This window comes from Streptomyces sp. NPDC029044 (assembly GCF_040637495.1).
GTDB lineage: Bacteria > Actinomycetota > Actinomycetes > Streptomycetales > Streptomycetaceae > Streptomyces.
This window is the reverse complement of record NZ_JBEZWN010000020.1, coordinates 1-57,671: the sequence shown is the minus strand read 5'-3', so window position 1 is coordinate 57,671 and position 57,671 is coordinate 1. Positions and strand designations below refer to the sequence as shown.

Sequence of the window (57,671 nt, the reverse complement as noted above, 5' to 3'; positions counted from 1 at the left end):
GGCTCCAGATCGCCCAGACCGGAGGAGAACACGGCGGAGTCCGGGTCATCGGCACGCAGGAGGAATCCTCGGCCACCACCGTCATCGCCGACGAGGAGGAAACCTGGCGCGTACTGCGCGACTTCGTAAGTGGTGTTGCGTTCACCGATGTCCCTCGCCGAGTACACCGCGACACCGGACTCTGTGAGAAGGCCGTCCCGCACACTCCACAGTGCCACCAACGGAGCTGGAAGACTCATCGCCGTCTCAGCCCGCGCTCGCATCACGTCGGCCGGAGTTGCCGCCGCCCTCGAAACCGACCCCGACACCCTGCACCCCTCTCAACACCACTCCGGCCGCCCTGACCAGCAGCGGCACAGCCCCCAGGGCCGCTCCCGAGCAAACCACTGAAACCGAGCAGGTGGCGGCCCCAACATGATCACGATTTACGGGTGCTAGCCCTGCACGATGAGCCGTGCCTCGTCGAATCGGTGGGCGGCGAGATCCGCGAGGCGGATGAGCCAGTAGAGGGCGCCCTCCTCGCCCCAGGTCATCTTCGCCTCGCTGTCGCTGCCGAACTGGGCAAGCAGAACCCAGCGTTTGGCTTCCTGGTCCAGCAGTCGGTCGCCCCAGGTGTGCATGCCGCCGAGTGCCGCGTTCGCGAGCTCGTACTCCACCGGGCCCTGGACGGGCACGGCGTGGCCGCCGATCCGGTGGTCGATCCGGGTGCGCAGCTGCCTGAACGCGCGGACGAACGGTTTGAGTTCGGCCGGGGTGTCGCGGGGGTGGGGCCAGTGCCGAGTGTCGCCGAGCAGAGCGCGCCTGGCCTGGGGCAGCCACAAGTCCGGGGCGCTTTGCCCGGTTTCCGCACTGAGTTCCACGCGCGGGAATGCCTCCAGGACAGGGGGCGTGTCTGCCGGCAAGACCGGGGTGTTCGCCGGGACGTACAGCACCTGGGCCCCGGCCCAGGTCTCAGGGTCGTCGACGGACACGAAGGCGTCTTCGTCCACCTGGCCGTCGAAGTAGAAGAAGAGCAGGGTTCCGTCCTGGGGGAACTCCTCAGCAAGTCCGTCTCGGGGCAGTGCGGCACACCGCACTGAAGCGACGAAGGACAAGGGCCCGTATCCGGGCCACTCGGGCCAGGCGGCCCCGGCCGGAAGCTCCGGGGCCCCGCCGAGGACAGCCACGATCTGCTCGCCGGCTTCGGCCTGGCGCAGGCGTGCGCAGGGGCGCAGGAGCGCTGTCCAGCGCTGAACGAGATCGCCTGAAAGATGCTCGGCAGCAAGCCGGGAGTATGGCTCATCAGTCATGGCATCCATCATTTCCGACCCCACCGACACACCCCCCGAACCCGGGACCCTCACCACAGGATTACGTAGCCAGATACGTGGTTCCACCGAGCCCTCAGTGGGCATGACGACCCACGGTCCGCCCTCTACCACCCCCGACCAATCCACGCGGCTTCCCATTTCGGCGAGTGCGTCGCCGGGCGGAGCCAGATCAATACGTTGAAGGCCAGGACGTATATCTCAGGCTTCAGTTGCTCGGGGGCGCGCTCCAGGATGCCGGTGGCGGCTTGCCGTAGATGCGTCTGGAAAGTCTTCCGTTGCGTCGTAGCAGCAGCGTCTCACTCACGTGGAGCCACCGCGTCGGCTGCGTCGGCTTCACACCGGTCTGAGCGGAAGTCCTGAACGCTCGCGCAGCGATTCGAGTGCGCTGGGGGAAACCGCCCCGATGCGCATTGTCGAGGTGTTGTAGGAATAGTGGGCCACTATGCGGCTCGATCGGTCGACAAAGCTCAACCAGTGACCGCCCCGGTGCAGTTCGCGAGACCCGACGTAGTCCAGCAGTGGCTCGACAGCCTGCAATTGATCGTCACGCAGTCGGCAGGTGGCTTGGCACGGGAGCGCCCCGACCGCCTGCCTGCCGGCGACATTGATCAGGAAGGCCGACAGTCTCCGGGCTTCGCTGTACCACTTCTTGCCCGGCGCGGCCCGCCCGTGGACCCTGGGATCGGGCCAGCCGACATCGTCCGGGCGCACGCTCCACTGCGCGGGCCTATGGTTCTCCACGCAGAAGACCAGGTGTCCGTCCTCAAGGCTCAGGTCCCTGAGAGCGCTCAGCCGGAAAGTGTGCTCGTGACCGCCCGTACCCGTCAGCTCCGGGTGCCTGCCCGCCGCTGCGTAGTAGTCACGCAAGGCGTCCGGCAGGCTGATCCCCAAGCGGTCCTCGGCAGCCGTGATCTCGTCGTCAGCGCATCCGTCCTGTGGAGTCCAGGCGCCGAACGTGGTTGACATGAGGTCCTGGAACACCTCCTTGATCACTGCAAGCCTCCATCCGCATGCACGTCTCTTTCACCGTCGGTTCCCAGGGCGGGCGGTGGGGTGTCGTGGGTGTCGAGCGACCGTTGCCTGTCCTCGTGGGAGGCCTGCCAATCGGCCCCTCGTCCTCCAGACATAGCGGTCAGGTGGTCGAAGACTTCGCCGACCCGGCCGATCGCGACAACCGGGGCGCATACTCGGTCGACCAGTTCCGGGGGCGAGTTACCGTCGGCGGCGATCACGTACAGGGGCCACGCCAGGGTGCCTCGGGCGCCGCTGGCGGTTTCGTACGCCGGGCTGGACATGTCCCTGATGGGCAACCCGCCAAGCACCTCCGTTGCGATGGTCACCGCAGCAGTCCCCAGCACCGGATACGCTCGGACAGGCCAGTCGGTGACTTCACCCACCATCACCATGTCCCCCCTCTGACCAGCCATGACCGTCCAATTGGACGTGATCGAAATGCTAGATGCCCCACGGACGTCAGCCCGCCTTCCGCAGGCGTGCTTCCGCACATGTCCGTGGAGAGTTGCGTAGTTCTACCGACGCGGTGCCGGCTCGCAGCGTCTGGTCGTCGCCGCAGCCGATCGCTACCGGTCACGCCCCGACACGCGACTGTGAGCCTGCGGCAGCAGAGCCCGCCGCCGATGCCGTCGCGTCCCGGTTGGTAGTTGTTTGCTCAGTGATCATTCAGCTCCGGAACACCACCACGTCACCGTTCCGGGCCAGCGTCTGCCGGGGCACCCCATCAGACGCAAAGGACACGCACCACCATGAACCACGGATCTTCCGGCAGAGTCTCCCGAAGGACTGTCATCTCCGCGGCCACAGCGACCGGCGCCGCCCTGACCGTACCCCTGTCGGCGAGGGCTGCGGAGGCCGCGGTCCCGGCTGCCGGCCACGGCCCGGTGGGGGTCGTTTCGCCGTGCGGGCGGGTGCGGGTGGTTCTGTGGGTTTCGGCGGCATCGCGACGTACGCGGTCTGGGTGGACGGTGTCGAGGTCCTTCCGGCCGCTTCGCTCGGCTTGACCCTGGACGACGCCGACTTCACCTCGCGGCTCACGCTGACCGACCGTGGCCGTCCCAGAACCGTGGCCGTCGACTACGAGCTGCTCCAGGGCAAGGTCTCCCAGGTTCGCAAGTCCATGACCGAGCGGGTCGTGACGGTGCGCAACGCCAAGGGCCTGCCCATGGAGATCGTGCTGCGCGCCGACGGCGAGGGCGCCGCGTTCCGCTACCGCTTCCCGGACCGCGGTGACGGCGTAACGCACACCGTGGTGAGCGAGGCCACCGGGCTGACCATGAACGTCCCGACGGACGGCGGCGCGCAGTTCACGCTGCCGTACACCGTGCAGAAGCCGAAGTACCAGGAGTGGTACGTCCCCCGCGACCGCCACACGATCCCCGCCCTCGGCGACGCCACCGCCTCCCCGCGCGGCGCCTCCTTCCCGCTGCTGGCCCGCACCACCGGGGCCGACGGCGAGGAGTGGTGGGTGCTCGCGAGCGAGTCGGGCATGGACGGCACGTACGCGGCCTGCCACCTCGCCCAGCCCGTCCTTGACACGGCCGCACGGCAGGTGACGTACACCATCTCCTTCCCCTACGACGACGAGGCGCTCGGCACGCTCGGCCCGGGCACCCCGCAGGTCGGCGGGGCGTGGCAGACGCCGTGGCGGTTCGTCGCGGTGGGCGCACCGCAGCTCGGGTCGCCGAGACGACGCTCGCCACCGACCTCGGCTTGCCCTGCGCGCTGGACGACACCTCCTGGGTGCGCCCGGGGGCGGCCACGTTCAGCTGGATGATGGACCATGCCAGCCCCAAGAGCCTGGAGCAGAGCATCCGTTGGTTCGACCTGGGCAAGGAGATGGGCTGGCCGTACGCGCTGGTCGACGCCCGCTGGGACCAGATGACCGACGCGGCCGGCAACCGGATCCCGCTGGAGCGGATTGTCGCGGACGCCGAGGCGCGGGGTGTGAAGCTCTTCCTCTGGCACAACTCCGGCGGCGCCAACAACACCGGCACCGGAACGCCGCGCGACCTGATGGTCGACGCCGCCACCCGCCGCGCCCACTTCAAGAAGCTGCGCGACCTCGGCGTGGCGGGCGTCAAGGTCGACATGTGGGAGGCGGACAAGCAGCGGCTCATCGCCTGGCAGCGGGACGTCGTCGAGGACGCCGGCCGCTACAAGCTGCACATCGTCCTGCACAACACCACGATCCCGCGCGGCTGGGACCGCACCTACCCGCACCTCCTCGGCGTCGAGGCGGGCATCGCCAGCGAGCACTACTCCAACACCAAGGCACTCGCCGACCAGATCCCCGAGCAGACCACCATCGCGGCCATCAGCCGCAACGTCGTCGGCGCCTTCGACTACGGCACCACCCTGCTCTCCCCGTACGCCCTCCCGCAGAGCCCGCGCCACACCACCGACGCCCACGAGCTGGCCCTCACCGCCGTCTACCAGTCCGGCTTCAACGGCTTCGCCGACACCCCCGAGGCCTACCTCGGCCAGTCACCCGAGGTCCGCGAGCTCCTCAGCACCGTCCCGGTCGCCTTCGACGAGACCCACTTCCTGGCAGCCGACCCCGGCAGCCATGTCGTCGCCCGCCGCAAGGGCAGCACCTGGTACGTCGCCGGCGTCAACGGCCGCACCCTCACCATGCCGCCCGGCCTGGACACCTCGGCCCCCGACTACGCCCCGCCCACCGGCCAGGCACAACGGCTGACCTTCGACCTGCGCGACCTCGGCATCAGGACCCCGGCCACGCTGCGGATGTTCGCCGACGCCTCGGCCACCAATCGAACCTTGCGCCTGACGACCCCGCGCGGCTCCAGGTTCACCATCGACACGGCCCCGTTCGGGGGATTCATCGCCGTGGTCTGACGCGAGCGCGATGAGAAGGCGCTCCCGTACCGCCGCTTGACCGTTACCGAACCCGCCGTGTCCAGTGTCCCGTCCGCCGAGCGGCCCTTCCGCAGCCCCTGCACCGTGGAGATCCATCTGCCCTGCGTCCACCGCAGCCCACACCAAGCCCACGGAACCTGGCACGGTCTCCGCACCGCGTCCGGATGGGCCCCTCCTGCATGGTGGGCGGTGCTACGGACTCCCACCGCCCACCATGACTTGGCCTGACCGTTTGGGCACGACCGTCCGGTGAGCCGCAGGCGCAGCCACCCCAGCTGGACGTGGACGCACTACGGCTGACGTCCCAACTCGGTATAGGGATCTCCCCAATGCTGTGGGAGGCGGCAGTACGAAGAATCGATCGTGTTCGCAGGAAGGGGCGGCCGGAGACGGTTCTCCCGCCTTTCCTCCGGCCTTCCCCGCACGCTCGATCTTGGAGTCCTTGTGGCACTGGGCAACCCTGTGGCCGGCGACACCGGCTTTCCTCTGCAGGCACTGGTGCGCTTCGTGCTCGACGACGCGGGCACGCCGGACTGGGAGACCGCCGAGAGCGGCTTCTGGTGCCGGGTCGGGCCGGTGGAGCAGGAGCGCCGGGTGCAGGGCTGGAAGCTGCACGTGTCCGCGACCCCGCTCTCGGCGCCCGAGGTACTGGCCCGGGCCACGCGGGTGCTGGTACGTCACCGCTGTCCGTTCAAGTTCGCCGCGCGCGCCGAGTACGTCGAGGAACTGACGGGCATACGGTACGACCGCGCCCAGTGCGGCAAGTTCATCACCGCCTACCCTCGTGACGACGACCAGTTGCGGGCCCTGGCCGAGGAACTGGACCAGGCCACGGCCGGGTTGCCGGGCCCCCGCATCTTGTCCGACCGCCCGTACCGCCCGGGCAGCCTGGTCCACTACCGCTACGGCGTGTTCCGCGGCGTCCCTCACGTGAGCAACGAGGGCGTGCACCAGGCCAGGCTCCAGGCCCCCGACGGCAGCGCGGTCGAGGATCTGCGCAACCCCTGGTTCTCACCGCCTCCCTGGGCGGAGTTGCCGTTCCCCGGCGCACCTGGCAGGCCCGCGAAAGCACCGAAGGCGCCCCGGCAAGTGCTGCTGCGGGACCGCTACGCCGTCCACGACGCGATCCGGCACTCCGCCCGCGGCGGTGTCTACCGCGCGGTGGACCGGCAGACCGGCGACGACGTCATCGTCAAGGAGGCCCGCGCGCACGTCGGAAGCTGGTACACGGGACTTGACGCACGGGACGGACTGCGCGCGGAGGCTGCGGCGCTGACCGGACTGGCCGGGCTCGGCCCCGGCCTCGTCGAGCTCTTCGACCATGAGGACCGCACCTTCCTCGTCGAGACCGTCGTGCCCGGGGTGACCCTGGCGCGCTGGGTCAACGAAAGGTTCGCCGCACTGCGGGACTTCGGCACCGGACTGCCCGTCGACGACGTGCGCGACATGGCGCTCCGGCTCACCCGCCTGCTCGGCGAGATCCACGACCGGGGCCTGGTCTACCGGGACTTCACCCCCAACAACGTGATGGTGACCCCGGACGGTGAACTTCGGCTCATCGACCCCGAGTTCGCGGCCCGCACAGGGGAGTGGGGAACCCGCGCGTACACCCCGGGCTACGGTGCCCCCGAGTATGCAGGCGGTCCCCGGTACGGCCCGGTGCCGGGGTTCACCGTGGATCTCTTCGCTCTGGGCGCCGCCATCTTCTTCCTGGCTACCGGCACCCACGCGGCCTTCGCGGCCGACGAACCGGCGGACTGCCGTACGGTCGTGGAGCGGCTCGACGATGTCCTGGCACTCGCCGTCGAGCACAACGCGGCGGCCCGGACGCTGGCGCCGGCGGTGCGCGGACTGTGCGCGCAGGATCCGGAGGACCGCTGGTCGACGGCACGGCTCATCGACTGGCTGGAGGACCACGCGGAAGAGCCACGTCCTACCCCCTCCGGGTTTCTGCCGCGCCCCCGCGACCCCGGAGGGGACCCGGTGGACCGGCTCATCGACGACGGCCTGAATCACATGCTGGCGACCATGGCCGACGACGGCGCCGAACGGCTCTGGCAGAGCACCCCCTTCGGCGGCAGCACGGACCCGTGCAACGTCCAGCACGGCGCCGCGGGAGTCCTCGTCACCCTCGCCCAGGCCGACGCCGCGCTCTCCCGTCCTGACCTGCGGGCAGCCATGGCCAGAACGGCATCCTGGCTCACCACCCGCCTCGACCTGACCGACGCCCGACCTCCTCTGCCCGGCCTCTACTTCGGCCGCGCGGGCACCGCCTGGGCACTCCACGACGTGGCCCGGCGCCTCGACGACACCGGCCTCGCCGAGCGCGCGGAACGGCTGGCGCTGGCCCTGCCCCTGCGCTGGGAGAACCCGGATCTGTTCCACGGCGCGGCCGGAGCCGGCCTGGCGCAGGTGCGTCTGTGGCGGGCGACCGGCCGCCAGGAGTTCCTGGACCGGGCGGCAGCATGTGCCGACGGCCTCGCCGAAGCGGCTGTGCGCGGCGACGACGGGGTGTTCTGGCCCGTCCCCGCGGACTTCGACTCCGCGCTCGCCGGCATCACCCACCTCGGCTACGCCCATGGCGTCGCGGGAGTGGGCGCCTTCCTCCTGGAAGCCGCCCTGGCCACCGGCCGCGAGGACCTCCTCGCCCTGGCCCGCGGGGCGGGCGACACCCTGACCCGCGCCGCCGAACGCGGCGCCTCGGGGGCACGCTGGCGCACCGACCGCACAGCGGAGAACGGCACCGGGATGCTGTACCACCTGTGCAGCGGCGCCTCCGGAGTCGGCACCTTCCTGATCCGGCTGTGGCGTGCCACCGGCGAGGACACCCTGAGGGAACTGGCCGAGGAGGCGGCGACCGCCGTCCACCGCGCCCGCCCGTTCACGGGGACCGCCGTCTGCCACGGGCTGGCCGGCAACGGGGACTTCCTGCTCGACATGGACCAGGCCCTCGGCGGGCCGTACCGCGCCATGGCCGAGGACCTCGCCGCCACCCTCAACACCCGGCACACCCTGCGGAACGGCCGTGCACTGTTGCCCGACGAGAGCGGAACGCGCGTCACCGTCGACTACGGCGTCGGCCTGGCCGGAACCGTCTCGTTCCTGCTGCGCCTGCGACACGGCGGTCCGCGCCCGCTGCTCGACGACGCCGGGCGACCCGGGCGGGGCGTCGCCCCGGTCACCGCGATCGTCACCGGGGCCGACGAGGTGCCCGCATGAGGCCCCGGACCCTTCACCGCGTCAGCAGAGCGTTCTCCCCGAACGGGCTGCGGGCGGTCTGCGTGGCCCACGACGAGGCCGGCACCCGCCACCTGGAGACATGGGAACTCACCGACGCCGGCCCGCGCAGAAGGCTGAGGATCACCCTCGACGGGGAACTGCCGCTGACCCAGTGCGTGGCGCTCGACGACGGCCGCGCCCTGCTCTCCTGGCACGAGCCTGGCGGTGTCCAGCGGATCGACCTGTTCGACCGGACCGGCGGACGCCGGCCCCTCGGCCCCTGTCCGACACCGCTGCGCCTGCTGCCCGGCCTGGACCTGCCCGGCTGGATGGCCACGGCCATAGCCTACGGAGCGGACGACCATTCCACGGTCTTCCGCGTCGGTAACCACGAGCCCTGGCTCACGCCGATCACGCGGCTGCCCGGACGGCTGGGCGGCGCCGCGGCGATCGGCGCCTGCCTGGCGGTCACCGCGGTCGTCGACGGGAGACCGACTCCCCTGCGGATCGACCCCGCCGTACCCGAGCGGGACAGGGTCACCAGGCTCGCCGGCGCCGACTTTCGTACAGACGCCCACGTCCTGCTGTCCCGCGCGGGCCGGGTGCTGCTGGCCGTGAACACCGACGCCGGGTTGCGCCTGGGAGTGGCGAGCGACATGGCCGTACGTCTCCTGGACGGCCCGCAACCCGCGGACTCGACCGTCACGCCGCTGGCTCTGGACCCGACGGGCAGTCGCCTCGCCGCCGCGGTGAACCGGGGTGCGCGCTCCGAACTCGCCCTGTACGACATGGAGTCCGGTGCCCTTCGCCAGGTGGCGACGCCCCCTGGAGTCCTTGGGCCGGAGGCGGCCTGGACCGACCGGGGACTGTGGCTGCCGTTCTCGGGCCCGACCAGGCCCACCGTCTTCGGGTGGATGGGGCCGCGGGAGAGCGAACTGTGGTGGGAGGAAGCCCAGTCCGGACGGCATCCCGCCCGACTGGAACGGCTGCCCGGCGCGGCAGGCCCCGTCGAAGCCGTGGTCTACGGGCCGGACTGGCGTGGCGGTGCCCCGGTGGTGATCGCGCTGCACGGCGGGCCCGACCGGCACTGGACGCTCGGCTTCGACGCCCTGTTCCAGTTGTTCGCCGACGCCGGTCTCGCCGTGATCGCGCCCAACCAGCGCGGCAGCACGGGCTACGGACGTGAACACGCGGATGCCATCCGGGGCGCATGGGGCGGACCCGATCTCGCCGACATCCGTGCACTGCGCGCCTACGTCGACAAAACACGCGGACCGGGCGCACCCCGGCCGGCGGTCTACGGCAGCAGCTACGGCGCCTTCCTGGCCCTGCTGGCGACGGCCGCCGACCCCGACGGATGGTCCGGGTGTGTGGCCGTGGCGCCGTTCAGTTCCGTATCGTCCCTGTACGCGGACGCGAATCCGCCGACCCGCAACCTCATCGACCGGCTGGCGGGCCACGGCGACGTGGACGACGCACTCGGGCCGCGCGACCTGCTGCGACTGGCGGAGCGGATCCGCACGAGGGTGTTTCTCCTCCACGGACGCCTCGACGAGACCATCCCCGTGTCCCAATCACGGGCGTTGGCGCACCGGCTGATCGACGCGGGACACGGCCATGTCACCTACCGGGAGCCCGCTGACCGGGGGCACGCGGCCTTCACCGCGCTGGCGAACACCCCGCAACCGCGCGAGATCACAGACTTCCTGAGCCTGCCCGACGCCCGTCGCGGGGCGTCCGAGGGCCAGGGACACCGGCCGCCTCTCGCGGCCGCGGCACACCACTGACAGCAACACCGAGGGAAGGGAGGTGAATTCATGGACATGGAACTCGAGACCGAGGCGCTCCAGCTGCTCGGTCCGGCCGACGCGTCGCTGTACATCGGCGAGCTGGACCCGAACACCTGCGGCATCACCTGCGACGGCGCCACCTGCAAGGGCACCTGCGGCGTCTCCTGCACCGTCACCGGCTGATCCGGTGATCGGGCGGAACCGGAACGACACCCGAGAGGAGGTGACCTACGGAAATGGACAACATCGACATGGGCCTCGACACCCTCCAGTTGCTGAACAGCGAGGAGGCACGGCTTTCCATCGTTGAACGGGAGCCGGGTGACTGCGGCACGTTCACCTGCGCGATGAGCTGCAACTACAGCTGCGACATCACGTGCAACGTCAGCAACGTCTTCTGACGAACCGGCCGGGCGCGCGAATCGGGCGCGCCCGGCCGGGCACCCAGCGTACCCACGGAAGAATAGAGAACAGTGTGATGGATATCGACGCGGACGCGCTCCAGCTCCTGCACGCCGAGGAGAGCGAGTTGTACCTCGGCGAACGGGACGGGGAGTCCTGCGCCCAGACCTGCGCCCAGACCTGCGAACGAACCTGTCTGGTCACGGGCTGATGCGGCTCGCGGAAGTGGAGACCACCCTCGAACTGGACCCGGACGTTCTCCAGGTGCTGGACAGTGAGGAGGCGCGGCTCTCCATCGTAAGCCGCGACCCCGGGCAGTGCGACTTCACCTGCGCGCTGAGTTGTTTCGCCAGCTGCCAGAACACCTGCGAAGACACCCGGATTGTCTGACGAACCCGTGCCGGCCGGGCACCCTCGGGTGGCCCCGGCCGGTCACCGGCTTGCCCAGAGACCGAAGAGAGACACGTTCCCATGGAAATTGAGATGGACGCCCTCCAGCTCCTCGTCGCCGAGGAGAGCCGGCTGTACGGCGGCGGCCTGGAGCCCGAACCCTGCGGCAGCACCTGCAAGATCACCTGCTGGTTCTCGGTCCAGTAGCCGGACGCGCTCCCACCGCCAGACGACGGAGAGGTCCGGAACATGGCCGACACCGACATCGAGGCCCTGCAACTGCTGAACGGCGAGGAGACGCACCCGCAAGCGGTCGAGTGCGGCATCACCCTCGACGACGCTGTCACCCGCACCTGCGGCACCACCTGGTAACGCGCGGACAACGAACAAAGGAGAGACCGACATGGCCCCGGACGGAAGCCGTGCGCTACTGCTGAGCACGGCGGCCCGTGTCCGCGGCCCGCTGGCCGCCCTGGTGACCCTCATGGTCACCAGGGCACTGCTGGGTCTGGCCACGCCCACGCTGCTCGCGGCGTCGGTGAAGGCCGCGCTGGACGGCGGTGACGCCGTACGCCCGGTGGCCCTGCTCGGCGCCGCGGTCATGATGTCCGGTCTCCTGGACGCCATGATCGCCCCGTTGGGCGCTTCCGCCGTGGGACGTGCGGGGGCCTGGCTCCAACTGCGGTCTGTGGGACATCTGCTGACGTTCGGCCACCGCTCGTCGCTGCCGCCCGGTGACGCCACGGCCCGGGTGGTGCAGGCCGCGCCGGGCACGGCGGGGCTCACGGTGACGGTCGCGAGTTCGGTGATCTCCTTGGCCAGTTCCGTGGTCGCGCTCGGTCTGCTGTGGTGGATCGACGTCTGGGCGGGACTGGTCTTCACCCTCGCAGTACCCGCGGTCGTGTTCGTGTCCCGGCGGTTCATCGGCGGCGCGACCGCGGCGCAGGCCGGCTATCTGGAGGCCCAGTCCGCCATCGCCGCCCGCCTGCTCTCGGCGCTCACGGGCGCCCGCACCATCAAGGCCGCCGGCACCGTGGACGCCGAGACCGACAGGGTGCTCGCACCGCTGCCCGGACTCTCCGCGGCCGGACAGGCACTGTGGAACCTACAGCGCGGCACCGTATGGCAGTTGAAGCTGCTGATCCCGCTGACGCAGGTTCTCGTTCTGGCGGTCGCGGGCTTCGGCGTGGCGTCCGGCCGGACCGGCCCGGCAGACCTGCTCGCGGTGACCGGATACCTGGCCCTCGCCTCCGGCGCGCTCTCCCAGATCGACGTCCTGCTGGAGATCGCCCAAGTCCGCGCCGGAACCGCCCGCCTCGCCGAGATCCTCGCCCGCCCCGGCCCAGCGGACGGCACTCGGCACGCCCCTCCGGCCGACCCGGGCGAGGTGGTGCTGCGCGAGGTGACTGTCACCCAGGAAGGCAGACCCGTACTGGACCGGCTGGACCTGCGCCTGCCGGCCGGGTGCTCCGTCGCGCTGGTGGGCCGCTCCGGCACCGGCAAGAGCCTGGTCGCCGGACTGATCGGCCGGCTCTCCGACCCCGACAGCGGGCACGTCCTGCTGGACGGCGTGCCGGTCGACGAGCTGCCCCTGACGGAACTGGGCCGCCAGGTCACCTACGCCTTCGACCGTCCGGCGCTCACCGGCGCCACCGTCCACGACGCCATCACCTACGGCAGGCCCGACCTGGACCATGCCGATGTCGTCGAGGCCGCCCGAGCGGCACACGCCGACACCTTCATACGCCGACTGCCGCATGGATATGACACCCCGTTGGCGAACGCCCCCATGTCCGGCGGCGAACGCCAGAGGATCGGTCTGGCACGCGCCCTGGTCCGCCCCGCGCGTGTGTACGTCCTCGACGACGCGACCTCCGGGCTGGACACCGTCACCGAAGCCGAGGTGACCGAAGCGATCACGACCCGGCTCCACGGCCGCACCCGGCTGATCGTGGCCCACCGCGCGGCGACCGCGGCCCGCTGCGACCTCGTGGCGTGGCTGGACGGCGGACGCGTCGTGGCACTCGCCCCGCACACGGAACTGTGGCACGACGACCGATACCGCGCGGTCTTCGCGGAGGCCGAAGCCGAGGCCGGCACCCCGGCACACGACGGACAGGAGACAGCCGATGTCTAGCGTGGTGAGCAAAGACGGGCTGCGTCTCCTGCGCTCGGGACTGCGCGGCAGCCGACGCCCGCTGACCCGGCTGGCGGCCTGGTCGCTTCTCGAGGCGTCCCCCGCCCTTGCCTCCGGCTGGCTGACGGCCGCCGCGATCGACCGGGGTTTCCTGGCGGACCGTCCGTTCACGGGCCTCGCCTGGCTGGGGTTGCTGGCCGTCCTCTACGGGGTGCGGGCCGGCGCCGAGCGGGCGATGTTCCCGCACTTCGCCGCCGTCGTCGAACCGCTGCGGGACCATCTGGTACGTGCCCTCGTCGGCGCCACGGTCGAACAAGCCGCCCGGCGGGGCCGAGCCGACTCCGCGTCGGTGGCCCGGCTGACCCGTCAGGTGGAGCTGGTTCGCAACCTGGTCGCCACTTTGCTGCGGACGGCCCGCCCGCTCGCGGTCACCCTGGTCGCGGCGGTGACCGGGTTGTTGTTGCTCGACCCTGTCGCGGCGGCCGTCGTGCTGCCTCCGCTGCTCTGCGTCCTGCTGGTGTTCCCGCTGACGCTGCGCGCCATGATGCGCCGGCGCCGCGCGGTGGTCCTCGCCGAGGAACAGGTGGCCGTACGGACCGGGGAGGCACTGGGCGCTGCACGCGACATCTTCGCCCTCGGCGCGCGGGACCACGCCGTCAGCCAGGTCGAGGCGGCGACGGACGCGTATGTCCGGGCAGGCGTGTCCGCAGCCAGGTTCGGGGCGGTACGCGTGCTGCTCGTCTTCCTCGGCGGTCATCTGCCGCTGCTTGCGCTCCTGCTCACCGGGCCGTGGCTGGTGACGACGGGCCGGATCAGCGCCGGTGAACTGGTCGGCGCGATCACCTATGTGACGGGTTCCCTGATCGGTGCGCTCGCGTCCGTCACCGGATCCGTCGGCGGCTACTGGACCCAGCTCGGCAGCACCCTGACCCGGCTGGCGGAGACCGCGGGCATCGAGCCGGAGGCGCCCACCGGCACGGCCTCCTCCGCCGCCTCCGCGCCCGACGGCTTCCGGCTGACCGTCGAACGCCTCACCTTCGGCTACGGTCCGCACGCCGAGCCCGTCCTGCGCGACCTCTCCCTGGACGTCCCGGAAGGCGAGCATCTGGCGATCGTCGGCGCCAGCGGCATCGGCAAGTCCACCCTGGCGGGTCTGCTGGCGGGTCTGGAAACTCCCGGCTCGGGCACGGTGCGGCTCGGAGGGAGCGACCTCACCCGGCTCGACCCGGGGCTCAGGGCCCGAAGTGTCGTCCTGGTCCCGCAGGAGGCCTACGTCTTTCACGGCAGCGTCCGCGACAACCTCCGATATCTGGCGCATGCCGGGACCGATGCCGAACTCGCCGGTGCGGTCAAGGAGGTGGGCGCAGATGCCGTGATCGAACGACTCGGCGGCCTGGACGCCGAACTCACCGACCCGACAACCCAGTTGTCCGCCGGAGAGCGACAACTGCTGGTCCTCGCACGGACCTTCGTGTCACCGGCTCGGGTTGTCATCCTCGACGAGGCCACTTGCCACCTGGATCCGGCGGCCGAGGCCCGCGCCGAGAGAGCCTTCGCCGCCAGGCCGGGCACTCTGATCGTCATCGCCCACCGCATAGCCTCAGCCCGACGCGCCCGACGCGTCCTTCTTCTGGATGGCGAGCGGGCCTGCTCAGGTACCCACGAGGAACTGCTCGCCGAATCCGCCGGCTACGCGGCGCTCACCGGACACTGGAGCCCCTGGATGGCCACCGGGTGATGCTGACGTCCCCGCCGCCGGGCAAACGGCGGCCACCACATCGTTTTCACATCAACCTTGTCGCATCCGGCCCCGCGCAGCAGACATAACGCCTCCCGGCCTGCATTCCGTACCGCTGCCACGAGGCGCCGCGGCCCTCGGCGGACTTCCTGGCCGGGCCGGAGGGATCACCTGCCCCCGTCACGCACGAGAAGCATCTCGCCGCCCGCATCCAGGGCACCGTCGACAAAGGCCGGCAACTTGTCGCCGAGAAGCCACTCGACCTCCTCGGCGTCATCGTCGTCTCCGCTCGGGAGCAGCTCGTAGTCGTCGTGGATCCGGTCGGTGTCGAAACCGGCGAGCTCGGCGCGGATGCGGTCGAGGTCGGCCTTCGACGCGAGCATGGGAAAGGGCCAGGGGGCCGCGTCGGGCGCCGCTTCACGCCACGGAAATGCCCAGCACCGCCCCCACAGGTCGGCGAGTGTCGTCAGGCCCCAAGCGCGAAACGCCTCGTCGAGCTGGTGCCAGCCACATCCCGGCAGGGTCAGCGCGCCCAGCGGGGTGCCGAGAGTGGGGCTGAGGAGCTCCAGCAGCCATGTGTACCCGCCGGAACGGGACCGGATCGAGCCGGTCGGCGACGATCTCCCGTAGCGCGGGCTCCACTTCAATCGCCTTGGTGGCCCGCAGCAGCTCGTGGGCTTTCGTGAGTTCCCCGATCCGGCCAAGGGCGGTCCGGACGAGCCTGTCGTCGTCGGAGCCGACAATCGCCAGGAAGGCATCAGCGTCGATCGCGTACGCCGACAGGTACTGTTCTGTCATCTCGTCTCCTCTTCCCGGCGGTCGCGTCGAGGACCGGACCGCATTTCGTGCTTACCCGTTCCGCCGCAGGAGATCGGAGAGCGCGATCCGTGACGAGACCCCGAGCTTTCGGTAGACGCGGGACAGGTGTGTCTCCACCGTGCGGGGGCTGAGGAATAGGCGTTCGGCGATCTCTCGGGTGCGAAGACCAGTCGTCGCGAGTTCGGCGATCTCCCGTTCACGGTCGCTGAGTCGGCCGAGTGGGTGGGTGGTGCGGTTGTCCTCGGACAGTTCGGCGCGCATCCGGGTCACCCGCTCCTGTACGAGCACCGCACTGGAGGTGCGGGCGATCGCCTCGGCCGCGTCGAGATGACCCAGCGCAGCTTCCCGGCCCTGGGCCTCGTCGAAGGAGCGGGTGCCGGTCGCCAGGGTCCAGGCGTGTTCGACGGGCATGTCGGCCAGCCGGAAGGCATCCGCCGCGAGGTCGAAGAGCTTGGCGGCCGCGTCGTGTTCACCGTCGGCCAGGTGGAGCTGGGCGCGGGCGCGGCGTGCGTACGCCTCCTGGACCGGCAGTCCGAGCCGTTCGGCTTCCGCCTCGGAGGCCCGGGCAAGGCGGTGTGCTTCCTCGTGGTCCCCGCACTCGAGTGTGGCCGTGGCGAGCAGAGCGAGCAGGAAGGGCCGGGAGAAGGGCCGGACCGGCGGCAGTCGATTGCCGCCCTCGCTGTCCAGCAGGGTCCGCCGACAGCCGGCGGCGTCACCGGAGAGCAGGCGGGCGTGCGCGAGCAGGCCCGTCGCTGAGGCGGTCCACCAGCTGTGGCCGTTCGGGGTGGCGCGCGTCGCCTCCTCGACGAGTGCGACGGCCTCGTCGGCGTACTCACGGCCGCCGGCCCAGACGAGCGCTGTCGCGCGTATCGCCTGCGCCAGGTTGACGGCGGGTTGGACGCCGAGGGAGCGGGCCAGGGTTTCGACCTCCAGGGCATGCCGTTGGGAGGCTTCGAGGCGGCCGGTCCACTGCTCGGCCATGGCGAGTCCCAGCAGCCGGTGCAGGAGGATGGGTTGTCGGGAGCCCGTGCCGTCGGCCGCCAGCCCCCGGCCCAGGTGCCGGGCCGCGTCCGGGAAGCGCTCCAGGTACAGCTCCGCGCTGCCGAGCAGGGCGAGGGTTTCCGGCGTACGGCCGGCGAGGGGGTCCGGCAGGGCGTCGACGAGCCGGGCGCAGCGGGTGACCTCGCGCGTGGCCTCGTCGAGGTCACCCGCGTGGGTGGCGCACAGGGCGTTCAGAACCCGCAGCACGGTGCGGTCCGCTGCCTTCGTGCGACCCGCTTCGACCGGCGTCCGCACGGCTTCCCGCAGCAGGGCACGCGCCTGGTCGTGCATGCCGCCCAGGACACGGACCAGCCCGTACTCGATGATCAGTTCGGCGGCCTCGGCCGGCAACGGATCGGGCAGGGGTCTGGGCAGCAGCCGGAGTGCGGTACCCGTGAGGGCCGCCGCCTCCGCGTACCGGCCGAGCTGCCGCTCGACGGCGGCGCAGACGGCGTGGGCCTGAAGCAGCTGCTTCTCGTCGAGAGCCGCGTGGCGGTGCCCCAGCAGTTCGTGTGCGCGCGTGCGGGCCTCGGCCAAGTGGTCTGAGGCGATCAGCGTGCGGCAGTAGGCGAGTTCCATCTCGGTGCGGGCGGTCGAGTCCGTTCCCCCGTCGGGCAGGGATTCCAGTGCCAGCCGGAGCCAGTGCGCCGCGGTCGCCGGGTCCTGTGCGGCGGTCTCCGCGGCGCCCTCGGCCAGCGTGCGCGCGGCGAGAGCGGCGTCCGTGCCCAGCAGGTGCTCGGCGTGGCGGGCCCGTTCGCGGGCCCGGCCGCCACGGGCGGTGACGAGGTCCAAGGCGCGGCGGTGGGCGCGCAGCCGGAAGGACACACCGGCCCTCTCGTACACGACATGACCGACGACGGGATGACGGAAGGTCAGGTTGCCTTTCCAGTCGACCGGGCGCACCAGGTCGGCCCGCTCCAGTTCGGCGAGTGCGTCGAGGGTGCGGTCCAGCCCCAGCCCGGAGACCCGGGCAAGATCCTCCGGTCGGAACGGGCTGCCGACCACGGCCGCCGCCGAAGCCGTGATCGCCGCCTGCGGCGTCAGCGCGTCGAACTCGGCGATCAGCGGCTTCGCCTCGCGGAGCAACCCGGCGGTGTCGGTGCCCGGGCGGTCGGGCCAGTGCTCGGGGTGCCAGTCCGCAGCGACGAGGAGGCGCACGTATCGGGGATTGCCCTCAGCCGCGGCGCAGATCAGGCCCGCCGACTCCTCGGCTGCGGCCGCAGTGCGGGACTCGGGTTCCTCCGTAGTGCGTCGGCCGGTGAGTATCGCGGCCACTGCTGCCGGGTCGAGCGGGCCCGGCTCGATACGCGTCACCGTGCCGGCCTGCACTCCGTCCTCCAGGGCTTCCAGCAGCTCGGGGGCTGTTTGCCTGGGGCGGTGGGCCAGGGCGAGCAGGAAGGGGCCGGGCGCCTGCGCACGGATCAGCCGTACGATGGCCGCCGTTGAGTCCGGGTCGCACCAGTGGACGTCATCCAGTACCAGGACACAGCCCGCTGCCCATTCTTTGGGCCGGTCGCGGAACCCGTCGAAGTGCTTCGCGCCCGAGGCCGCCCGCGGGTGGGTCTGTCGTGCCTCCCAGGCGTCCTGGAACACCTGCAACGAGGTGGTGTTTCCTCGTACGGCTCGGGCACGGACGACCGGCACCCCCCGCCGCGTGGCCAGTTCCATGAGTGCCATGGCCAAGCGGGTCTTCCCGATGCCCGGCTCTCCGGTGATCTCCACGACGGAGCCCCGGCCGTCGCCCAGCGCGTTCAGGGACCGTGTGAGGAGGGCGAGTTCGGTCTCCCGCCCTACAGGGCGTTCTCCGGCAGCCGGTACGTCCACTGCGCTCATGGGCGCCGTTCTCCCTCGTAGGTGCGGTCGGGCGCGCATCAGGGGCGGCCTGGCCGCGGGGCGCCGTCGCAGCAACCATACAGAAGCAAACGATTTTGCTCGACTTCGTTTTTTGAAGTGAGATCTATTCCTCGGCGTCTTATCCAATGTCGCCGTGGCGCTCGACGGTCGTTTCGGTTAGGGGATGTCCCAGCTGAACCGATGCACGTGGATGCCGAAGTAGGGGAAGGACTCCACGGTGCGCACGCCCGGTACGGTGCGGATCCGGTCGTTGATGATCGTGGACAGTTCGTCCATGGTCCGGCAGACGACCTCCGCGAACAGGTCGTAGGCACCGGCCGTGGAGACGAGGTAGATGACGCTGTCGATGCTCTCCAGAGCCTCGATGATCTCCTGGAGTTTGCCGTCGACCTTGATGCCGAGCATGGCCATGACGGGCAGGCCCAGCTTCAACGGGTCCGTGACCGCGGCGAACTCCAGCACCCCGCGTTCCGTCAGTCGCTGCACCCGGGCCCGCACGGCCGGCGCGGACAGTCCCACCTCTTTGCCGAGGTCGGTGTACGACGCGCGGCCGTCCTGCTGGAGGCGGCGGATCAGGATCTTGTCGACTGCGTCCAGTTCGATACGAGCCGTCACGTGGTCCTCTTTCTTCCCCCGGTCGTTCGGACGCGACCGTAGCAACTCGGCAGGCGCCCGTCGTGGCCTGGGGGAAGGGCCCGGCGCGGCGGTTACGTACGGTGCTTACGTGTTTCCCCCGACGTAATCGCATTTGAGTTCGATAAGGCTTGGTCTCGCAGCTGACCACTGTTGTGAGGGGAGACATCGTTGGACACGCCCTTGGGTCAGGCACGGTCGTCCGGCTCCGAAGAGCCCCTGATCGGCCGCGAGCAGGAGATCGGGCGGCTGCAGAGGGTCATCACCGGACGAACGCACGAGGGGCCCTGGTTGCTGGAGATCGCCGGGGAACCGGGCATCGGCAAGACGCGTCTGCTGACGGAATGGAGCGGGCTGGCCCAGCGGGCGGGGCTGACCGTGCTGTCGGGGAGAGTGTCCGGTGCGGACCGGCGGCGTCCCTTCGCGCTCTTCAGAAGGCCGGTCGTGCGGGCCCTCGAACTGCCCGGTGCGGCGGCATCACTCGCGCCGGAGGACCGGGCCTTTCTGCTCCGGCACTTCGCGGAAGAGCAAGCGGACACGAGGCCGGAAGCCGACTGCGACGGAACGGCGGTGGGACCGCGGCCAACGGACCGGGAAAGGGCGCGATTGCGCCGATGTATCGCGGTTCTGCTGTGGACGGCGGCCGACAACCGCCGACGCCTGACCCTCTGTCTCGACGACCTTCAGTGGGCCGACGACGCGTCCGTCGAACTGCTGGGCCACCTCCTGCGCCGTCCCCGTCCCCGGACCCCGCTGATCCTCGTGTGTGGGGTACGCCCCGGGCAGCGGTCAACGGCACTGACGGCGAGCCTCGCCGACCCGGACGACGCCTACCGGGTGGAGCGGTTCCGCCTCGGACCGCTGCCGCGCGGCGCGGCCGCCGAACTCCTCACCCGCGAACCGACGGTCGAACGGCAGCGGCTCCTCTACGACGCCGGTGGCGGCAACCCCTTCTACCTGCAGGCACTGGCACAGTCACCGGGGGCGTTCACGCCCCCCGACGGGACCAGCCCATGGGGTCTGTCGGACGAGGCGGTCATGACGGCGGGCTCCGCACTGGCCCGTGAGCTCGATCCGCTGGACGCCGTGGAACTCGACGTCCTGAGGGCGGCCGCCGTACTGGGCGAGGATTTCGACCCCACACACCTCGCCGAACTCACCGGCCGGGACGCGCCGAGGATCACGCGTGCTCTCGACCGACTGATCGCCGCGGACCTGATCCGGACAGATCTCACCCAGGGGCGCGACTGCAGCCTGCGCCATCCGGTGCTGCGCGCGGTCGTCTACCAGGCCGCCCCGCACGGCTGGCGCCGGGCCGCCCACGCGCGCGCCGACCGCGTCCTGCGGGAGTCGGGCGCCGGGCCCGCGCAACGGGCACCACATGTGGCCCGGAGCGCGGAGGCGGGCGACCGGGACGCTGTCCGACTGCTGACGGAGGCAGCCGAAGAGATGCGGGAGGCGACCCCGGCGGCTGCCGCGTCCTGGCTGAGCACGGCACTGAGCCTGATCCGCGAGGACGAGGACGGGCTGCGGGCAAGGGTGATGACACCCTTGGCGCGCTCGCTCGGGGCCATCGGGCACCTGCGTGAATCCCGGGAACTGCTCAGACGGATCCCCAGACCGGCCGACGCGCCCCCCACCAGGTCGGACACCGAACTCGTGGCGTTCTACGCCATGGTCGAACGTCATCTCGGCAACTACGGCCAGGCCGAATCCATGCTGACGGCCGAACTCGCCCTGCTTTCGGAGGACTCCGTCGACTCCGCCGACGCCGACGAACTGAGCGCCCCGCTGCGGCTGGAGCTCGCTACGGTCAGCCTCCTGCGCCGGACGTTCCCCCGCTCACAGGAACTGGCGGCGGAGGTGCTGCGCCATGCGACGGCCAGCGAGAGCAAGCACCTCCGTATGGCCGCCACTGTCCGTCTCGCGCACAGCAGCGCGTTCGCGGGAGACGTCCCCGCCCTGCTGCACCGGGCCCGGGAAGCCAGTGCGCTGGTGGACTCGACGTCAGACGCCGAACTCACCCCGCACCTGGACACCGTCTCCCAACTCGGATGGGCCGAGGCCCTCGCCGAGCGGCATCACGACGCGCTGCGCCACACGGCCCGCGGCATCAGGCTCGCCCAGGACTCGGGACAACTGTTCGTCCTGCCGTACCTGCGCCTGGCCCATGCCTACGCCAGCGTCAGCGTCGGCCGGCTCACGGACGCCCTGCGCTCGGCCGCGGGCGCCGAGGAGGACGCCCACCGGATGAAGCGGCCGGCGCTGCACGGATTCGCCCTGGCCCTGCACGCCTGGGCGACCTCGCTGCGGGACGGCCCCGACGTCGCAGCGCCGACCGCGGAACGAGCGGTGCAGGAGGTCGGCGCGGGCGGCAGGCTCTGGGCGGTCACCGCCGGGGTGCTGGCCGGTGTCCGGCTCGACCAGGAGCGGCCCGCCGAATGCCTGGAGTTGGTGCGGTCCGCCATGGACCACGACCGGCACCCCGGCACCGCCCAGTCCATCACGCCCATCTGGTACGCCCTGGGAGCCCGGGCCGCGGCGGCGCTGGGTGACCGAGAGGAGGCTGCTGAGTGGGCACGGCGGGCGTCGCTCCACGCGGATCTGCTGGGCCTGCCGGGCCAGCGTGGACACGCCGCCCTCGCCCGGGTCCACAGTGCCCCGGACCCTGTCGGCACCCTGGAGGAGGCGGTGTCCGGTTTCAGGACCGGGGGACTGGTTCTGATGGAGTGTCAGGCAAGGCTGCTGCTTGCCCGGGAGCTCGCGTCACGCGGTCCGCGCGACGAGACGCGGCCCCACGTGCTGGAGCAGGCGGAGGAGCACGCCAATCGCGCGAAGTCGCTCGCGGAGGCCTCGGGTGCGCGCCATCTCTATCGGCAGGCGGTTGACCTGCAACGCCGCCTGGGAGCTCGCCGGTCCCGCCCGGCGCGGGAAGCGTCAAAGCCGCTGCCGGACATGTCGGCGCGAGAGCGGGAGATCGCCCGCATGGTGTCCCTCGGCATGTCCAACAACGACATAGCCCGCGCCCTGGTCGTCTCGCCGAAGACCGTCGAAGCCCACCTCACCCGCATCTTCCGCAAGGCCGGCGTGCGCTCCCGGGTCGCACTGGTCGCCGCGCTGTCCCACGCCGGTCCGGAACATGTCGCCTGAGGTTACGGACGGTGGTGACCGGTCGGTAGTACGTACCGTGATTACGTGGTTCTCCGGATGTGTCGTCCCAGGTCAGAGCGATTGACTCAGGGTGCGCCGGAGAGATTCGCCCGGACGATTGTCAGTGGCTGCTCGTAACGTTCCGCTCATCGTCACGCTGAGTGCCGGATCCCGGCCGAGCTGTGTCGATCTTGAGTTTCCTTGAAGCGGAAGGCGGGGGCCGGTGGGCTGGCTTGCGGCGGGCGACGGATACGAAGTCGCCCTGGTGGAGGGCCGGGTGGCGGCCAGGTCCACGTCCGGTCGCGCGGCGGGGCGGCAGTTGAAGTCGCTGCCGAAGGCGCTCAAGGACCATCCGGAGGTGGAGCGGCTGCGCCGGTTCGCCGAGTGGCTGGACCGGCATGCGACGGCCTGCGTCGCGCAGGTGGACACCTGGATGGTGTCGGCGCTGCCGGTGCCCACGGAACTGGTGGTCAGGGTCTGGCCGGACGAGGCCTGGCAGTCGGCGCTGCGTGACCTGGTGGTGGTCGGCGACGACAAAGACGAGGTGGGGTTCCTGCGCGGGGTCACCGAGTCGGGCGAGCTGCGCGTGGTCGACCTCGACGGCGAGACCGTACGGCTGTCCCCACGCACGGTGACGCTGCCGCACCCGGTGCTGCTGGCGGACCTGGACGACCTGCGCGAGTTCGCGGCGGAGCTGGGGATCGTGCAGCGCGTCGAGCAGATCCACCGGGCGACCTGGCGCAGGCCCGCCGATCTGGACGGCAAGGTGACGCAGGTCTCGGAGTTCGCCGGAGGCTCGTTCCCCACGCGTTCCGCGCTGGTCGCCCGAGCCACCTCCCTCGGCTACCGGGTGTCGGGCGCCCGGGCCACCTGCCGGGTGCGCGACGGGGCGCACACCGTCGAGGCCGCGATGTGGATCGGCGAGCCCTGGGACTACCAGGCGTCGACCGGCCCGCTCTCCTGGCACGGCTCGGACGGTCGGGCACTGCGGCTCGCGGACGTCGGTCCGGTGGCCTGGTCGGAGGGGATGCGGATGGCGGTGGCACTGTACGCCGGGCGCGAGATCGAAGAGGGGATGGGCGCGTGAGCGGGGGAGCGCAGGTGTCGTACGAGGAACTGCTGGAGGCCGGTGCGGTGCTGCCGCGCGGTACGGAAGGCGCTGGTGAGCGGGCGGTGCCGCTGACGGCACGGTCGTACACGCACCCGGGTCTTGACGATCGGGTCGTCGTGCGGCTGGTCGCCGCGGAGCTGGGCGCGGCGGAGGACCTGGCCGCCGGTTTCCTGGGTCTGGAACCGGACGCGGACCCGGTCGAGGTCGGGCTGGGGGCGCGCCAGGCGCTGGGCTTCCCGGAGTGGGTGTTGGCGCACCACCCGGAGGACGGCCATCATGCGCTGGCGGTCGTCCAGGACCTGGAGCGGATCGCCCGCCGGGCGAAGTCCCGGCCGAAGGCCGCCCTGGACGACTACCGTGAGCTTGCCCGGCGACTCGCCGTCGCCGTACCGCACTTCCTGCCGACCTTCTACGAACAGGCCGGGCGGGTCTTCCTGTCGGTGGAGAATCCGACGTATGCGGCGCAGATGTTCGGCCGGGCCCGCGAGGCCGAGGCCGAGTACGGGCTCGCGGTGGACGAGGAGCGGCTGGACGCCGTGTTCCTGGAGTTCGCCCTCGCCGGGGCGCTCACGGCGACCGCGCTGTCCGGGTACGCGAAGGAACTGGCCGTCCGGGTTCCCGCGGCCGAGGCCCTGGAGCGCTTCACCCGGTTGTGCGTACGGCGGACCATGGGCGGACTCGTGCCGTCCGCCCAGCTGGCGACCGACGTGCGCAGGCTGGCCCGTGCCGCGGGGCGGGACGGGGGCGATGTCGAGCAGGCCTACCTGGCCGACCTGCTCGCGCTGTCCGCCACCGCGAAGGCGGCGCCCGGCTGGTGGAAGTCCCACCGCACGGCCGTCGTCGCGCTCGCCCGGCGTGAGCCCGCGGTGCGTGGCGCGCTGCTGAGTCTCATGCCGGACTCCGGCGACCATGCCGTGCTGCTGATGTGGCTGGACATCCTGGAGGAATCCGGGGCCCTCGTGGGGCTCTGGGACGACACCCTGCCCGACCAGGAGCGGCCCCAGGACGGCACCGCGGGCTGGTTCATCCGCTTCCTGGCGTTCCAGGAGCGGGCCCAGCCCTGGCACGAGCCCTCGCAGCTGCCCGCCCTGTACCGGATCGTGGAGCGCGCCGCCGACCTGCTGCGAGCCGAACTCGCCGAGTCGGGGTGGGGGTTGCGGGCGGAACATGATCTGGACCTGCTGGATCTGCTGCTCACCCTGGGCGTGCCCGTCGCCGCCTGCGACCGACTGCACCCGTACGGGTGGGCGAAGGGCGAGGACCGCCGTGACCTGCTTGCCCTCGCCGCCGACGGACGGTTCCGCGACGCCTTCCGCGAAGGCGCCGACACTTCCTTCAGCGGCGACGAGGACGACCTGGACACGATCCGGGTTCTCGCCCAGTCGCCCGGCGGCCGGCTGATGCTGGCCGACTGGGTGCGCGAGGTCGCGCGGCGCTCCGTCGCCACCGGACTGCCCGGCCTCCCCGACGCGCTGAAGCGGCTGAAGTGGCTGCCCGCGGAGGCCCTCATGCTCGCCGAGGACGAGATGCGCGAGGTGGCCGCCACCGACCTCGCCCCGCTGCTCGCCCGCACGCTCAGGGCTGGGCTCCTCGACGAACTCGGCTGGCCCGCCTGGGAAGAGGCGGCCACGGAGCTCGTGCCCAGGAGGAACGTCGAGGACCTGTACGTCGCCGACGCCTGGCCGTATCTGATCACCGCCGGTGCCACGCAGGTCCGGGTGATCGGCACCGAGGGCACCGTGCTCACCCATGATCTTCGGCTGCCGGATCAGGGCACCTTCGGGTACCCCGGGTTCCACTTCGTGGACGGTGAACTGCTCGTCCACTGGCGGACCCACGACCACGGGATGCGTGGGTACTGGCACCACAGCCCCGACCGGGTCCTGTCCCTGGCGGGCGCAGTCGTCCCCCGGGGTGTCCAGATGAACTGGTACCGGGAGGACATCGGCGTCCCGACCCTGCCCCTGCCCGGCGGCGGACGGGCAACCGGCGCCGGCGTCCTGCACCGCGGTGACACCACTGTGCCCGTGGAGGCGAACCTGCTCGGTGACGGCACCTCGTACTGGGTCTGGGGCGGGGGCGCGGACGGCTGGTTCGAGTACGACCCGGCCACCGGGCGGATGGGCCGCAACAGCGCGCCCGCTTTCCTCGCCGACGCCTCCGGCGAGGACACCTGGGCAAGGGGCTGGCTGGCGCCCTACCCCTTCGATGAGGTCACTCCCGCCGGGGTGCCGGTGAACGGGCTTCTGGGCTGGCGCGCGGTGTTCCAGCCAGACCGCTCCTGGCACGGCGAGGACCTGGCCGGACGCCAGGTCACCGTGCCGGAGGAGCGGGGGAAGCCATATGCCGCGGTGCTCTTCCCCGGCGCCGACCGACTCCTGGCCGCCGTCCGGGACGGTTGGCGCGTCGAGCTCGTCGACGCGGACGGAGTCGTGACCGCCTCCGCGCGGGTGGACGGTGCTCCGGGCGAATTTGCGGAGGGCACCCCCCTCCTTCCGCCGCTGCGGTACTGGCACTGCCTGCACCCCCGCGACCCACAGGGCTCCGCCGCGCTGCGCCGGATCGACGACGAGACGGCCCGGGCGCTGCTCAGCGAACCCGAACTCGAGGAAGCGGTAGGGCAGTTGCTGCCCGACGTCACCGACAGGGCGCTGCGCGCGGGCGTCATCGGAGTGCTGCGGTACGCCGCCGAGCAGCAGAAGGTCCTCGACGCGGCGGCGACCCGCCTGACCGCGGAACTCGCCGGCAGCCACGAGGACGAGGGCCCGGCCGGGCCCTCCGACCAGCTGCTGCGCCACGCGCTCAGCGGCCTCGACGGCTCCCGCGGCAACTGGTACCACTACACGGCCGACCGGGACAACGTGTTCCGGAGGCTACGGGTCCTGAAGCGGGCGGTGCGCGCGGGTGACGACTCGCGCCAGTCCCACGACTCCGCGGCGGCCCCGCACGCGGCCGCCACCCCCGCAGCACCCCCGCGCGCCGCTCACGCCCCCGCACCGACCCCGCGCCTGCACGTCGACGGCCCCGAACTACCCGACGGCTACCTGTACATGGAGCCCACTGCCGACTTCTTCACGGCGGCGGCGTTCCGGGTCGCGTCGCCGGCCACACCGCCGGAGCACCGGGAGGCCCTGGTGGCGCTGTTGCGGGAGTTCGAGGCGCTCGGGCTGGCCTCGACCGCCGGACCCGCGCGCTGGCGGTGGGTCTCCGTCCACCTCGACGCCGGTCAGCTGCGTACCCCGAGCGGCGAGTGGCGTGAGGGAAGCTGGCGGGGGGTGCTGCCGCTGGACGGCGGTGCCTTCCTCGCGGTCACCGCGTGCACCTCGCGCAGTGCAAGCGAGGGCTGCGACTTCGAAGCGCTCTTCCACGACCCGTCCGGCCGCTTCGAGGTTCCCGCCCCCTACACGCTCGAATCCGTTTACCGCGTCGGTGAGGACCGTGCGGCCGACTGGCTCGCGGCGTTCCTCGCCGAGCTCGACGAGCGGGGACCGGCCCCGTGGATCCCGGCCGCGGCCGAAGAGTTCGCCCGGCTGACCGGGGTCACCCTGACCATGGCCCGACTGCTGGTGGCAGGACTGCCGCAAGTCGACAGCAACGACCGGTCGTTCCTGACTGCCGAGGCGCGGGCTGTGCTCCGCGTGAAGGTCACGGACGCCGCCCTGGCCAAGGACGAACTGCGCAAGATCACCATCTCCGTCCTCAGGGCCGTCGTCGCCGCGCTGCTGCCCCGGGACCCGGCCCGGCTGTGGACGGACGGCCCCGACGTGGCGGCCGCCGCGGAGATCTGGAACAGCAAGGTCGGCAAGCGCATGGTCCTGCCCGAGGCGCTCCTCGGCGAGATGCAGCGCACGCTGAAGGCCGAGCCCTGGACGCTGGCCGCCCTACTCGACCCCGCCTCCGAGCTCCGCCTGAGCCGAGACCTGGAGTGGGCGGTGACGGGGGACCGGGTCGGTCCGGTCGGCGAAAGCACCCTAGGGTTCACCGCGGCCACGCTGATCGACTCGGTCGTCCTGGCCGCCTGGCTCGCACACCGGCTGCCCGTCGGCGACCCGGTCCGCGCCGCGCTGCCCGCCGCCCTGGGCGCGATACGGGACCGGCTGGCCCACCCCGGACTGATGCTCGACCTCGTCACATACGTCTCCCTGTTCGACTTCCGCAAGGCGGCCGGCCAACCCACCGAGACCGGGAGGGGATTCGAGCGATACGGCGCGGTCGTGATGGCCACTCAGGACGGCCAGCCGGCCCCCGCCCTGCGCGTCGCCCTCCTCGACGCGGACGGCCAGGACCCGTATCTGCCCGCGCTGCGCCTCGCACAGGACGGGGCTCCGTTCCTGGCGGAGGTGATGCTGCGTCTGGCCCGCGCCCCGTACTTCGCGGCACTCGTCGCCGACCCGGGCGACCCGGTCGCGGGCGAGCGCGGCAAGGACGGCACCTGGTACCCGCAGGACCCCGCCCGCTCCGTGCCGGAGCTGGTGGCCGAAGCGGCGAAGGAGTACGGCATAGGCGAGGACGCCGCAGCGCTCTACCTGATGCTCCTCGCGATGCCCGACCCCACCGACCGCAACACGGCCCGCTGGACCGGCTGGAAGCCCGCCCGCCTCAAGGCGGCCCGTGCCGAACTGGCCGTCACCGACCTGGTCGTCGGCGGCAGCCGCTCCCGCGCCGGACGCTCACTCTTCCTGCCGGGCGGCTGGCAGGCCCTGCCCTCCCCACGCCTCCCGCTGGAGCAGTGGAAGCTACCGCTGTACGGCGAACTCGCCCAGGCCCGTGTGGGCCTGCTCGTGCCGACCGAACCGGCATCCGACCTGTACCGCAGGGCCTGGCAGCGGATCCGGGAGGGCGACGTGCCGCGCTTCGAGGAACTGAAGGTCAAGAGCGGACGCCGACGCTGACGCCGCATCGACAGCAAGGACGGCCTCTTCCCGCTCGCACCGGACCAACAAGGACATTCATGAACACCACGACTGCGTCGGCCCCTCCGGCCCGCCAAATCCTGCCCGCCGAGGAGCGCCACGCCACCGAACTCGCCTTCCTCGCCGCCCACGACGAGGGCCCGCGCCCACCGGGCTGGGCGCTGACCCCACGTGCCGTCGTCACCTTCATCTGCGGCAGCGACGGCAAGGCACTGGAACTGAAGGGACAACGGCTCGTCATCGCCCCCAAGTTCGTCGGCGAACGCGCCCTCGTCGAGCGCTGCGTGGTCACCCTCGCCGGTGAGCGCGGCCTGCTGCTCGTCGGCGAGCCCGGCACCGCCAAGTCCATGCTGTCCGAGCTGCTGTCCGCCGCCGTGTGCGGCGCCAGCGCGCTCACCGTGCAGGGCACCGCCGGCACCACCGAGGACGCCTTTCGCTACGGCTGGAACTACGCCCTCCTGCTCGCCCAGGGCCCGACCCGGCAGGCGCTGGTCGACTCCCCGGTCCTCAGCGCCATGCGCACCGGCCGGGTCGCCCGCGTCGAGGAGATCACTCGCTGTCTGCCCGAGGTGCAGGACGCCCTGGTGTCGATCCTGTCCGACCGGCGCGTCAGCGTCCCCGAGCTGTCCGGCACGGACGACGCCCAGGTCGCGGCCGCCCCCGGCTTCACGGTCATCGCCACCGCCAACCTCCGGGACCGGGGCGTCTCCGAGATGTCCGCCGCTCTGAAGCGGCGCTTCAACTTCGAGACCGTGCAGCCCATCGCCGACGCGGAGGCCGAGGCCGCGCTGGTCCGGGGTCAGGCGGTCGCCGCCGTGCAGCGGGCGGGCGCGGCCTTCGGGGTGGACGACGCCGTACTCGACGTACTCGTCACCGTCTTCCGGGACCTGCGCACCGGCCGCTCCGCCGAGGGCTGGGACGTCGAGCGACCCGGCACGGTGATGTCCACCGCCGAGGCCGTGCAGGTCGCCACCTCCCTCGGGGTCGCCACGGCCTACCTCCCGGCCGGGGACACCCTAGACCTCGTCCCCGGCCACCTCCTCGGCGTGGTCCGCAAGGACGACCCCGCCGACCACGCCCGCCTCCTCGGCTACTGGGACGGACCCGTCCGCCGCCGCGCCGAGGACGGCTCGGCCCTGTGGCGCCGCCTGTGGGACCTGCGGGAGACCCTCCGGTGACCACGCACGCCCCGGACGACGCCCAGGCCCGGGAGGAACCCCGGGCCGCCGTCACCGCCCTCGCGGACTCCGTACGGCCGTACCTCCTCGGCGTACGCCATCACAGCCCCGCTCTCGCCGCCGTCGTGCCCGCGCTGCTGGACGCGTCCGGCGCCGAGGTCGTCTGCGTGGAACTGCCGGCCGACTTCCAGCCCTGGCTCGTCCATCTCGCCGACCCCGGTACGGTCGCGCCCGTCGCCCTCGCCGGAGCACGGGAGGACGGACGAATCGGCTTCTACCCCTTCGCGGACTTCTCCCCGGAGCTGGCCGCCGTCCGCTGGGCTCGTGCGCGCGGCGCCGAAGTCCTGTGCTGCGACCTTCCGTTGGCCGACCCCGGCTGGGGTGCTGTCGGGCCCGCCGGAGCCGGTGCCACACGGACCGTCTTCGCCGATGCCCTCACCGCCGCCGGCACCGGACGCGACGGCGACGACCTGTGGGACCGCGCGGTGGAGGTACTCGCCCCCGGAAGCACCCCGGAGGCGGTACGCCGTGCGGCCCTCGGCGTCGGGTGGGCGTTGCGCCGGGACGCGGTGGCCGCCGGGGGAGTGGCGGCCGTTGATCTGGCACGGGAGGCGTACATGCGGTCCGTGCTTGCGGAGGCCGGCGCGGACGGGCGACGGGTGGCGGCCGTGGTCGGGGCGTTCCATGCCCCGGTGCTGGCGGACCGGGAGGGAACGGCGCCGGTCACCACCGGTGGCGTTTCGCCGCTCATCACCGACAGCGCCTCGCCCGTCGTCACCTCCTTCGTCCCATACGCCTTCGATCTGCTGGACTCGCGCTCCGGCTACCCCGCGGGCATCCGCGATCCCCGCTGGCAGCAGGCGGTGCTCGCCGCCGCCGGGGATCCGGACCGGGTGCGCGACGCCGCCGCCTACGCGATCACCGATGTGTGCCGTGCGCTGCGGGTAGCCGGACACACGGCGGGCACGGGCGAGGCCACCGAAACGCTACGGCTGGCCTGTGACCTGGCCCGCTTGCGCGGCCTGCCCGCCCCCGGGCGCGGGGAGTTGCTGGAGGCGCTGACGACCGTACTGGGCCAGGGCGAACCCCTGGGCCGAGGCCGAGCCCTCGCCCGGGCCGTCGAAGGGATCCTCGTCGGCAGCGGCTGGGGCAGGGTTGCCCCCGGCACCCCGCGCTCCGGGCTCGGACCGGCCGTGGAGGCCGAACTCGCCGCACTGCGGCTGCCCGGCCCGGACGACCCCGGACCGCGTGAGATCCGGCTCGACCCGCTCCGCTCCGACCTCGACCGCCGCCGCGAAGTGCTGTTGCAGCGCCTCGCGGTGTGCCACACGCTCTACGGCGAACCCGTCGAGGTGGCCGCCACGGGCGACGGCACCGCGCTCACCACCCGGTGGAGGGTGCGGTGGACCCCGTCGGTTCCCGTACGACTGGACCTGGCCGGCATCCGCGGCGTCACCGCCGCCCAGGCCGCCGCGGGGACCCTACGCGAGGCGTACCGTCACGAGACCGCCGCCACCTGCGCCCACGTCATCGGTGGGCTCTTGGCCTCCGCCCGCTGCGACCTGCCCGGCCTGGTCGCCGACCGACTGGCCGAGGCTGCGGAGATGCTGCCTTCGGCCGCCACCCTCCTCGAACTCCTCGAAGCGCTGGACGTGTTGGAGGCGCTGCGTCGGGGGCACCTGCCCGGCAGCACGCGCGACCGCGACCGGGAAGTGGCCGAACTGGCCGACACCCTGCTCGAAGCAGCCGTCCGTGCCCTGCCCGGACTGGTCGGCAGCGACCGGCCCGAGGACGCCGCCGCCCTGATCGCCCTGTCGGCCCGCGCGGGTGAGCAGCGCCTCGGCCTGCGCTTGGACGACGCCCTCGACTCCCTGGCGCGCACCGGCTCCCCACTGATCCAGGGCGCCGCCCTGGCCGCCCGGGTCCTGCTCGACCTCGACGCCTCCGACACCCTGGGCACCCGCGTGGCCGGCTGGATCGACACCGCCACCGACCCGGACGGGCGGCGCCGACTGACCCGGCTGCTGACCGGCCTGCTCGGCGCCACCGCGCCCCTCCTGGAATCGGCCCCGGCTGCTCTGGAACCTCTCCTCGACCGGATCGATGCCCTCGCTGACCAGGATTTCCTGGACCGGCTGCCCGCCCTGCGCGGCGGCTTCGACACCCTCACTCCGGCCGGACGCGACAGGCTCCTCGCCACCGTCACCGAACGCCTCGGCGACCGGATCGACCTGACCCTCACCGCCCCGCCCGGACTCCTCGCCCTGTGGACGGCGGCGGACGCGGCCGGACTGGGCGAACTGACGGAACTGGGACTCCCCGTGCCGGCCTCCGGCGGGGCGGCACCGGAAGCCCCCGCACCGGTAGCGCGGCCCACGCCCACGTCCCGTCTCACCCCTGCCGACCGCTGGCGCCTGCTCCTCGGCCGGGAGACCGACCGTCTCCCCGACTCCGTCCGCCGCTACGCGCACGCCCTCGACGAGCTGTACGGCTCCGGCCGCGGCGAGGGATCCGTCGACCTCGGCCAGAGCGGAGGAAGAGGCGGAGGGGGCGGTCAGGAGGCGTCCTTCCCCTCAGCCCGGGAGTGGGGTGAGGAACTCACCGCCCTGTTCGGCGAGGAGATCCGCGAGGAGGTCCTCGCGCAGGCCGCTGAGCACGGTCGTAGTGACGTCCTCGCCGAACTGGACCCCGCCGCCGTACGCCCGTCGGTCGAGTTGCTCACCTCCGTGCTCTCTCTCGCCGGCGGCATGCCTGAACAGCAACTGGCCCGCCTGCGGCCGCTCGTCCGCCGCCTCGTGGACGAGCTGGCCCGGGAGCTCGCCACCCGCCTGCGCCCCGCGCTGACCGGCCTGGCTACCCCGCGCCCCACCCGCCGCCCCGGCGGACGACTAGACCTGCCCCGCACCCTGCGGGCCAACCTCGCGCACACCCGCCGCCTGGACGACGGCCGGACCATCGTCGTGCCCGAGCGGCCGGTGTTCAGCACCCGCTCGCGCCGAGAGGCGGACTGGCGGCTGATCCTCGTGGTCGACGTGTCCGGCTCCATGGAGGCGTCTGTCGTCTGGTCCGCGCTCACCGCGGCTGTCCTCGGCGGAGTCCCCACCCTCTCCACCCACTTCCTCGCCTTCTCCACCGAGGTGATCGACCTGACTGACCGGGTCGACGACCCGCTGTCGTTGCTCCTGGAGGTCCAGGTCGGCGGCGGCACCCACATCGCGGCCGGCCTCGCCCACGCCCGCTCCCTGGTGACCGTCCCCAGCCGGACCCTCGTGGTGGTGGTCAGCGACTTCGAGGAGGGCTACCCGCTGACCGGGCTCCTCGGCGAGGTACGCGCCCTCGCCGACTCCGGGGTGCACCTGATGGGCTGCGCGGCCCTGGACGACACAGGCACCCCCCGCTACTCCGTGTCGATCGCCCGGCAACTCGTCGCCGCCGGCATGCCCGTCGCCGCCCTCAGCCCCCTCGCCCTCGCCCGCTGGGTGGGCGACCGCCTGCGCGGAGAACCCCGATGATCCCGATGACGCCCCAACTGCCCCCGGCGGCACCCGACGTGGTCGCCGCCGCCGTCGAGGGCCTGACGTCCCGGCTGCGCAAGAAGCTGGACGCGGCGGTCGAGTCGTACGCCGCGCTCCCGGTCGCCGACTTCGGCCGCACCCTCCGCATCAGGTGCGGGGAGGACGCGGAGGTCACCCTCACGCCGGACCCGTCCGGTGTGCTCACCACGGCCGAACAGGCCGTGTGCAGCTGCCTGTTGGCCCCCCGATGCCTGCACCGCGCAGCGATCCTGAGCGCGTGCCCGGTGCCGGAGCCGTCCACCGCCGCCACGGCGCCGGAGACCACGGAGGACGAGAACGAGCCGCCCAGCGCGGAGGCTGCCCCCGGTCAGGTGGCCGCCGTGGCCGTCACCCCTGCCCAGATAAGGGCCGCAGCCGGGCTCCGGACAGCCGCAGCCGCCGTACTCGCCGAGGGAGTTCCCGCCGCCGGAGCCGTGTCACAGGCGGAACTGCTGCGGGCCGCGCACGCCGCCCGGCTGGCCGGGGTGCACCGGGCGGAGGCGGCGGCGCTGCGTGTCGTACGGGGCCTGCGCGCCGCCCGCGCCCGCGAGGACGGTCACCGCCTCGCAGACCTGGTCACGGCCCTGCGCGAACTCCTCCTGACCACATACCGGTTGACCGCGGCCGACCCCGACCCGGCGCTCGTCGGCACGGCTCGCCGCAGTTACCGTCCCGGCGGTGCGCTGAAGGTCTTCGGTGTCTGCCGTGAGCCGGTGCTCAGCGCCACCGGCTACGGCGGTGTCGTCACCCACCTGGTCGCCGAGGACGGCCGCTGGTTCACCGTCGCCGACGTCAAGCCCGGCGGCCCGGCCCGGGCCAGGGCGGCCGCCACGGCACCGGTCGCGCTCGGCTCCGGCGCCCTCGACCATGCCCGGCTCGCCCGCGGCGGCCTGCTGATCTCCGGCGCCACGATCTCCCCCGAGGGCCGCCTCGGCTCCGGCAAAGGCGTCCGCGCCACACCTGTCGCCGGACTGCCCTGGACGTCCGGTCCGCCGGGCGCCCTCTTCGGCCGTCCACTGCGCGAGATCGTAGCGGCCCGCCTCGCCACGGTTGCCGAGGCGATGGACGACGTGGCCCGCGCGCCGATCGGCTGCGACCTCGTCATAGTGGGCGCCGCGGGCGACCGCCTGCTGGCCCGCGAACTGCTGCCAGGTGCACCGGAAGACGGCCCGCTGATCCGCCTCCTGCCCGCCAACAGCCACCCCGACCTCGCCCACACCGCCAACTTCGCCCAACTCGCCGCCCGCCCGGGCATCCGCATCCGAGTCATCGGCCGCCTGGACCCCGACCGCGCGGCCACCCTTCGCCCCCTGGCCGTCGGCCCGGTACCGGACACCGAGGCCACACTGCGCCTGCCCACGGACTGGCTGGACCGTGCCGACCTGGGCTACGACCCCCTCCGGGGCGTGCACTTCCCGCCACCCGACGCGCTCCCACCCGTACCGGAGCCGGCCCACGACCAGGCGGACCCACTTGCCGACTCCCCTCTGTGGCGGATGCGCCGCCTGGTCGAACTCGCCGTCGCCGGAGGCCGCCGCGCGGTAGCCGAACCGGCCCGGGACGGCGACCGGCAGGGCAGCGCGGCCGCACTGCGCCGCGGCGGACTGGCCACCATGGCCGACCTGGCCACCGCCCTCACAGCCGAGGCCGACTGCCGCACCCGCGACACCTTCGGCCGCCTGAGCGCCCCCGACGCCGACCGCTACGCCCTGGCCTGGCTGAGCGCGGCGATCCATCTCGCGGGTGCCGAGCGGGCGTTGGTGCGGGCGACATGGTGAAGCCCCTGCGAAGACCGCCTCCTGGAGCGCTGCTGTCGACCGTCCCGTCATAGCCGCTCCAGCGACCTCGTGCACGGTCGGCCGTGGCACGTCGAGGTGTGGTCGGTTGAGGTGTCGGGTGAGGGCCGAGCGGTTCCTGAGGTGCGCGATGCCGTGCTCGAAGCGGATGCGGCGTGAGGAGCGCGCGTTGCGTTGCTGCTCGTGGCGGCCCTTGTAGCAGGCGGGAGCGAACTTCTCCGTCTGGTAGTGGTTGGCACCCTTGTGCCGAGCCCGATGGTTGATCTCAGTCGAGGAAGGAGGAGAGCGCCGCGAGCCGTGGGAGGCGGAGCCGTATCTGGTCGGCATTCTCGGGATCCCATTCCTCCCCCAACGGCTTGTCCGGACGCGCCAAGTCCTTAACCGCAGCCTCGACTGCTGCATCGAATGAGTCGGTCTCTCCTTGAACCTTTTCGTATGCGTCCTGAATCAGATGACTCAAACTCTCGTAGCCGATCCAGCCGCCTTCCTCGCGGCACATACGGGTAACCGTAGGCACGTCGGCAAGGCTGTCGGGATTTGTCACGGCACGGCTGAAGGTGTCACGCCCGAGAAGAATCAGTCCGTCGCGGAAGTCCATGAAGCCATCGTTCGTCCAGCTGCCCTCGATCAGATAGGTGGCCATGCACAAGGGAAATGTGTATGCCAAGTCGCTCACCTCGACGTGCTTGGCATAGAAGTCAACGATCTTGGCGGGCTCCAGCGTGGAAAGAACGTTGACCAGGGCGCGCCTGAGGCGGTGGATCATCTGGACCATCGCGGTCGTCGGCACGGTCACCGACTGTGGCTCGAGCCGTGTCGACAAGGCGCCACCAAGTATCCATCTGCACGCCAGTGATCATAGACGGCCCTACCCGCACCCACCTGCCCAAACAGGCAACCTTACGCTGAATTTCAGTAGCAGAGTGCGTAGTTCCACCGACCCATCCCACTTCCGACTCCGCCTGCCCCTCTTCACCCGCCGATGCCGATTACAGACAGCGAATGAGGCGCCGGAGTCAAGGGTGGTCGACTGTCTCAGGAATCCAGTGACATCAATTCTCGGTTCTGGCACAGATCTTGGGGAACCATCACGGAGCGTGACATCGGTGTTCGATTGCGAGCGACTGGCTCATGCGAGACGGCGTACGCCTTGGCGTCCGACAGCCGGAAGTGACGCTCCCTCAGGTTCTTCCCGCTCGCTGCTGCGGTCTGCGGTGGACAGTGATGGTGCTGGTCATGCAGACCGACGCGCTGTTCTGGGATTCGCTGGTGTTCGCCGGGATCGACGAGGTGGAGGTCGAGGCGGTTACGGCCGCGTTCGGCACGGTCGAGGTGGTGGCGAGAGGTCGCACGGCCGTGGCGGCGTGTCCGGACTGCGGCCGCTTCGCGGACCGGGTCCACGACCGTTACCAGCGCAGACTGAAGGACCTTCCGCTGGCTGAGCAGGGCTTTGTGATCCGGCTGACGGTCCGGCGCTTCATCTGCGGGTCGGCGGACTGTCCGCGCCGGACGTTCGCCGAGCCGTTCTCCCGGCTGGCCGCGCCATACGCGCGGTTCACCACACGGCTCAACCACGCCCTGGAACGAGTGGGGCTCGCCCTGGCGGGACGAGCCGGCGCTCGGCTGGCGGCCCAGCTCGGCTTCGGTGCGGGACGGATGACCCTGTTACGAAGGGTCATGGCACTGCCCGATCCGCGATTCAGTACTCCGCGGGTGCTGGGGGTGGACGACTTCGCGATCCGTCGCGGCCAGGTCTACTCCACCGTGTTGACCAGCGTTGAAGACCATCGCGTCGTCGACGTGTTCCCGACCCGGGAAGCCGGACCGCTGGCCGCCTGGCTGGACCGCCACCCCGGCGTGGACATCATTTGCCGGGACCGGGCGGGCGCCTACGCCGAGGGCGCCCGGCGCGGTGCACCCGACGCTTTGCAGGTCGCCGACCGGTTCCATCTGTGGCAGGGCCTGGGCCGGGCCGTGGAGACCTGCGTCGCCGCCCACCGCGACTGCCTGCGCACCCCGGCGCCCACCGGCACGCTGCCGCAGGACACCCGACCGACTTCAGGGCGATCGCAAGACGACGCGGAGCCCGCCGGTCGGCGGGCCGCGCGAAAGAAGGCCGCACACGCCCTGGTCCACAAGATGCTTGTCCAGGGCCACTCACGCCGAGCGATCGCCCGGCACCTGGGCTGGGGCCTGAACACCGTGCTCCGGTACGCGAACGCCGCACGCTGGCAGGACACCATCCGCGAGAACCGGCCCCGGTCCAGCAGACTGGACCCCTACAAGCCCTACCTGCAACGGCGATTCGCCGAGGGATGCACCAGCGTCACCCAGCTCCATGGCGAGCTGGTCGCCGAGCAGGCTCCCGTCACCTACGGCATGGTCCGCGCGCACATCGCCACCTTGCGCGGGGCTCCGTATGCCGCACCGCCGCGGCCGCCGACGGTGCGGCAGGTGACCGGCTGGATCACCCGGCATCCCATGACCCTGAGCGAGGAGGACCGGGCCGGCCTGAAGGACGTCCTGGCCCGCTGCCCCGAACTGGACACGGCAGCCGGACACGTCCGCGACTTCGGCGAGATGCTCACCGGCCGCTTCGGCGCCACGCTCCCTGCCTGGATCGACGCCGTCGACGCCAGCCGGCTGCCCGGCCTTACCGGCTTCGCACTCCACCTGCTCCGAGACCTCGACGCCGTGACCGCCGGCCTCACCCTGGACTGGAGCTCGGGCAGCATCGAAGGCGCCGTGAACCGCATCAAGAAGATCAAGCGGCAGCTCTATGGTCGAGCCGGATTCGAACTACTCCGCAAGATGATCCTGCTCCAGTGACCTGCTCAGTCCAGGGCCCCCTGCTGCGAGGACAGCAGTCCGTCGGTGCCCACGACGGGCGAGATGGGTGCCTGCCGGGCAGCGAGTCGGGTTCTGGCAGGCTGTCCAGATGAGCGGGAATGTAGAGGCGCCCGGCGACCGGTTTCGAGATCGACGCGAACGCAAGTACGGATATGACTTCCTCGATGAGGTTCTGGTGCACTGTCCTCAGTGTGATGGGTGCGCCACTGTCACGCCCCACCCCGAGCTCCCAGCAGATGAGAAGGCTGCTGGCTACGGGAGCCTGGGCCTCCATCGGCGGCTGCGGTGCACGGAGTGCGGATTCTTCAAGGATCGGAAGGTCGACACTGTTGTCGTGGGCAGCCCTGTCGATCCTTACTTCCAGCGACCGGTGTGGTTGCAGACGAACTGCTGCGGACACGTCCTGTGGGCCTATAACGTGCGTCATCTCGACCTGCTGGAGGCCTACGTGGGGGCCAAGCTTCGTGAGCGCGGAGAGCTTGTGCCTTGGGCCCCGACGAGTCTGGTCGAGCGACTTCCCACCTGGTTGAAAGTCGCGAAGAACCGGACCGAGGTTCTGCGGACGATCAGACGCTTGCGCTCCACACTGCCATCTGGCGAGTGATCGAACGCGCGGTGACCACAGCTCAGGCACGGCCGACAGGCGTCCATCCGGCCAGTATGCAGGGGCCAGTCTCACCCGTTCGATGACGAGTCAGCGCACGCGAAGCGGGCTGGACACCCTCCGTGACCGCTCCCCAAGATCTGTGCCAGAACCCAATTCTCATGGACATTGATCATGCTGACGCCTCACAGCTGACGCCCAACACACGTCGAAGCGACGTCCCTGGAAAGCGACACAGTCAGTCCATGGACTTCACGGCGTTCTGCTTGGTCTTTCCGGAGACGAACGTGTCCCGGTCCTTTCGGCCTGCGACCGGGCGCCGCACGCGGATCTCCGTGTCCTCGAGGATCCGGGTCCGACCGTCACGCCCAAGTACTCGACAACCTCAGCGAGAGTACGCAGCCGGACATCCGGCACGCCGGTGCATCCCCAGCGTGCCGGCGCGGAATGTGACGGTGCCCGGCGCCCCGCCCGTCGACTTGTCGAGTGAACCACTCAGATCCTCGTCCACGAGCTGGCGATCGTCCTGGGGGCGGTGCGCCGGCCGCCACGGCTGCCCGGGCCCCCGGTCTGCCAGCGCGGGCATGCGCAGCGCCTTGTTCAGGTGGGGCACCTTCGTGAATCGGCGGGTGTGGTAAGCGTCGACGACCGCGCCGCCGCGCGAGCGGACAGCCTGGCCCACCGCGCCGCGTGAGTCAGCTTCTGAACTGTCACCATGCACGGGCGCTGATGCTGCCTGACGCGATGCGAGGAGACAGCTTGGAAGTCGACCTCACGACTTGGGGAGTTCCCCCCGCTCGGTGATCATTCGCATCCACCCCTCGAGGGTGGCGACGAACTCGTCGAGGTCGGAAGTGGTGTAGGAGGCTCCCTCATGGTCCCAGTCAGGGTCGAGGACGACAACGCGGAAGCCGCAGCCGTGGTACCAGCCGGCGTCGATGTTGATCTCCCGGGCCTGCAGGCCGCCCTTCCGCACCGCCTCCTGCGCGGTCAGCCACGGCGGTTGTGCGGTACGTGCCCAATACAGGTCCTCGGAGTCGTTGACCTCGACTCTTCCATCCGGCAGGCGTCGGGCCAACAACGTGTTGTAGACGATGTTCCAGCCCATAGGGACACGCAGCGGGAGCAAACCCCAGTCCTCGGAAACAACCGCCAGAGGGGATTGGGGCGGAAGCCGGAAGATCGCGTCCATGTGCATGATCGAAATCGTAGCGGCCTGCAAACGTCGGCCCGCCTTCCGCAGACGTGCTGCTGCTCAATCGCGTGGAGAGTTACGTATTTCTACTGACTCCGTGCCTGCTTCCGCCGCCAGCACCCGACTGGGCCCGTATTGCTGGCGGCCGGTGCATGCTGGTGGCTTTGCTCGGATCGGTTCTGTTTGATCGATCCGGGGGTTGGGTGGTGAATGTCGGGAGACTGGATCAGGCCGCGTTCGAGGTGGGGTACGTCAGTGAGGACTGCGTACGCCGTCGCGACCCGTTGTCGGCATGCTGGACGCTGAGGTTCGAGTGCCTGCCGCCGGTGCGTACGGTCAAGTCCTAGCAGGGCAGAAGTCCGTGACACGTGACTACTGGGCGGCCACGACGGTCGGGCAGCTGTCCACCGGCGCCTGGCGCGAGAGGTACGAGACCGTCCTGGCCCCCTCGGAGACGATGGTTCGCTGGCCTACCCGGGGCCGAGCAGCAACCCGGCAAGGCCCGCGACCGCTCGTAAGGTCGGCTCAGGTGTCGTAACAACCGTCCCAGGGAGGGTAGAAGCCCAGGCCGTCCGGATGGAGCTCGGCGCCCACGCCACCGGCGTCTTCATCCTGTTCCTCCAGGACCAGACCGAACAGGGTCCCCTCGAACCGAACGGCGAAGGGTGCGATCGCGATGTCCCGGTACTGCCGCTCAGGCAGCGCATCCAGCCACTCGCCGAGCAGCTGCTCGGCCGCAGTGATCGCCTTCTGTTCGCCGTCCGCAGTGGTGCCGGTGATCTGAATGCGTGAGTCCAGGTGCCGACCAGCCTCGTCGAACTGATGGAGCACAGCGCACCAGCGCTTTTCGGCCTGCCAGTCGTCGCTACTCCAGTCACTCCAGCCCTCGGGAAAGGCCGCGGTGACCGAGGCGAAGAATTGGCCGCCCCGCCAGCACCCGATGGTGCTTGTGTGGTAATCAGGCTCGTGTCTGATCGGTATGACGTCGGGAATGCTCATGGGCGAACCGTAACCGCTGCCTCTGACAACGGGTGGTGGCGACCTCGGCCGACGTCAAAGAGATCTCAAACGCGGTCCGAGGCCGCAGGCGACTGTCCTCTCGCCAGTTAGCCGTCATCTGCCCGGGGAAAGGAGGCTCTCCAGCGTCCGTGGCAGTGGGTACACGCGCTCCGCGGGGAATAGCCGCTGCGCTTTGGCGGCCTGCCCGGTCTGTGTCAGCGTCGCGGCCTTGCGTACCTGAGGGGTGAGGTCGGTGAGGCTGACAATCCAGTCATCGGTGAACGTGCGGATCAGATTGCGGCCGATGCCGACCTGGATGCTGTAGTGGTTCAGTGCCGCTCCGCGCAACGAGCGTTCCGGGTCCCACTGGACATGTACGGCTGCCTGGGCCACAGCTGCCGGATCCGCGGTCGTGAGCACGGCCTGGGACAGAGCTTCCTCCCAGCCCTCCCGGGTTATCCGCACTGCGAGAACGCGCTCTTGACCGGGTTTGCGGGCCCAGTTGCTGCGATGCATGAGCCACAGGAATGAGGGCTTGATCCACGTCATCCTGTGAAAGGAGAACGGCGCAACGAAGCGGCCCGCTCGCAGTGCTGCGTCGGCTATGGCAGGCGAGTATGCCTGATAGACCACGATCGAGTGAGTGTCGTAGTCCGCGCGAATCTGGTACTGGGGTGCCATGCGCCGCACCCTGCCATCCGTGCCACTCGCATTGCCAACCATTTTCCATGGCCCCGGCCGGTTCGAATGTGCTGGTTCAGTGCTCAGGCGAATTGTTGAGAAGCCGACGGCTGTGGATTGGCGGCATGCCGGGGCAGCTGGTGGGTTCATCGGTGAAATTACGTAATCGGCTACGTAAATCGTGCGGTGGGGACATCGGGTCGGCGGTGGCGTGTCGGTGGGGCCTGGTTCGATGCGGGCATGTCTGATGCTTCGCATGTTGAAGCGGGCCCGGTGACCGAATCCTTCGTGGTGGCGGGCCGCGGGAGGCTTCGGCGGCGGCTGGGCCGGTCAGTTCGGTGTGTTCGTGCGCGTCGACCATGGCGAGGTAGAGCTCGCCGAAGGCAAGAGCTTGTCCGCCCTCGACCTCTGCGCGGAATCCGGAGTCGCTGGTGTCTGATGGTGGAGTCGGGTTTGGGAACTCTTGGAAGTCCTCGGCCAGGGCGGTTCCGAAACGCTGGTCACAGGTAGTCGAAGAAGCGGGTCCACCACCTCGGTGGGTACTTGGAGTAGTGGGATCCGAGGTTGCTGACGTCGTCGTAGGGAGTCCAGAGCAGGTGCCCGGAGACGGAGACGTAGCCGAGTGCTTCGAGTTCGCCGTCGATGCGGTGCCGGTCAGCAGTCTCGAAGAGGACGTTCTCCTCTTCCTCGGCGTAGTTTCCAGGATTGCCGAGCGTGACAGCCGCCAGGTTCCCGAAGTTGCTGACGGTTACCGTGATGTGTTCCCCGCTGTGGGTTGAGCCCTGCGGGATCACGATCGTTCCGTGGTGGCTTGCGTCCTCGACGCCTCGATCAACTGAGCACGTGCACTGGAACCGCTGGCCCAGACGGGACGCGAGCTGCTCAAGCAGTGCTCGAGTGGCCGTGTGGTCGTAGCCGCGGGGGAACTCCAGGTGGTCTGGGTCGTCGAGTTGCCTGAGCAGCGCCCAGGTGCGCCGGTCGTCAAGGGGCATGTGCGTCTTCGCCTTGCTGGTGGCGGGTGCCTCGTAGACTGATCTCGGCTTTGAGGACGCCCCAGTCTCCGGCGGCGGCCCGCTGCCATCTGACGGCGGCGGTGACGTCGATGCCGAGGATGCGGGCAAGACCGCGGCGGGCAGGTCGGTGGCGAGCTGGAACAGGGCGGTCGAGCGGCTTACCAAGATCCGGATGCCGAGTTTACGGAGCCGTTCGCCCATGGCCCAGGCACTGCTCGGGCGGCCGGGTCGGCCTCCGGGGAAGAACCAGGGCGAGTCTGTCCAGCCGATGACGGCATGGCTGCGGCGAACTTCGGCCTGTTGGAGGGACAGGTATGCGATGGGTGCGGGCAGGTCGACCGGGACGGCGCCGGGGCGGATGCGGACGGCTGCCTCCGTCGCCTCGATGCGTTCGGCGGTGAGGCGGGAGAGCGCTGCGGGCCATCCGGCATGGAGGAGCAACAGCGGCCCGGCAAGGCGGTCTTCGGACTTGAGTGTCGTCGTGCAGCAGGCGGCGGGCGCCGGCCCAGCGGGCCTCGATGTCAATCGACGGGGAGGGGCCGTTGCATCGCTCGGCCGGGACGGTGAGATCGCGGGCGATCCTCTGGGAGAGGGCCCGGGGCACGAAATGGCCTGCCTCCTGGCGAAGACGGGCGTCGCCGCTGGTCGTCCAGCGCTCAAGGTCGGTCCGGCGGCCGGTGGCAAGGGCCAGGTTGTGGCTCGTGAGCCAGTTCAGGAGAGAGACGGCCGCCCGCAGATGTTGCCTCGCGACCTGGAGCTGGCAGTGCGTGGTGCCCTTGCCTCGGCTGTGGCGGCGAAGCCGTCGCAGGAGGTCCCGGGTCGAGTACCGGAGCAGGATTCTCCGTTCCTCGACGGTCGCGTAGGAGGTGACGAGGTTCTTCACATGCCGTTCGAGGAGGACCGTCTGCTCGTCGCGTTTCGGCAGGACTTCGGTGACGACGAGGACGCTGCGGAGGTGTTCGACGACCTTGCCTTCGGGGAGTTCGTCCAGGACTTCGTGGGTGAGGGGGCGGCGGCGAGCCGACGATCAGGCCTCTCGTCTGCTGAGTTGCCTTCCGCACCGCAGATGCTTCCTACCGATCCGCCGAGTCGGCCACGGAACAGTCGAGTTCCGCCCGTCCAGCATGCCGGGCAGCCACGGTACGCCCCGTTGGTCGGACGCCAAGCAGCCCGTACGGCACTGCTCTCCGGGGGGGCGTGCGATCAGAGCCGTACGGGCAAATCGATCATGCGCTCCGGTCGGGGCGCGAGCATTGGGGAAACCCCCACATGTGCCGGTGACGTTCGGCGCCATTCGTGCGAGGACAGAGATCTGAGGCGACGCCCGGCCTGTAATACGTATCCCGGTTACGTGGTTCTCCGGATGTGTCGGTGATGGCAGGGGGCTTGACTCGGCGTACGCCGGAAAGATCCGCGTGCCCGCTCCGCGTGGGTCCTTTGGGCCACCGGGCGGTGTCGGTCGTATGCCGCTGGTGTGCTCCTGCCACCTGAACCGGCCGCCGACCCGTACCACGGGAGCCTGGGACGGGCCCGGGAGGGCGACGCCCACGCTTCGAGGAGCCGAAGGGTGGCCAGGCGGTGGTGGCGCTGACGCATGACCCGGGCCACTGAACGGCCCGTACGCCGGGTGCGGCGGCCTTCCCCCCCCCCGGGCCCGCACCCCCTCGCCGGGTGCGGCAACCACCCCCGGGGATGCCGCACCCGGTCCGAGCCGGACCACCTTCCCCAAAGCACTGAACCGACACGGACATCCATGAACTCCACCACAGCGGCGACAGCCCCACCGGTACGGCAATCCCGCCCACCGGGCAGCACCAGACCACCGAGCCTGTCTTCCTCTCGCCCCACGGCGAGGCCGTCCGACCCGCTCCTCGGGTCTCCGCCGTGGCGATTGCGCCGCTCGGTCGAGCTCGCCGTAGCCGGAGTCCGACGGGTGGTCGCCGAACCCGCGCGAGGCGACGACAGGAAGGGCAGTCCGGCCGTACGGCGTCGCAGCGGGTCCGGTGGCGTCATGGCGGATCCGGCCGGTTGGCTCCGTCCGCAGTCCGGCGACGTCGGTCGCCCGGACCGCCCGCTCCGCTACCGAGGACCGGGCTGTTCCAGCACCGCGGGATCCACGAAGGCCGAGTCCATGGGTGTGTCCGTGCGGAAGTCGCGCCCCGACTCCCAGTCCCAGGACTCCTCCTCCTCACCCAGCCGCTCGATCATGTCGAAGAACCGGCTCTCGACCGGTCGCAGACCGGCAACCGTGTCCGTCAGGTCCCGTTCGGAGACGAACCGTGCCTCGCTCGTGCCGACCGACAGCACCGCGAGCCACCCCGTGTCGTCGGCAGCCCAGAGGTTGCCGCCGGTCTCGGCCCAGAACAACACGGTGTCCTCGGCGGCCTCGGACTTGAACTCGCCGACGCCGGCGAACATGAGCAAGGCGGTGTGGACGTTCCACTGTTTATAGCCGAAGTGGAACAGATAGGCCTCCAGCGCGCCCTCGCGATACAACACGAGGCAACCGTCCTGGGATGCACCGGAACAGGCCTTCTCGATCGCCTCGGAGAAGAATTCCCGTGGCGTTGTTCCACTGCCCACGGAATCCCATTCCCGGTCCGCACGCTCACCGTTCCAGCACCACCCGTCGAACATGTCGGCCGGGTTGGCGATCCTGCTCACATCCGGTATCGGCGTGCTCAGCCACGCCTCGAAACCATCCCGTGACATCGGAATGCGCGCAGCCACCAGAAAAGTATCCGACACGACTTCCCCACCCTTCTTCTTAACTCACTCGGAGACGCAGTGCACAGTACATACTCACCCGTCGCAGAACTCAACCTACTCAAAGATTTCCAGGACAGGGTAGGTTACGAGAATTTCGCTCAGGGATTCGGTCTGACTGAATACGGGAACACCTCCGGCCTGTCGGCCTGGTCTGAGGATCCGGAATTCACCGGTCGCCTCATCCCCTTCGCGCAGGCCACCGGTGGCGGTTCCTTCTACGCCCTGTGGCGTCTGGACGACCGGGAGGACCTGGCGACCCTGCCGGTGGTCGTCTTCGGGGACGAGGGCGGGGAGCACGTCGTGGCCCGCAACATGCGGGAGCTGTTCCAACTCCTCGGCTTCGACGAGGAGATCAGCGTCGAGCACGAGACGGCCTACTTCTACCGCGACAAGGACGAGCCGCACACCGACTGCCACGACGAGTACGTGGCCTGGCTCGACCAGCACTTCGGGCTGCCGGTGGCGCAGGACCCCGACGCCGTGCTCGCGGTGGCGCAGGCGGAGTTCGGCGGGCGGTTCGCGGACTGGATCCGCCCCTTCCTCGCCTGACCAACCCCAACCCCATGACGAACGAACAGAGTCAGAAACAGAAGGTGAGTCCCATGCACGGAGTGCCGTTGACCGAGCAGGTCATCGAGGTGGTGCGGCGTGATCCGACGGCCAGCGCGCTGCCGTATCTGCTGCCGCACGTGAACGTGCCCTGGGTGGAGGGCGGCGTCCCCCGGCCGATGCCCGAGGACGTACTCGCTGACAGCGTGTTCCCGTCCGGTCGCCCGCTTCCGCCGAGCCTGCGCGCCTGGCTGGCGTACGACACCAGCCTTCTGGAGCGCCACCAGTGGTTCACCCCGGACGGAGGGTTCGCGCCACGGCCGCTGGACCAGGTGGTCTCGGACGAGATGGGTGACTTCTGGGGCACGGAGTTCTCCTGGCTGACCGGGCACTTTCCCGAGTGCTTCCTCCTCCCCGGCGGCTCGGACTCCCGGCGCATCCTGGCCGTGACCGAGCCGGACGAGGAGGGCGAGTACCCGGTGTTCGCCCTCGACCTGGACGACATGCCGTACCTGGGACTCATGTACCCGGGCTTCGACGTCTACCTGGCTGACACGGCGGGTCTGCTGGACCTGGGCAAACGGCAGACCTACACGGACCTGATCGACCACGGGACCTACGGCCCCCGGATGCGTCGGCACGCCGCCCAGTGCTTCGTGGGGGAGACCTGCGTGGAGTACCCCTTCGAATCCACGCCGCTGTTCGCACAGTTGTACCCCGAGAAGGCCCTGCGCAGCCCCCGGCGCGGGAACACCGCAGGCTGACTCTTTCCACCACTGCCGGACGGCCTGTTCTCCCGAAGCCGTCACGAAGTGACAAGTAACGCAGCATGCCGTCAGGGCCTTGGTCTCTGTGCAGGGGGGCAGGTACTTCGCCGTCGGTGAGAGCGGCGAAGTCGGCGTGTGCCATTTCGAGGGCTTCGGGGTGCGCCTCGCCCTTGGCACGTTTGGCGAGTGCCCTGGGTCCGGTAGATGCTCGACAGGCACGCAGTACTGCGCGACCGCGCGGCGTTCCGAAGGGCGACTCCCACGGGATCGCCGCCCTCCTCACCCACACCCAGGTCGAGATCGTCCTCGGCACCAGCCAAGACGCTCCGTCCGAAGACCCCGTGCTCGTCACTTACTTCACCCCCGCATGGCAGCCCGACAGGGTTTGACTCCGGTAGCAGGGGTCCCATGGGCACGTGGTGCCCGCAGCGGGGCAGAGGGCTGATTTCGGCCCCTCGCTCCCCTGTGAGCTGAGGCCGGAGTCCTGGGCATCGATCAGCTCACCGAGCGCGACCGCATCCTGGCGCCGAACTCAGGGCGGGCCGGCCGCCCCGCCCGCAAGGGAAGAGGATCGCGCAGCCTGGCCACATACCGCCGGTACGCCCGGGCCTTGGCCGAGGTGCCCTCGACGGCGGCGAGGCTGTCAGGGAACGTCACTCCTCCCGCATGCAGTTGGGTATTCGTCCCGAACTGATTCCCGTGCAGGCGGCCGGTTACCAGTCGGCTCCGGCTCCAGGGAATCGGCTTGGACCGGCCGGTTACCGCCGGGCCGCGGTTGACCTGGAACCAGACCTCGCGGTGGTTGCCGAACAGCACGGCACTCTCGCGGAGATCACGCACATCGGTGTACACGTCGAAGTCCCACTCACCCGGAGCTCCCCCAGAGGCGTAGTGCGCACGAAAGTGGTGTATGAACCGGGGCAGGTCGACGGCGGCGCCGAACGGAATCACCGCGTCGGCATAGGGCTCACCGGCGATGAAATAGATTCTGAACTCCAAGCCGTACAGCCGCCCGCGGACCTTCTCCTTGATGCAAAGTGAGAACGTGTCCGCGTCGTCATAGCTCCGGCGGTCCACGGCCCGGACACGCTGACTCAGGTGCTTGAACGACAGCGTGTCCCGATCAGCCAACAGGCCAGGGATCCGTTCGACCGAGCCATGCAGCAGATAGAGACACATCAGGTCCACCGGATGCGTTTCGTGTGCCAGCCGCGTAAAGAATCCATCGGAAAAACTGTCCCGCAAAGGTGTCTCCAGTCGTCCCGCCCTCCGTAATGTCGTGGGCCTGGGAAAACCTACGTCCTTACGGACCAACGGAACAGTCAGTATCGGCAAGGGGGGGACCGGTCTGAGGGCGGTGAAGTCTGCGTGTACCTGCTCGACGGCTTCGGGGCACACCTCCTTCTTCTCGTGCTCGGCAAGGGCCCGGTAGACGCTGGCGCCAGACACGTATAGTCCCTTGCACCTGGCGGTGGGGACGACGAGGTCGGGCTGGACCTGCTCGATGGACTCGCCGCTTGCTCGCCGACGGAGAACTGAACAGGCTTACGGCCCAGGCCGACGTCCGTTGACGTTCTCGGTCCGTACACGATCTAAAGCTCCCACCACCAGGCTTCGAGGTCGTGGTGATCGGCGAACTCCACGGGAACCGCGTAGGGCGACCCTTGTGCGACGGGTAGGGCGTCGGTGCGGCGGACGATGGTGCGCAGGTCCCGTACGGCGGGCATGTCGGCGAGTTCGGAGACATCGAAGGGGCATCCCGCGGGGCCGCCGAGAAGGGCCTCGCAGCCGAACCCGTACCAGAGTCCGATGAGTTCGCGGTCCTGCTCCTTCTCAGCGGCGACGGCGACCTCACGGACGACTTCGATCATCCGGGTGCGGCGGGGCGGAGCGGCGTCGGGGCCGTGAAGTTCGCCGACGGCCGCCATGCGCCGCCAGAGTTCGGTGCCGGCGTCGCAGTAGAGGTACGGCGGTTCGACGTAGCCGTCTTCGAGCCAGGACTCGTGGCCATCGAAGTCGGGGGCGTCCTCGTCGAACGTACGCAACGCGGTGAACTCCGTCAGCGCGTCGAAGTACGCGGACCGCTCGGCGTAGTCGGGGTGCAGGGAGACCGGGAAGCGGTACGTGTACCTGCGACGCAGCAGGATGTCCATGACGCGGAAGTGCGTGAACGAGCAGTCGAACCCGCTCTGGAAGCGGTACAGCGCCGAGTACCAGTCCCGGACACGGGGGTCGCCCGCCTCGGCATGACTGTCCAGGATGCGAATCGAGTCCGCGACCAGGTCCTCGATCAGATGATCGGACATCGGGTTCTCCCTCCTAAAGGTGGCGACAGCGCAGGCCTCGCCGGTGCAGCCGACACCACGACACGGTCAGAAAGCTCGGCGGCAGCCATCTACAGCTGCTGTGTCCTCGAGCCGGACGACCGCTCGCCACGAGAGCGGCGGAAGCTCATACGCGCCGTGGGTCACGGGCAGACATCTACGCGTCCGACGCCTGGGCACCTCCCGGGCAACTCGCCTTCCGATCTGCCTCGATCCGGATGGCACAATAAGCGCCGGTACATGCGCCACAGGGGCTCTCGGCCACCCAGACCGGGAAATTCAGTAGTGGATTGCGTAGTTCGACTGAACCACCGTCCGGCCGCGGTAATCGAACCTCTGTGTGGCTGCTGTGCGGCTACCCTGCGGGAATGTCGTACGAGCTCAACGCCGTCATTGGAAGTTTCGACCTGCTCAGGAGCCAGACTGCCGGGATTCGGGAAACGGCCGTCGCCCCGCTCCGACAGCGCATGGGGCTGGTGCCTGTCACCACACAGCTCCTCGAGGAGCTGACTGCGCTTTCCGATCAGGATGGCGCCGGGCCCGGTCAACCATTCACGGTAACGTCGCCGGCATTCGAGCAGACCTTGAGCTACTGGTCCCGGGGCGGGCCGATCGCTCACGTGGAGGCAGACTTCCACGGAGGGGACGGGTACCAGACCGCTGCCGTATGGCGTACCGGCGCGAAGGTATGGGGTCCGGCCCATACCTGGGACTTCACCGGTCCACGGGAAGACTGGCCGATCAATGCCGCTCTCGCCCTGCTCGATGTCGTTCCGAGCAGCTCTGAGCGGGCGAGGTACCACGACCTCTTCCTGGAGGTGGGGCTTGGCTGGGAACAGGACATGGACGGCTGGCAGTCGGCCGGCCGGACTGCTCGATGGGCGGCGACCTACGACGAGTGGCATCAGGAGCACCTGGCGGAGCAGGAGAGAACAGTGCGTGCCGCCGCGGAGGTCGAGAAATACAGGAGGCTTCCCCACGTCCCGGTGGCTCTGGACGGTAAGGCGATCATGGAGCTGCTCGACCTATCTCCAGGCCCACTGATCGGTGCGGCCACTCGCTATCTACAAGATCTGCATCTCGAACGCGGCCCGCTGTCACGGGAAGAGGCCGTCACCCGGCTGAGGACCTGGGCCGCGGAGCAAGACACGGGATGCCGAGGCCGGTGATCGGTCAAGGATTCGTTTCATGAGGACGTCAATCTTGCCGCCGCCGAGGCATGGGATGACGCGCTCGGGACAGAGATTACGCAAAACGGATAAGAGGTCTTCGCAGTCACCGAGCGTCAACACTCCCGTGATCATGTGAGCTCTTGCTCGCTTCGTGGCGACCGAGTCAGTTTCCCAGCAGTGCACGGCCTACTGCCGGTCGCTCTTAGCACTGCCGGGCATGGTGTGCCCGCAGGACACAAACAGCGCCAAGCCTGGGCGAGACGGGATCAGACAGGATCGACTCGAGTGTTCTCTGATCTCTTCGGGGCGCGGTGGAGCCGGGCCCAGGCACGACGCTTGCTTGGGTGCCGCTGCGCAGAACCCATCGGCAGATGCCCGTCTCAGCAGAACCACGTAGTCGCTTACTGAACTCCGCTGCGAAGCTCACGGGTACGTGATTGGAGCGTCCAGAATTACCTACGATGCCGAGCATGTCTGAACACGTGCGGGTTGGCGCTCGGGGCACCAGCTCTGTTCACGAGAGTGCCTGCCGGACGGATCCGGTGTTGCCGAATGGCATGTCCGTGTCCGTGACGACAGCGCGCCCTGGGCCACTGGGCGGGAGTGCTGGAGGCCGGCTGGGCGGGACGGATGCGCTCCAGGGACAGCCAGGCTCTCTTCCAACTGCGCTACTACGGGGAGCGGTTCGAGGGGCTGATCGTCGGTGACGACTTGCCCGCGCTGGTGTACGCGGTCACCGAGTCGGGGCAGCAGATTCTGCTGTTCGATGGCGCGGTGCATGGCTATGAGGCGATGTTCTGTGACAGCTGGGACGACGACAGCCTGCGTACTCGCCGTGCCGACCAGGTGTATGTCGATGCTGATGGCAAGGACACCTTCGAGCTGGTCATCTGGGGCGGCTACAACATCGACTGGGAGAATGAGCGGCAGTCGTTCACAGACGCCGACGATCCCGACTTGGTCACGCTCGTCGATGGTCGTCGTATCCCGTTCGAGGTCGCCCGGCACGCCGCCTTCGACGCTGTCTCGATCACCGCCACGAACGCGCGGGGCCGGGCCACCGACGTCGTGTCGGAGGAGCTGGCCTGAGTGGTGCCCATGGCGGCCCGTTCGCTGCTGAAGCGCCACATCACAACTCAGCCATGCCGTCTGCTCTTTGCGCTCACGGGGACCATCCTGGTCAGCAACCTTGTCTGTGGCTCATGACCAGGGGGCGCCGTCGTTCATGGCTCAGCGGGTGTCGACCACGACCGGCCGGATCAGCTTGACGGGTTCGTTCCCCAGCTCCTCCCGGAATCCGTCGGCGTCACGGGTGAGGTACGGTCCCATGAGCCGCGTGTAGGCAGTGCTGGCCAGGTACCACCGGCCGCCGACCAGCGCCAGGCGGTAGTACGGATCCTGGGGGTCGACATCGACGAGGGATGGATCGACGCCGCACAAGACGTCCATGCCGAGTCGATCTCCGATGTGCTCCGCGAGGCGCAGATCAGGGTATGGCCCGAGGTCACACTCGCATAGATGCACCACAAGACCGAGTGGCCATGCCGGATCATCGGTGGGCTCCAGACTTGCCCATAGGCTTCCCGTGTTGTCCGGAACATCGGCTCCGGGGGGTTGCACCACCAACTGCAGGCCAGGCGGGATCAATTCCACGAATATGGCAGTCACTTCGGCAATGGTGAGCGCCCGTGACACGGTAATGCTGAACATGATCGTCATCAAATCAGGCCTGATGCGGCACCAGGGCGTGCATCGAAAGTGGATCAGTAGGGTGGGGGTCGTGATGGGTGTCGCGCCGTTGTTGGGGAGGTCGCCATGATGTTCGGGTCGCGGACCGGATTCGGTTTGGAGTTCCACGTCGAACAGGACCCGTATCTGCTGTGCGTCGATGTCTTCGTCGGCGGGCTCCATGTGAACGCAAGGGACAACGCGTTCTATCCGCCGTTGCTGGTCACGAAGCTCAAGGACGAGATCGGTCGCTTCCATGTACCGACTGTGCCGCCGGAGGGGTTCACCTCGCCGTCGGAGTCCTTTCGCATCGCCGAGAGCTGGATGTATGACGATGTCGGTACCGGGACTTCACTTGGGACTGAGGAGGCACTCGCGCGGTGTGAATTCCTGGAGTGGGGAGAGTGCACCGACGAGGTGACGGCTATCGCGTTCCCCGATGGGGACCGGGTGCATCTTGCCTGTCGGGTACGCGAGGGAGGCGGCCCCGCCTGGGGCACCGAGCCGACGGTGGTGTCGGTGAGTCGGACGGTGCTCGTCGAGACGCTGGAGCGCGGCCTCGTCATCGCCGAACGCGAGTGGTCTGCCCGGCTCGCCGCCAGCCTCAAGGCCCGCACTGACACATGCGACGGCGGGGACGTATCCAGCGTGGGTTCTCCGTAGACGTGCATCGAATGGGTGGTGAATCGCTCGTAAATGGGCGCCATGAGTGGCTGTGACAACCCGCAGTGAGAGACCCTCAGGCGTGATAAGTGAACCCGCCTAACGACCTCGTGCACGGTTGGCCGTGGTTCGTCGCTCAGGTGGCTCGTTGAACCGTGCATGGTGGGGGTTGGGGCGCGTGAGTTGATCGTGGCGGAGGACCGGGTCACTGGGCTGTCGCCGACGGTGATCGCTGAACTCATCGCTGAGGTGGGGCCGTTGTGGCATGAGCAGTATCAGGCTCGGCTCTCGGCTCGGCCGCGGCAGCGGGCTGTAGGAGCCGGGGCGAAGCACAAGTTCGTCTTCGTCGACCGGCTGCTGGCCACACTGGTGAGTCTGCGCCATGGCACCACTCATGACTGCTGGCCTGCTGGTTCGGCGTAGACCGCTCCACCATCACCCGCGCCATCGGCGAGGTGCGGCCACTGCTCGCGCAGCGGGGCTGCACCGTCGCTCCGGGCATCCGCCTGTGCACTCTCGCCGAGGTCATCGAGCACCTGGGTACCGACGGCCAGACCGGGATCATCGATGGCACGGAGTTCCGTGTGCGGCGCCCGGCCGCAGGCCGCAAGGACCGGGACAAGTTCGTCTCCGGCAAGACCAAGCAGAACGCCGTGAAGGCCATGGTCCTCACGGACGCCGAAGGGCGGCTGCTGTACTGCAGCCCGGTCCGGCCAGGCAGTTGCGCCGACATCACCCAGGCCCGGCAGCTCGGACTGGTCAAGCTCCTGGCCGACGGCCCGTTCATGGAGATCCTCGCGGACGCCGGCTATCAGGGTATGGGCGCGCAGACCGGCGGACGGGTGGTCACACCACCACACCGCAAGTTCAAGAAGAACGCTCCCGCCTGGTACGAGGAGCGGCACGAACTCCAGCGCATAGCGCACTCTTCACGGCGTATCCGCGTCGAGCATGGCATCGCGCGCTTGAAGAACTGGCGGGCTCTTGCCCGCCATCTTGGCCGTCGCGAGCACATGAGCGACATCGTCCAAGCCGTCGCTGGACTGCTCTCACACCAGCAGAACGCCGCTCAATCCCGCGGCGTTCAAGCGTGACCACTGTCAGAACGGCAACTCTCGACGAGCCACGGCCAACCGTGCACGAGGTCGTTAGTGTTGAAGCGTGAGCAGTTCTCTCGCTGCTATGTCCGAATCCCGGCTCAACGCCGAGATGGCCTTCGCGGGCAAGTGGCACGGCGTTCGCTGCGCTGCTGAGCTGTGTTCCGAGGATCCCAGCAGGTTCGCAGGGCAGATCGTCGATCTGCTCCGCGCCTAAGCAGATGCCGCGGAAGCGGAGTTCCGGCGGTTTCGAGGCCTCGGCTGAGGCTGGTTCTCCGTCGGATGCTTCCGGGGAATGGTGCCGTGGAACGACGGATCGACTTCTCGCGCGAGCGGCAGATGCTCTGTGGGCGCTGTGATCATCGGTGGCGCGTCAATCTGGGCTGGATCGATAGGTGGGAGCAGGGGGAGGAAACCTGCCCCGGCTGCTGCCTGACGTGTGAGCACGAGGACTCGCCCTGGGTGACGGTCGACCCCGGTGACCCGGCGCTCGACGACGACCGGGTAGCGCGGTTCTTCTGGTACCACACGAGCACGCAGGCGGACTGGCCGACGCGGGACTTCGACCCGGCAGCCGTCTTGACTCCCGAGATGCGCAGGATGATGGGCGGAGAGCAGCGGGTTGCCGCTTGGGCCGCGCGCCAGCGGGGCAAGGCCCTCCACGTCAGCACGTACGAGGCCGCTGTCCACAACATGCTGCGTCGGATCCGTGACCAGGCCGACCAGCGCAGCCAGTTCTATCTGTATCGGGTCCGTCTGAAGTCATTCGTTGTGGTGCGGGAGGGGTGACTCGTCGCCCCCGCAAACTTCGTTGGCGACGTCGTGCTCAACGAGGTCTGCCCGCCAGGCGTCGACGTCGCCCGCTACCTGAACTACCACGAGGATTCGGGAGGGCTCTCGCTCGCACTGGGGAGGAGCGCGATCGCCAGCGTTCAGCGGATCGCGGTTCCGCTGCCCGACACCCGGGATGACGGCTGGGTGCGCGATGCCGTCGCGGCTCTTGAAGGCGCGAGCGACACCGCCGTCCCGGCGACCGGCAAGCCGGCCCTTTGCATGCGGCCGCCATCGGCGCGCGCCGTCCTGGGCCGACAGCTCGGTGCGTCCCTGGCTGACAGACTGCCGGTCAATCGCCGGAACCAGTTCAGGTCGGCCGCGGTGTTCGCGGAACGAGAGGATCCAGAGCGCTGGGCACGACGGACCAGCGGCCTGTTCGATCTGATCGACGATCCGACTTCCGTGCTGGCTGCGCTCGACCAGCAAGATCCCCGGTCTGAGAACGGCCTGTCCCGCTTCGGTGGGGCAGGAAGCCCTGAGGTCGCTGCCAGTCTTTCAGGTGGGCGCCGCCCTGAGTGGGGAGAGCGTGAGCAGCTCAATCGCCGCGGAGCCTCCCTCTGGAGGTAACCCGTGTCGACCAGGCTCGACAACGCAAGCCCGGACACCGTGCCACCAGCGGTGGTAAAGGCAGCCGACCTGCTGGCGGAGGCTGCCAGTACCGGGGCCGCTTGTCCGTCGGTGCGTACGCTGTTCGACGAAGGCGGCGATCTGGAGATCGCGTACGCTGTGCAGCAGCTGAACGTCCGGCGCGCCCAGGCCGCCGGCCGCCCGATCGTGGGCCGCAAGATCGGCCTCACTTCGGTGTCCGTGCAACGCCAACTGGGCGTGGACCAGCCCGATTACGAGGCGCTGTTCGCCGACGTGGCGGTGGCCGACGGCGGCCGGGTGCCGCCCGGACGGTTGCTGCAGCCCAGGTGGAGGCCGAGGTCGCGCTGGTGCTGGGCCGCGATCTGCCGCACCGCGAGTGCACAGTGGTGGACGTGCTGCGGGCGGTCGACTTCGCTCTCCCGCTCTGGAGATCGTGGACAGCCGAGTGGCTCCGTTCTGCTCCGCGGCGCCGGCGAGGAGGTCCACAAGGGGCTGGTTCGCGCGGATGTTGTCCTGGTGGAAGCGGGTGATGACCCGGCGGATGTCGTCCCCGGTGTAGGTGTGGTTGGCCGACACCTTGCCGGAGAGGAAGCCGCCGACGAGGGGATGAAGGGGACGAAGCCGATGCCGACCCGGTGGCTCGGTTGCCCGGCCGGTCGCTTGGCAGATTTCCTTCACCCGCAGCGGCGTGTACGCGTCGGCGGCGCCGGGACCGCCCAGTCGGTTCCAGGACGCCGCCCGGGGTTCCGGCAGGAACGGGCGGCGGCCCGCACGATGGTGCGGGCCGCCGTTTCGAGGGGGTCAGTGTGCGGCGATGAACTCGTGCACGACGCGGTTGAACTCCTCGGAGTGTTCCATCTGCGCCCAGTGGCCGCAGTTGTTGATGAGGTACAGCCGGGAGGACGGAATCATCGCCATCAGCCGCAGCGCGTTCTCGAAGTGGACCGCGCGGTCGTTCCGCCCCTGCACGATCAGCGTGGGCACGGTGAGCTCGGCCAGCAGCGGCGGCAGGGCCTGGAACAGCTGCGGCGGGCCGTTGAGGTCCCCGCTGGGTAGCGAGAGCCTCATGTTCTCCAGATGGTCGGGGCGGGCGAGCGCGGCCTCCGACCGCCGGCGGGCGAGGTCGGCATCCTCGGCGAGCGCCGGGTCGTACGCGAACGCCGCGACCATCGCCTGGAAGTTCGCCGGCGACGGGTCGAAGTAGGCGCGCACCAAGGGGAGGATTCCGTCCGTCTTGTCGTTGGACGGGCCGAGCACGTTGACCCCCGGGGCGGGGGCGCCCATCGGGATCAGGTGGCTGACGCGCTCGGGATGGTGCGCCGCGAACCGGAGCGCCGTCCTTCCGCCCAGCGAGTTGCCGACGATGGCGACCTGGTCCAGCTCGAGCGCGTCCAGTGCCAGTTCCAGCGCCTCCACGTGGTCACGGTCGCCCGGCACGGCGGTGTCGCTCTTGCCCCAGCCGGGCATGTCGAAGGCGAACACACGGTAGTGGCGCGCCAGGGCGGGGATGTTGCGGGAGTAGTTGCTCCAGCCGCTGGCGCCGGCTCCCCCGCCGTGCAGCAGGATCAGCGGGTGACCGTCACCGGCCTCGTTGTAGTGCAGCTTCCACTTGGCCGTCTGCAGGTACCTGCTGGTCGCCGCTTCGGTCAGGGCCTCGGTTGCGGGCATGGCTTTCCTTTCGTCCCGGGCGGCGGTTCAGGCGCCGGCCGGGATGTACTTGTGGCCCCAGGTGCTGATCGCGTCGTAGTGGGTGGCCTGCCAGGTGTCGTCGTCGACCACCAGACCGTTGCAGCCGTACTCGATCTGGAAACCGGACGGCGTGGTCACGTAGAACGAGGTCATGTGGTCGTTGGTGTGCTCGCCGAGCGTGACGATGATGTGGTCGGGATCGTCGTTGATCATGTTCATGACGCGGCCGACGGTGGTGAGGTCGGAGACTTCGAGCATGAGGTGATCCATCCCCGGGGTGGGGCCGATGCCGCGGCCGAAGCCGATGGAGTGATGCCGGGGGTTGCAGTGCAGGAAGTAGCCGTCCCCGTCCACTCCGAGCTCGGCCATGGAAATCGTGTCGCTCAGCTTGAAGCCCAGCTCGCGCTGGTAGAACTCGGCCGCCTCGCGTGCGTCGCCCGCACTGTTCATGAAGGCGTGCCCGACTCCCAGGTCACCGGTGACGAAACGGGAGCCCAGCGGGGAGGTGAAGGGGGTGTCGGCGAGCGGCAGGCCGTGGACGGCCTCGATCGTGTTGCCTTCGGGGTCGGAGAAGATCCGCAGTCCCTCGACGCCCCGGCGGGCTCGCAGGTCCTCGTCCTCGCGGACCGTGACGCCACGGGATGCCAGGTGGGTTTCCAGGTCGGCGAGCGCGGCCGCGTCCGGGACGGTGAAGCCCAGTGCCACCAGGGACGCGGGGCCCGCGGGCTCGCCGTCCTCGATGAGGATGCGGTACGCGTACTCGTCGAGTCGCAGGCGCAGTTCGCCCGCGGCGGACGGCGCGGGCTGTGCGCCGATGGTCTTGGTGGCGAAGCGGGCCCACTCGTCGAGTGAACCGCGGACGACGACATAGCCCAGCGATGTGAGGCGGCTCATGTGGTTTCTCCTCAGGTCCTCAGGTTGTCGGGGATGGTCAGTGAGCTGCGGTGGCGAAGGTCTTTCCGGTGGCCCGGCCGTCATGGGGGACGGGAATCCCGAGCGTGCGGGCGACGGCGTCGAGAAGGGCGTCCGGATCGGGGCCGAAGCGGGCGCGCCACGCGATGTGTCCGCCGGGGCGGACGAGCAGGCAGCCGCCGTCCTCGATGCCGCGCACACGCGCCCGCTCGTGGTCAGGCCCTGATCAGCTTGGCGATGCGCAGCCCGTGCTCGGCGGCATCCTCGTGCCCGGTCTTCATCGACTTCTCGGCCAGTCCCTTGAGGTG

The 57,671-nt window shown here is 70.0% G+C and carries 49 protein-coding genes and 2 pseudogenes (1 of these 51 running past the window's edge); 31 read left to right on the top strand and 20 right to left on the bottom strand.

The annotated features are described in order from the left end of the window. The 4 genes from AB0E85_RS18525 to AB0E85_RS18510 form a co-directional block, all read right to left on the bottom strand. Nucleotides 1-167, bottom strand: partial view of a hypothetical protein gene (locus tag AB0E85_RS18525; protein ID WP_361928054.1) — the 5' portion only. 73 nt of this gene lie to the left of the window's left edge; 167 of the gene's 240 nt are visible here — the first part of the coding sequence; it begins with the start codon at nt 165-167; the stop codon falls past the left edge of the window. 267 nt (nt 168-434) lie between these two features. Then, nucleotides 435-1,289, bottom strand: a complete 855-nt coding sequence (locus AB0E85_RS18520; RefSeq protein ID WP_361928051.1) for a YwqG family protein — start codon at nt 1,287-1,289, stop codon at nt 435-437. Nucleotides 1,290-1,643: 354 nt separating this feature from the next. Then, nucleotides 1,644-2,303 carry an SMI1/KNR4 family protein gene (locus AB0E85_RS18515; RefSeq protein WP_361928049.1) on the bottom strand — a complete coding sequence of 220 codons (660 nt, stop codon included), beginning with the start codon at nt 2,301-2,303 and terminating at the stop codon, nt 1,644-1,646. Next, entirely contained in the window at nt 2,300-2,650 is a 351-nt protein-coding gene (locus AB0E85_RS18510) for a hypothetical protein (RefSeq protein ID WP_361928047.1), read from the bottom strand. Before AB0E85_RS18510 ends, AB0E85_RS18515 begins: the two co-directional genes overlap by 4 nt. Nucleotides 2,651-3,249: 599 nt before the next feature. Here AB0E85_RS18510 and AB0E85_RS18505 point away from each other — a divergent pair. From AB0E85_RS18505 to AB0E85_RS18450, 12 genes are all read left to right on the top strand, one after another. Next, complete coding sequence (locus tag AB0E85_RS18505; protein WP_361928045.1) at nt 3,250-4,101, top strand: glycoside hydrolase family 97 N-terminal domain-containing protein; 852 nt, start codon at nt 3,250-3,252, stop codon at nt 4,099-4,101. Beyond that, nucleotides 4,098-5,183, top strand: coding sequence for a glycoside hydrolase family 97 catalytic domain-containing protein (locus tag AB0E85_RS18500; protein ID WP_361928042.1), 1,086 nt, complete (start codon nt 4,098-4,100; stop codon nt 5,181-5,183). The genes AB0E85_RS18505 and AB0E85_RS18500 overlap by 4 nt, the downstream gene beginning before the upstream one ends. 465 nt (nt 5,184-5,648) lie before the next feature. Then, nucleotides 5,649-8,423, top strand: coding sequence for a class IV lanthionine synthetase LanL (gene lanL / locus AB0E85_RS18495; protein ID WP_361928040.1), 2,775 nt, complete (start codon nt 5,649-5,651; stop codon nt 8,421-8,423). Further along, entirely contained in the window at nt 8,420-10,210 is a 1,791-nt protein-coding gene (locus tag AB0E85_RS18490) for an alpha/beta fold hydrolase (protein WP_361928038.1), read from the top strand. The genes lanL and AB0E85_RS18490 overlap by 4 nt, the downstream gene beginning before the upstream one ends. 30 nt (nt 10,211-10,240) lie before the next feature. Next, complete coding sequence (locus tag AB0E85_RS18485) at nt 10,241-10,396, top strand: hypothetical protein (protein WP_361928035.1); 156 nt, start codon at nt 10,241-10,243, stop codon at nt 10,394-10,396. Between the two features lie 53 nt (nt 10,397-10,449). Next, the gene (locus AB0E85_RS18480) at nt 10,450-10,614 is read left to right on the top strand and encodes a hypothetical protein (protein WP_361928033.1); all 165 of its coding nucleotides are present in this window, start codon (nt 10,450-10,452) and stop codon (nt 10,612-10,614) included. Nucleotides 10,615-10,691: 77 nt separating this feature from the next. Then, nucleotides 10,692-10,826, top strand: coding sequence for a hypothetical protein (locus tag AB0E85_RS18475; RefSeq protein WP_361928031.1), 135 nt, complete (start codon nt 10,692-10,694; stop codon nt 10,824-10,826). A gap of 14 nt (nt 10,827-10,840) precedes the next feature. Then, on the top strand, nt 10,841-11,005 hold the full coding sequence (locus AB0E85_RS18470) for a hypothetical protein (RefSeq protein ID WP_361928028.1): 165 nt from the start codon (nt 10,841-10,843) through the stop codon (nt 11,003-11,005). Between the two features lie 81 nt (nt 11,006-11,086). Further along, nucleotides 11,087-11,212, top strand: coding sequence for a hypothetical protein (locus AB0E85_RS18465; protein WP_361928026.1), 126 nt, complete (start codon nt 11,087-11,089; stop codon nt 11,210-11,212). Between the two features lie 42 nt (nt 11,213-11,254). Then, nucleotides 11,255-11,377 carry a hypothetical protein gene (locus AB0E85_RS18460; protein WP_361928024.1) on the top strand — a complete coding sequence of 41 codons (123 nt, stop codon included), beginning with the start codon at nt 11,255-11,257 and terminating at the stop codon, nt 11,375-11,377. Nucleotides 11,378-11,408: 31 nt separating this feature from the next. Then, on the top strand, nt 11,409-13,142 hold the full coding sequence (locus tag AB0E85_RS18455; protein ID WP_361928022.1) for an ABC transporter ATP-binding protein: 1,734 nt from the start codon (nt 11,409-11,411) through the stop codon (nt 13,140-13,142). Then, a complete protein-coding gene (locus AB0E85_RS18450) occupies nt 13,135-14,880 on the top strand; it encodes an ABC transporter ATP-binding protein (RefSeq protein ID WP_361928020.1) in 1,746 nt (581 codons plus the stop codon). Before AB0E85_RS18455 ends, AB0E85_RS18450 begins: the two co-directional genes overlap by 8 nt. Before the next feature lie 167 nt (nt 14,881-15,047). On the opposite strand, the gene AB0E85_RS18445 is transcribed toward AB0E85_RS18450, so the two are convergent. The 4 genes from AB0E85_RS18445 to AB0E85_RS18430 form a co-directional block, all read right to left on the bottom strand. Next, nucleotides 15,048-15,263, bottom strand: a complete 216-nt coding sequence (locus tag AB0E85_RS18445; RefSeq protein ID WP_361928017.1) for a hypothetical protein — start codon at nt 15,261-15,263, stop codon at nt 15,048-15,050. A 34-nt stretch (nt 15,264-15,297) separates the two neighbouring features. Next, the gene (locus tag AB0E85_RS18440) at nt 15,298-15,678 is read right to left on the bottom strand and encodes a hypothetical protein (protein ID WP_361928015.1); all 381 of its coding nucleotides are present in this window, start codon (nt 15,676-15,678) and stop codon (nt 15,298-15,300) included. 51 nt (nt 15,679-15,729) lie between these two features. Beyond that, a complete protein-coding gene (locus AB0E85_RS18435; protein WP_361928012.1) occupies nt 15,730-18,573 on the bottom strand; it encodes a LuxR C-terminal-related transcriptional regulator in 2,844 nt (947 codons plus the stop codon). A gap of 177 nt (nt 18,574-18,750) precedes the next feature. After that, nucleotides 18,751-19,209, bottom strand: coding sequence for an Lrp/AsnC family transcriptional regulator (locus AB0E85_RS18430; protein ID WP_361928009.1), 459 nt, complete (start codon nt 19,207-19,209; stop codon nt 18,751-18,753). A gap of 189 nt (nt 19,210-19,398) precedes the next feature. Between AB0E85_RS18430 and AB0E85_RS18425 the strand changes: the two genes are divergently transcribed. The 6 genes from AB0E85_RS18425 (at nt 19,399) to AB0E85_RS18400 (ending at nt 34,911) form a co-directional block, all read left to right on the top strand. Continuing rightward, nucleotides 19,399-22,377, top strand: a complete 2,979-nt coding sequence (locus AB0E85_RS18425) for an AAA family ATPase (RefSeq protein ID WP_361928006.1) — start codon at nt 19,399-19,401, stop codon at nt 22,375-22,377. A 223-nt stretch (nt 22,378-22,600) separates the two neighbouring features. Next, nucleotides 22,601-23,464 (top strand): DUF4132 domain-containing protein, encoded by an 864-nt coding sequence (locus tag AB0E85_RS18420; protein WP_361928003.1) that lies wholly within the window; start codon nt 22,601-22,603, stop codon nt 23,462-23,464. Then, the gene (locus AB0E85_RS18415; protein WP_361928001.1) at nt 23,461-28,380 is read left to right on the top strand and encodes a DNA-binding protein; all 4,920 of its coding nucleotides are present in this window, start codon (nt 23,461-23,463) and stop codon (nt 28,378-28,380) included. Before AB0E85_RS18420 ends, AB0E85_RS18415 begins: the two co-directional genes overlap by 4 nt. Before the next feature lie 59 nt (nt 28,381-28,439). Next, a complete protein-coding gene (locus AB0E85_RS18410) occupies nt 28,440-29,579 on the top strand; it encodes an AAA family ATPase (RefSeq protein ID WP_361927999.1) in 1,140 nt (379 codons plus the stop codon). Continuing rightward, the gene (locus AB0E85_RS18405) at nt 29,576-33,091 is read left to right on the top strand and encodes a DUF5682 family protein (RefSeq protein ID WP_361927997.1); all 3,516 of its coding nucleotides are present in this window, start codon (nt 29,576-29,578) and stop codon (nt 33,089-33,091) included. Before AB0E85_RS18410 ends, AB0E85_RS18405 begins: the two co-directional genes overlap by 4 nt. A gap of 5 nt (nt 33,092-33,096) precedes the next feature. Beyond that, nucleotides 33,097-34,911, top strand: coding sequence for a hypothetical protein (locus AB0E85_RS18400; protein WP_361928190.1), 1,815 nt, complete (start codon nt 33,097-33,099; stop codon nt 34,909-34,911). 283 nt (nt 34,912-35,194) lie between these two features. Here the strand turns inward: AB0E85_RS18400 and AB0E85_RS18395 are convergent, their stop codons facing one another. Next, nucleotides 35,195-35,719, bottom strand: a complete 525-nt coding sequence (locus AB0E85_RS18395) for a DUF4240 domain-containing protein (RefSeq protein ID WP_361927995.1) — start codon at nt 35,717-35,719, stop codon at nt 35,195-35,197. Nucleotides 35,720-36,165: 446 nt separating this feature from the next. On the opposite strand from AB0E85_RS18395, the gene AB0E85_RS18390 reads away from it, so the two are divergent. Both AB0E85_RS18390 and AB0E85_RS18385 read left to right on the top strand, forming a co-directional pair. Then, the gene (locus tag AB0E85_RS18390; protein WP_361927993.1) at nt 36,166-37,758 is read left to right on the top strand and encodes an ISL3 family transposase; all 1,593 of its coding nucleotides are present in this window, start codon (nt 36,166-36,168) and stop codon (nt 37,756-37,758) included. Between the two features lie 109 nt (nt 37,759-37,867). Further along, on the top strand, nt 37,868-38,383 hold the full coding sequence (locus AB0E85_RS18385; protein WP_361927990.1) for a hypothetical protein: 516 nt from the start codon (nt 37,868-37,870) through the stop codon (nt 38,381-38,383). Nucleotides 38,384-39,155: 772 nt separating this feature from the next. Here AB0E85_RS18385 and AB0E85_RS18380 read toward each other — a convergent pair. From AB0E85_RS18380 to AB0E85_RS18360, 5 genes are all read right to left on the bottom strand, one after another. After that, a complete protein-coding gene (locus AB0E85_RS18380; RefSeq protein WP_361927987.1) occupies nt 39,156-39,575 on the bottom strand; it encodes a hypothetical protein in 420 nt (139 codons plus the stop codon). Between the two features lie 528 nt (nt 39,576-40,103). Beyond that, nucleotides 40,104-40,577 carry a hypothetical protein gene (locus AB0E85_RS18375; RefSeq protein ID WP_361927984.1) on the bottom strand — a complete coding sequence of 158 codons (474 nt, stop codon included), beginning with the start codon at nt 40,575-40,577 and terminating at the stop codon, nt 40,104-40,106. A gap of 114 nt (nt 40,578-40,691) precedes the next feature. Further along, nucleotides 40,692-41,258, bottom strand: a complete 567-nt coding sequence (locus AB0E85_RS18370) for a DUF4291 domain-containing protein (RefSeq protein WP_361927981.1) — start codon at nt 41,256-41,258, stop codon at nt 40,692-40,694. 500 nt (nt 41,259-41,758) lie between these two features. Further along, a complete protein-coding gene (locus AB0E85_RS18365; RefSeq protein ID WP_361927978.1) occupies nt 41,759-42,472 on the bottom strand; it encodes a hypothetical protein in 714 nt (237 codons plus the stop codon). Nucleotides 42,473-44,350: 1,878 nt separating this feature from the next. Then, entirely contained in the window at nt 44,351-44,770 is a 420-nt protein-coding gene (locus AB0E85_RS18360) for a hypothetical protein (protein ID WP_361927975.1), read from the bottom strand. Between the two features lie 288 nt (nt 44,771-45,058). Between AB0E85_RS18360 and AB0E85_RS18355 the strand changes: the two genes are divergently transcribed. Continuing rightward, complete coding sequence (locus AB0E85_RS18355; protein WP_361927973.1) at nt 45,059-45,589, top strand: hypothetical protein; 531 nt, start codon at nt 45,059-45,061, stop codon at nt 45,587-45,589. A 53-nt stretch (nt 45,590-45,642) separates the two neighbouring features. Then, nucleotides 45,643-46,353: a hypothetical protein gene (locus AB0E85_RS18350; RefSeq protein WP_361927970.1), complete on the top strand. Its 711-nt coding sequence runs from the start codon at nt 45,643-45,645 to the stop codon at nt 46,351-46,353. A 498-nt stretch (nt 46,354-46,851) separates the two neighbouring features. Here AB0E85_RS18350 and AB0E85_RS18345 read toward each other — a convergent pair whose 3' ends face one another. After that, nucleotides 46,852-47,535, bottom strand: coding sequence for a hypothetical protein (locus AB0E85_RS18345; RefSeq protein WP_361927967.1), 684 nt, complete (start codon nt 47,533-47,535; stop codon nt 46,852-46,854). 413 nt (nt 47,536-47,948) lie between these two features. Next, nucleotides 47,949-48,662 (bottom strand): hypothetical protein, encoded by a 714-nt coding sequence (locus AB0E85_RS18340; protein ID WP_361927964.1) that lies wholly within the window; start codon nt 48,660-48,662, stop codon nt 47,949-47,951. Nucleotides 48,663-49,048: 386 nt separating this feature from the next. On the opposite strand from AB0E85_RS18340, the gene AB0E85_RS18335 reads away from it, so the two are divergent. Together AB0E85_RS18335 and AB0E85_RS18330 are read left to right on the top strand one after the other, a co-directional pair. Then, nucleotides 49,049-49,849, top strand: a complete 801-nt coding sequence (locus AB0E85_RS18335; protein ID WP_361927961.1) for a hypothetical protein — start codon at nt 49,049-49,051, stop codon at nt 49,847-49,849. A gap of 606 nt (nt 49,850-50,455) precedes the next feature. Continuing rightward, entirely contained in the window at nt 50,456-50,941 is a 486-nt protein-coding gene (locus tag AB0E85_RS18330; protein ID WP_361927958.1) for a hypothetical protein, read from the top strand. A 141-nt stretch (nt 50,942-51,082) separates the two neighbouring features. Here AB0E85_RS18330 and AB0E85_RS18325 read toward each other — a convergent pair whose 3' ends face one another. Beyond that, nucleotides 51,083-51,571, bottom strand: coding sequence for a hypothetical protein (locus AB0E85_RS18325; RefSeq protein WP_361927955.1), 489 nt, complete (start codon nt 51,569-51,571; stop codon nt 51,083-51,085). A gap of 96 nt (nt 51,572-51,667) precedes the next feature. On the opposite strand from AB0E85_RS18325, the gene AB0E85_RS18320 reads away from it, so the two are divergent. The 7 genes and pseudogenes from AB0E85_RS18320 to AB0E85_RS18290 form a co-directional block, all read left to right on the top strand. After that, the gene (locus tag AB0E85_RS18320) at nt 51,668-52,243 is read left to right on the top strand and encodes a hypothetical protein (RefSeq protein ID WP_361927953.1); all 576 of its coding nucleotides are present in this window, start codon (nt 51,668-51,670) and stop codon (nt 52,241-52,243) included. A gap of 398 nt (nt 52,244-52,641) precedes the next feature. Beyond that, nucleotides 52,642-52,689 (top strand): annotated as a pseudogene (locus tag AB0E85_RS18315) (hypothetical protein); the annotation flags it as partial. Between the two features lie 9 nt (nt 52,690-52,698). After that, entirely contained in the window at nt 52,699-53,337 is a 639-nt protein-coding gene (locus AB0E85_RS18310) for a transposase family protein (protein ID WP_361927950.1), read from the top strand. A 67-nt stretch (nt 53,338-53,404) separates the two neighbouring features. Continuing rightward, nucleotides 53,405-53,557 (top strand): hypothetical protein, encoded by a 153-nt coding sequence (locus AB0E85_RS18305; RefSeq protein ID WP_361927948.1) that lies wholly within the window; start codon nt 53,405-53,407, stop codon nt 53,555-53,557. 86 nt (nt 53,558-53,643) lie between these two features. Then, nucleotides 53,644-54,129, top strand: a complete 486-nt coding sequence (locus AB0E85_RS18300; RefSeq protein WP_361927945.1) for a hypothetical protein — start codon at nt 53,644-53,646, stop codon at nt 54,127-54,129. Between the two features lie 33 nt (nt 54,130-54,162). After that, complete coding sequence (locus tag AB0E85_RS18295) at nt 54,163-54,741, top strand: hypothetical protein (protein ID WP_361927943.1); 579 nt, start codon at nt 54,163-54,165, stop codon at nt 54,739-54,741. A 3-nt stretch (nt 54,742-54,744) separates the two neighbouring features. Further along, a pseudogene (locus AB0E85_RS18290) lies at nt 54,745-55,213 on the top strand (2-keto-4-pentenoate hydratase); the annotation flags it as partial. Nucleotides 55,214-55,563: 350 nt separating this feature from the next. Here AB0E85_RS18290 and AB0E85_RS18285 read toward each other — a convergent pair. The 3 genes from AB0E85_RS18285 to AB0E85_RS18275 are packed head-to-tail and all read right to left on the bottom strand — an operon-like array spanning nt 55,564 to nt 57,562. After that, complete coding sequence (locus AB0E85_RS18285; RefSeq protein ID WP_361927941.1) at nt 55,564-56,430, bottom strand: alpha/beta hydrolase; 867 nt, start codon at nt 56,428-56,430, stop codon at nt 55,564-55,566. A gap of 27 nt (nt 56,431-56,457) precedes the next feature. Continuing rightward, the gene (locus AB0E85_RS18280) at nt 56,458-57,345 is read right to left on the bottom strand and encodes a VOC family protein (RefSeq protein ID WP_361927938.1); all 888 of its coding nucleotides are present in this window, start codon (nt 57,343-57,345) and stop codon (nt 56,458-56,460) included. A gap of 37 nt (nt 57,346-57,382) precedes the next feature. Continuing rightward, a complete protein-coding gene (locus AB0E85_RS18275; protein WP_361927935.1) occupies nt 57,383-57,562 on the bottom strand; it encodes a hypothetical protein in 180 nt (59 codons plus the stop codon). Nucleotides 57,563-57,671 lie beyond the last annotated feature (109 nt).

Bases quoted from the DNA above. Each gene is read 5' to 3' on its own strand.
- AB0E85_RS18365 (WP_361927978.1), bottom strand. From the start codon at position 42,472: ATGGGCGAACGGCTCCGTAAACTCGGCATCCGGATCTTGGTAAGCCGC.
- AB0E85_RS18435 (WP_361928012.1), bottom strand. From the start codon at position 18,573: ATGAGCGCAGTGGACGTACCGGCTGCCGGAGAACGCCCTGTAGGGCGG.
- AB0E85_RS18475 (WP_361928031.1), top strand. From the start codon at position 10,692: ATGGATATCGACGCGGACGCGCTCCAGCTCCTGCACGCCGAGGAGAGC.
- AB0E85_RS18340 (WP_361927964.1), bottom strand. From the start codon at position 48,662: ATGTCCGATCATCTGATCGAGGACCTGGTCGCGGACTCGATTCGCATC.
- AB0E85_RS18410 (WP_361927999.1), top strand. From the start codon at position 28,440: ATGAACACCACGACTGCGTCGGCCCCTCCGGCCCGCCAAATCCTGCCC.
- AB0E85_RS18285 (WP_361927941.1), bottom strand. From the start codon at position 56,430: ATGCCCGCAACCGAGGCCCTGACCGAAGCGGCGACCAGCAGGTACCTG.
- AB0E85_RS18380 (WP_361927987.1), bottom strand. From the start codon at position 39,575: ATGGACGCGATCTTCCGGCTTCCGCCCCAATCCCCTCTGGCGGTTGTT.
- AB0E85_RS18390 (WP_361927993.1), top strand. From the start codon at position 36,166: ATGCAGACCGACGCGCTGTTCTGGGATTCGCTGGTGTTCGCCGGGATC.
- AB0E85_RS18280 (WP_361927938.1), bottom strand. From the start codon at position 57,345: ATGAGCCGCCTCACATCGCTGGGCTATGTCGTCGTCCGCGGTTCACTC.
- AB0E85_RS18385 (WP_361927990.1), top strand. From the start codon at position 37,868: ATGAGCGGGAATGTAGAGGCGCCCGGCGACCGGTTTCGAGATCGACGC.
- AB0E85_RS18450 (WP_361928020.1), top strand. From the start codon at position 13,135: ATGTCTAGCGTGGTGAGCAAAGACGGGCTGCGTCTCCTGCGCTCGGGA.
- AB0E85_RS18335 (WP_361927961.1), top strand. From the start codon at position 49,049: ATGTCGTACGAGCTCAACGCCGTCATTGGAAGTTTCGACCTGCTCAGG.
- AB0E85_RS18520 (WP_361928051.1), bottom strand. From the start codon at position 1,289: ATGACTGATGAGCCATACTCCCGGCTTGCTGCCGAGCATCTTTCAGGC.
- AB0E85_RS18345 (WP_361927967.1), bottom strand. From the start codon at position 47,535: ATGTGTCTCTATCTGCTGCATGGCTCGGTCGAACGGATCCCTGGCCTG.
- AB0E85_RS18370 (WP_361927981.1), bottom strand. From the start codon at position 41,258: ATGGCACCCCAGTACCAGATTCGCGCGGACTACGACACTCACTCGATC.
- AB0E85_RS18445 (WP_361928017.1), bottom strand. From the start codon at position 15,263: ATGCTCGCGTCGAAGGCCGACCTCGACCGCATCCGCGCCGAGCTCGCC.
- AB0E85_RS18440 (WP_361928015.1), bottom strand. From the start codon at position 15,678: ATGACAGAACAGTACCTGTCGGCGTACGCGATCGACGCTGATGCCTTC.
- AB0E85_RS18480 (WP_361928033.1), top strand. From the start codon at position 10,450: ATGGACAACATCGACATGGGCCTCGACACCCTCCAGTTGCTGAACAGC.
- AB0E85_RS18455 (WP_361928022.1), top strand. From the start codon at position 11,409: ATGGCCCCGGACGGAAGCCGTGCGCTACTGCTGAGCACGGCGGCCCGT.
- AB0E85_RS18490 (WP_361928038.1), top strand. From the start codon at position 8,420: ATGAGGCCCCGGACCCTTCACCGCGTCAGCAGAGCGTTCTCCCCGAAC.
- AB0E85_RS18350 (WP_361927970.1), top strand. From the start codon at position 45,643: ATGCACGGAGTGCCGTTGACCGAGCAGGTCATCGAGGTGGTGCGGCGT.
- AB0E85_RS18460 (WP_361928024.1), top strand. From the start codon at position 11,255: ATGGCCGACACCGACATCGAGGCCCTGCAACTGCTGAACGGCGAGGAG.
- AB0E85_RS18325 (WP_361927955.1), bottom strand. From the start codon at position 51,571: ATGACGATCATGTTCAGCATTACCGTGTCACGGGCGCTCACCATTGCC.
- AB0E85_RS18375 (WP_361927984.1), bottom strand. From the start codon at position 40,577: ATGAGCATTCCCGACGTCATACCGATCAGACACGAGCCTGATTACCAC.
- AB0E85_RS18400 (WP_361928190.1), top strand. From the start codon at position 33,097: ATGACGCCCCAACTGCCCCCGGCGGCACCCGACGTGGTCGCCGCCGCC.
- AB0E85_RS18320 (WP_361927953.1), top strand. From the start codon at position 51,668: ATGATGTTCGGGTCGCGGACCGGATTCGGTTTGGAGTTCCACGTCGAA.
- AB0E85_RS18465 (WP_361928026.1), top strand. From the start codon at position 11,087: ATGGAAATTGAGATGGACGCCCTCCAGCTCCTCGTCGCCGAGGAGAGC.
- AB0E85_RS18485 (WP_361928035.1), top strand. From the start codon at position 10,241: ATGGACATGGAACTCGAGACCGAGGCGCTCCAGCTGCTCGGTCCGGCC.
- AB0E85_RS18500 (WP_361928042.1), top strand. From the start codon at position 4,098: ATGATGGACCATGCCAGCCCCAAGAGCCTGGAGCAGAGCATCCGTTGG.